A 47,723-nucleotide genomic window follows, 5' to 3' on the forward strand; every position below is an offset into this window, starting at 1 on the left:
ATTCGTCGGCGGTGATCATGCGGTCGTGTTCGTCGCGCAGCCGCGACACCACCTCGTAGAACCGCACCTTGCGCTGCGGCAGCGTCACCATCGGCTGCAGATAGATGTCGATACGGCCGGCATCGACGGCGTTGCGGATCGCGGTGAGCAATTCGTTGCCGTGGCGTCTAGCGGGGTCCGCAACAGGCTCGGGCCGGGCGACGGGCAGCGGTGGGACCGGCCGTGCGGCCGGATCGAGCGACATCGGAGGCTGCGGCATCGGCATCGGCTGCGCCACGACTGGCTGCGTCACGACTTGCTGAGCCATAACTGGCTGCGGTCGCGGCGCGGCCGAGATCAGCAGCTCCTCGTGGGTCGCCACCGAGGCGGCGAGTTGCTTGACCAGCTGGCCGAGCTCGCCGATTTCGGCCGACACCGCCTGGACGCGATCCTGATTGGCCGAATTGGCCGACACCACTTTGCCCTCGACGGCGGCGAGCCGGCGGCCGAATTCGGCGATCTGGTGGGCGAGTTCAGCGGTGCCGTGCGACAGATCGGCGATCTGCTGGCTGGAATTGCTGCGGGTCTGCAGCCGCATCGAAATCGCATTGTAGAGAATGAAGAAGGTCAGCGCCGCGAAGCTGACCACCGCCGCCTGGCCGAGGCTGAAGCCGGCAAGCGAATACACCACCATCCCCAGCGAGGCGGAGATCAGCACCATGGAGATGGCGACGAANATGGTGGAGATACGGATCATCTACGCCGGACTATAGCTGACGATCCGCCATCTTTGTCGATTCGACGCCCGAGTCCACCGGATTCGTCCATCCGGACAAGGCTATACAGCGTGATCCCGGAATCGGGATCACGCTTGGGTTGTTATCGGGCGGTTACGGCTTCAGGCGACGGCGCGGATCACCTTGGCGACCTTGTCGACGATCTCGCCGATCTGGTCCTCGCTCATGATCAAGGGCGGCGTCAGCGCCAGCGTGTCGCCGGCGATGCGCAGCATCAGGTCGTGGTCGTGGAAGCCGGCATTCATCGCCTCGTAGCCGCGCTTGCCGGGGCCCTCGGCGGTCGGCGCGAGGTCGATGCCGGCGGTGAGGCCGACGGTTCGGATGTCCACGACATTCGGCTCGCCTTTCAGCGACATCACCGCGTCGGCGAATTTGCCCTCCAGCGCATGGGCGCGTTCGAACAGCTTTTCGTCGCGGTAGAGGTCGAGGGTGGCGAGGCCGGCGGCGCAAGCCAGCGGATGGGCCGAATAGGTGTAGCCGTGGAACAGCTCGACCGCGTGGTCGGGGCCGCTCATGAAGGCGTCGTGGATCTCGGCGCTGGCCAGCACGCCGCCCATCGGCACCGCGCCGTTGGTGACGCCCTTGGCGAAGGTGATCATGTCCGGGGTGACGCCGTAGCGCTCGGCCGCGAACGCGAAGCCGAGGCGGCCGTAGCCGGTGATGACTTCGTCGAAGATCAGCAGGATGCCGTGCTTCTTGGTGATCTCGCGCAGCTTCTTCAGATAGCCCTTCGGCGCCGGCAACACGCCGGTCGAGCCGGCCATCGGCTCGACGATGACGGCCGCGATGGTGTTGGCGCCGTGCAGATTGACGAGGTTTTCCAGCGCGTCGGCGAAGTGCGCGCCGTACTCCGGCTCGCCCTTGGTGAAGGCCTGCTTGTCGCGATCGTAGGTTGCCGGCAGATGATCGACGCCGACCATCATGGTGCCGAACATCTTGCGGTTGTTGCCGATGCCGCCGACCGCGGTGCCGCCGAAGCCGACGCCGTGATAGCCGCGCTCGCGGCCGATCATCCGGATGCGCGAACCCTGGCCGCGGATCTGCTGATAGGCCAGCGCGATCTTCAGCGCGGTGTCGGCAGCCTCCGAGCCGGAGTTGCAGAAGAACACGTGATCGAGCCCGTCGGGCGCCAGCTCGACGATGCGGCTGGCGAGTTCGAACGCCTTGGGCTGTCCGAACTGGAACGGCGGCGAGAAGTCGAGCGCGCGCGCCTGCTCGGCGATGGCGTCGGCGATTTCCTTGCGGCCGTGGCCGGCGTTGGTGCACCACATGCCGGAGGCGGCGTCGATGATGCGGCGGCCGTCGGTGGTGATGTAGTGCATCCCCTCGGCGCCGGCGATCATCTTCGGCGAACGCTTGAACGCCCGGTTCGCGGTGAACGGCATCCAGAACGCGTCGAGATCGTTCGGCATGGCGACGGTGGTGGGATTGCTCTTGTCTAGCATCACGCTCCTCATGGCGCTTTCGAAGCCGGCATCGGGCCCGGGCCGGGGAAAGGCGTGGCAAGGTATCAGCTTCGCTCGCTTGCGGGAACGCCGCGAGCCAGCAAATTTCCGTGGGGCTTCTATCTGCGAAAGCCGGGCCGCACCGTCCCAGCGCCCTGTTGCGGCGCGGGATTTGCGCCAGATCATGGGCCCCAGCCTTGCTGCGGGGCAGGGCGGCTGGTACCACCCCGGCTCAACTGTAAGAGCGACAATGGCCGACAAACCGAAAAAACCCGCCAAACTCCGCGCCCGTTTGCCGCGCGGCCTCGCCGACCGCGGCCCCGCCGAGATCGCCGCGACGCGCGCCATGGTGGAGAAAATCCGCGAGGTGTACGAACGCTACGGTTTCGAGCCGGTCGAGACCCCGGCGTTCGAATACACCGACGCGCTCGGCAAGTTCCTGCCCGACCAGGACCGTCCCAACGAGGGTGTGTTCTCGCTGCAGGACGACGACGAGCAGTGGATCAGCCTGCGCTACGACCTCACCGCGCCGCTCGCCCGCTACGTCGCCGAGAATTTCGACGCGCTGCCCAAGCCGTATCGCAGCTACCGCTTCGGCTGGGTGTTCCGCAACGAAAAGCCCGGCCCCGGCCGCTTCCGCCAGTTCATGCAGTTCGACGCCGACACCGTCGGCGCGCCGACCGCGGCAGCCGATGCCGAGATGTGCATGATGGCGGCCGACACCATGGAAGCGCTGGGCATCCCGCGCGGCAGCTACGTGGTGAAGGTGAATAATCGCAAGGTGCTGGATGGGGTGTTGGAGTCGATCGGGCTTGGCGGTGATGAGAATGCCGGACGCCGGCTCACCGTGCTGCGGGCGATCGATAAGGCGGACAAGTTTCCACGAGAAGAAATAGTAAAGCTACTTGGTCCTGGTCGCTGGGATGGCGGCGAAGAAGGCAAGGGCGATTTCACAAAAGGCGCGAATCTCAGCGAGGATCAAGCCGCCCAAGTCCTTCATATATTCGGTCGTCCTCCGAACGTGGCTTTCGACTCGGACGTTCTCGAGGATTGGGAGAAGTCGGACTCAGCTTACTACGAGGTAGAGTTCGACAAGGGGGTCGAGAAAATTGCGAAGAACAATTTTCGCACGATCGACTTCATGCGTAGCGATTTTGACAACGCTACTTTCCAACAAGGCCTTGATGAGCTTGAGTCTATTGCCCGCTTAGCCCACGCGGGTCGATATGGTAGCCGTAGGATTCTTATCGATCCCTCCGTCGTCCGCGGCCTCGAATACTACACCGGCCCCGTCTACGAGGTCGAACTGCTGCTCGAGACCAAAGACGAGAAGGGCCGCCCGGTGCGGTTCGGCTCGGTTGGCGGCGGTGGGCGTTACGATGGCCTGGTGTCGCGCTTCCGCGGCGAGCCGGTGCCGGCGACCGGGTTCTCGATCGGCGTATCGCGGCTGCAGGCGGCGCTGACGCTGATCGGTCAGCTCGACAACAAGCCCCAGCCCGGCCCCGTCGTCGTCACCGTGTTCGGCGGCGATATCGCCGGTTATCAGAAGATGGTCGCGACGCTGCGCAACGCCGGCATCCGCGCCGAGCTGTACCTGGGCAATCCCAAGCACTCGCTCGGCCAGCAGATGAAATACGCCGACAAGCGCAACTCGCCCTGCGCCGTCATCCAGGGTTCTGATGAAAAAGCCCAAGGCATCGTCCAGATCAAGGACCTGATCCTAGGGGCCGAACTGGCGTCGCTGGAGAAGGACCGCGACGAGTATCTCAAGAAGCAGGCCGAGGCGCAGTTCTCCTGCAGCGAGGCCGAACTGGTCGAGAAGGTGCAGGAGCTGTTGAAGCGACGCGGGGTGCAGTGGAGTTAGACCCGTCATTCCGGGGCGCGCCGCAGGCGCGAACCCGGAATCCATATCCCCTGGACTCGATGAGAGATACGAGAAGCTATTCCCTGCCCCACAACGGGCGCCGGGAGTATGGATTCCAGGTTCGCGAGCTTCGCTCGCGCCCCGGAATGACGAACGAAGTAACAACAAGGGAGAGACCACAATGCCCGAGATCACCATCAACCTCGCCGAAGGCCGCACCGAAGCGCAGAAGACCGCGATCATGCGCGACATCTCGGCATCGCTGGTCAAGCATCTCGGCGTCGATCCCGAAGCCGTTGTGATCCAGATCAACGAGGCGCCTCCCCCCAACAAGATGAAGGGCGGCATGACCTTCGTCGAGCGCAAGGCGGCGGGGAAGTAGCTTCCGCGCACATCCTCTCTTTTGTCATTCCGGGGCGCGCGTAGCGCGAACCCGGAATCCATACACCCTGTGGGCGCGGCGAGCCGCGGCGTTGCGACGGCCGTGCTCAATCACGGAGACTGGGCGTATGGATTCCGGGTTCGCGAGCTTCGCTCGCGCCCCGGAATGACGAACATGAATGTGAACTTCGTTGATCAGCATGAGGGCCGCATGGACGCACGCGATGTCATCACCGTCGGCCTAAGCGCCGAGCGCGAAATCACCGTGACGCCGGAGCTGACGGTGCGGCACTTCGTCGACTACATGCCGCCGGTGTTCGCGACGCCGATGATGATCCTGGAAATGGAAATGGCCTCCGGCGAGGCGATTCATCCCAGGCTGCCGCAGGGCTGGGTGACGGTCGGCACCGGCGTCGACATCCGGCATCTGCAGCCCGCGCTGGTCGGTCAAGTCGTGCGCTCGACCTCCAAAGTGATCAGCGTCGACCAGCGAAGCATTGGCTTTGAAGTCGCCTGCTGGGTCGGCACCCGCAAGATCGGCGACGGCAAGCATTTGCGCGGCCTGATCGACGTCGAGGCGTTTACGAAGCGGCTGATGGGCTGAGCCACACCGTCGTCATTCCGGGGCGCTCACGCAGTGAGCGAACCCGGAATCTCGAAGTCATGAGACATGGCTTATCAGCTCGGGATTCCGGGTTCGCGAGCTGCGCTCGCGCCCCGGAATGACGCCGCAGTGAGAGAGTGCGACCGCCTTCGCTCAACTCCCGCGCGCCCTTTACCGTACCTCGACGCTGAAGCTGTCGAGCACGCTGATCGCTCCGGTGCGATACACCGCGCGCAGGGTGAAATTGTCGGTGCCGCGATAGCCGCGCTCGGGCACGTAGTACACGTTCAACCCGGTGATGGTCTTGCCGGCGCAGCGCGAGCGCTGGCCGGTGAAGCGGTTGATGTCGATGGTGTACGGACCCGGAACCGTGGACAGCGTGCCGTGCCTGGGCTTGGTCACGACGTTCACCGTGCCTTGCATCGGGCTGCAGTCCGAGATGTTGAAATTGGCGTAAGCCCGCATCAGGGCGCGCTGCCCCGAGCGCGCCTGCCGGCTGAATTCGTCCGCGAACGCAGATGTTGCGACGAGCGCCAACGCGCAGCCGATCGCGGCCGTAGGAATCATGGCGTACCTCCCTTTTGGAGAAGTATCACCGCGTCCAATTCGCAAGGCAACGCCGGATCGGTAAGCCTACCGTCCCTCGCGCAGCCACGTCGCTGCGAACGCGCCGAGCAGCAACAGCAGGCCAATCAGGCCGGTGAACACCGGCAGCACGCCGACGCCGGTGACGACGCTGGCATCGCGCATGCGGACGCCGAGCCACCCGTCGCCGTGGAACACGCTGGTCGATGTCACCGGCACGATCCGCGGCAGAGACACGCTGCCGTTTTCGGCGATGCGCACAGCGTCGCCGCCGGTGGCCTGCGCCAGCGGCCGCAGCGTCTCGGGCGTCGAGGTGACCTCGGAGAATTCCTTCGGGTTGACCGGACCGACATTGATCAGCGCCTTCAGCGCGCCGTCGGTCGCCTGCCACAGGCCGAGCTCGTCGGCCGGCAGGCTGGCGCGCCAGATGCCGGGATCACCGGCGCTCAGCGTCAGCTGCTTGGTCTGGCCGGAGGGCGAGGTGACGGTGACTGGCGGCACGCTGTCGCCCATGGTCTGGCGCAGCACTTCGAGGTTCTTGCCTTCGACCTTGAGCCGCAGCGCTTCCTCGTCGAGGTCCGGCTGCTTCATCAGCCAGTGCGACATCCGCCGCAACAGATCGAGATGCGGACCGCCGCCCTCGTAGCCGCGCGCCCACAGCCAGATGTGGTCGCTGAGCAAAAGAGCGACGCGGCCTTCGCCGAAATGCGACAGCAGCAGCAGCGGCATGTTGTCGGCGCCGGTCATCAGCGGCGGCGTCGTGGTGTTGCGGGTGTCGATGGTGCGGAAGAAGCGGCTCCAATGCGGCGGATCACTCGCCGAACCTTCGAGGCCGCGCGTGACCGGGTGACGTTTGCCGGCGTCGGACAGCCGCGCATAGAACGGCTTCTCGGTGACGCCGACCGGCTCGGCCGGTAGCAGCGTGTCGAGCGGGGTGCGCCAGATCGAGGTAGTCGAGGCGTAGTCCGGCCCGGCCGACACCAGAACTGCGCCGCCGTTCTTCACATAGCGGGAGATGTTGTCGAAGTAAGCCATCGGCAGCACGCCCTGGCGGGCGTAGCGGTCGAAGATGATGAGCTGGAACTCGTTGATCTTCTGCTGGAACAGCTCGCGCGTCGGGAATGCGATCAGCGACAGCTCGTTGATCGGCGTGCCGTCCTGCTTCTCCGGCGGACGCAGAATGGTGAAGTGGACGAGATCGACGCTGGCGTCGGACTTGAGCAGGTTGCGCCAGGTACGCTCGCCGGAATGCGGTTCGCCCGACACCAGCAGCACGCGCAGCTTGTCGCGGACGCCGTCGATCGACACCACGGCGCGGTTGTTGACCAGCGTCAGTTCGTTCTCGACCGGCGAGGCTTCGATCTCGACGATGTTCGGGCCGGCGTGCTTGATGCCGACATCGACATTGACGGTCTGGCCGCTGGCCACGGTGCGCTCGGACAACGTCTCGCCGTCGCGGCGCACCGTGACGCGGGCGCGGCCGGCGACGATGCCCTGGTCGTCGAGCCGGTAAGTAATCGTCTGGTTCTGGCCGACGATGCCGAAGCGCGGCGCCGCCACGATGGCGATACGGCGGTCGCGTTCGTCCTTGCGGCCGGTGATCAGTGCCTGCAGCGGCGCCTGGAAGCCGAGCGCCTGGGCGTTGGCCGGAATATCGTGGACGCGGCCGTCGGTGATCAGGAAGGCGCCGGCGACGCGGTCGGTCGGCACGTCCGACAGTGACGACGCCACCGCGCCGAACAGCTTGGTGCCGTCGGTCTCGCCGTCGGCCTGGCCGGCCTCGACGACGCGGACTTCGAGGCCCTTGATCTGCTTCAGCCGATCGACCAGCGCCTCTTTGGTCTGCTCGGCCTCCTCGGTGCGCTTGCCGAAATTCTGGCTCGGGCTCTTGTCGACCACGACCGAGACCACCGACGACAGCGGCTCGCGCTGCTCGCGCGTGAACGACGGATTGGCCAGCGCCAGCACGATCAGCGCCAGCGCTGCGATCCGTACCCACGCCCCGCGCGACCGCCCCAGCAGCAGCACCAGCGCGACGACGCCCAGCGCCGCAAGCGCGACCCACAGCAAGAGGGTAGGGACCAAAGGGGCGAAGGCGATGCCGTAGTGCAACTCAAGCACCTCTCAACTTGAACAACGTCATCCTGAGGTGCGCGTCGCGAAGCGACGCGCCTCGAAGGATGGCTCCGCATACCCTCGCAGCAGTCATCCTTCGAGGCTCGCTGCGCTCGCACCTCAGGATGACGGCCCTCATCTCTTCGTCATTCCGGGGCGCGCGTAGCGCGAGCCCGGAATCCATAACCACCGCCGGGAGTATGGATTCCGGGCCTGCGCCGCTGGCGCGGCGCATCCCGGAATGACGAGGCAAATTCATTCCTCTCGCCGTCATTGCGAGGAGCGATAGCGACGAAGCAATCCAGCTCGGGGCACTGGGCTGGATTGCTTCGCTTCGCTCGCAATGACGGGGGGATGTCGTGCTCAAATCACTGCCCCAACCGTTCGATCAGCGCCGGCGCATGGACCTGATCCGCCTTGTAGTTGCCGGTCAGGGTGTACATCACGATGTTGACGCCGGCGCGGAAGGCGTATTCGCGCTGGCGTGGTTCGCCGGGCGTCAGCGGCAGCATCGGCTGTCCGTCGGGGCGCAGCGCCCAGGCGCCGGCGAGATCGTTGGAGGTGATGATGATCGGCGACACGCCGTCGCCGCCGCGCGCCGGCCGCGAATTGTCGTCGTCGTCGCTCTCGCGCGGCAGCGCTTCGACCCAGGTCTGGCCGTTGGTGAAGCGGCCGGGGAAGTCGCGCAAGAGATAGAACGTCTTGGTCAGCACGTGCTCGCGCGGCACCGGCTCGAGCTCGGGCACGTCGAGTGACGACAGCACGCCCCGCAGCGTCTGCATGCCGGGCGTCTGCGACTCGCCGTTCTGGCCGGCCGGCGCCTCAATGGCGTCGCGGGTGTCGAACAGCACGGTGCCGCCCTGCTTCATATAGGCGTCGATCTTGTTGAGCGCGTCCTGCGGCGGCTTCGGCGCGCCGGCCACGATTGGCCAGTAGATCAGCGGGAAGAACGACAATTCGTCCTTGGCCGGATCGATGCCGATCGGCTCGCCCGCTTCCAGCGCGGTGCGCTGTGCCAGAAACAGCGTCAGCCCGCTCATGCCGGCCTTGACGATCTGGTCGACGTCGGGATTGCCGGTGATGACGTAGGCGAGATGCGTCTGCGCTGTCGCCTTGATGGCGAACTCGTCTTTGGCGGCTTGCGACTGCGCGTGCAGTGGCCCCGGCGACAGCGTCACCGGCAGCGCCAGCGCGGCGATCAGCACCGCAGCAGTGGTGGCGCGGCGACGCCGGCCCAGCAGCCAAGCGAGACCGCCGCCGAGCAGCGCCACGATCACCGCGTCGAGCATGAACAGGCCGAGCGAGCCGGCCAGCAGCATGCCGCGCAGATCCTGCGGCTCGGCATTGGTGTAGCTGGCGCGGCTGGCCTTGATGGCGGACGTATCGAGCGGCGCCAGCCGGTCGGCCGCCGCCAGTGCGTTGACGGCGGTCGGGCCGTCGACAGGGCCGTAGAAGCCCGGAGGATGCTCGGCGGTGGCGCGCTCGCGATAATCGGCCGGGATCGGCTTGGCCGAGGCCGGCGGCGGCCCGAATGCGCCGAAGCCGTCGAGCGTGCGCAGCGGCGACACCGTCTCGGCCGCGTTCGGCGCACCGGCGACGCCGGCGCCCGGCGTGCCGGTGTAGCCGGACAGATCGACCAGGCGGCGCAGCATCTCGACGAAGGTGCCGGACATCGGCAGGTTCGACCAGCGCATGTCGGCGCTGACATGGAACAGCGTGACGAGACCCTTGCCGCGACGCTCGCCGGTGACCAGCGGCGTGCCGTCAGCCAACGAAGCCCAGCTCTTGCCCGGCAACGCTGCGTCGGGTTCGGCCAGCACCTGGCGGTTGATTGTCACGTCGTTCGGCACCGCGAGCCCGGCGAACGGGCCGTCGGCGGAGAAGGCCGCGAGGCTCTGCGGCTTCTCCCAGGTCAGGCTGCCGCCGAGGCTGCGGCCGCCTTTGCGCAGTTTCACCGGCACGAGGTCGTCGTCGTCCTGTTGTGCCAGACGCGGTCCGGCAAAGCGCACCAGCACGCCGCCCTGTTCGATCCAGGCATCGAGCCGCTGGCGGATCTCGGGCGACAGCGCGCCGACATCGGCCATCACGATCATCGGCAGCTTCTGATCGAGGAACTGCGTGATCACCTGCTGCGGCGCGCCGCGATCACCCTGGCGGATATCGGCGAACGGTGACAGCGCGCGGGTCAGGTAGAAGCCGGGCGCGAGCAGCGGCTGTGCGGTGTCGGCGCTGCCGCCCGAGACGATGCCGATGGCGCGGCGGCGCCAGCGCTTGTCGAGGAGTTGCACGGCGCCGGCGGAGCGCTCGTTCGCGATTTCCAGCCGTGCGATGTCGTTGCGCAATTCGACCGGCAGATCGAACGACGCTTCGGTCTCGCGCTCACCGGGCTTGAACGCGTAGTTGGCTTCGCCGATCGGCGCGCCCTTGGCGTCGATCGCCCGCACCAGTCCCGGATCGGCGCCGCCGCTCTGCGCGCGCAGCACCTTCACGACCATCTTGGCAGCGGCGTTCTCGGCCGCAGCCAGCGCGTGCGCCGGCGGTGCGCCGCCTTCGACGATCGTCATGGGATGATCGCCGATGATGTTGTTGAGGCCGCTGACGAAGTCGCTGCCGCGGCCGGTGTCGACGCCGTCGCTGAGCCAGACGATCTCGGCATCGCTGGAGGTCTTGAGGAAACGTCCGATCGCCGGCAGCGCTTCGCTGCGATCGATGGCGTAGGGCTTCGGCGCGAGCTGGCGCAGCGACACGCGCGCGGTGCCGGCCGGCATCAGTGCCGGATCGCGGGTGGTTTCGGATAGTGGCGCCAGCGCCACCGGCCGCCGCGCGCTATCGGCGTTGGCGATCAGTTCGTCGGCGGCCTTGATGCGGGCGTCCCAGGTCGATGCGGCGCTCCAGCCGTCGTCGAGCAGGATCAGCAGCGGCGAACTGCCGCCGCCAGCAGCGGTCTGCGGATTCCAGATCGGCCCGGCCAGCGCGAAGATCACCAGCGCGGCGGCGAGCATGCGTAGCGCCGTCAGCCACCACGGCGTGCGCGACGGCGTCTCTTCCTTCGGGGCGATCTCGAACAACAGCCGCGTCGGCGGGAAGTCGATGCGCCGCGGCCGCGGCGGCGTCACGCGCAGCAGCCACCACAGCGCCGGTAGCGCCAGCAGACCGAGGAGCAGCAATGGCTGGGCGAAGGACAGCGGCAATCCCATCATGCGCCGCGTCCCGCTGAGGCGCCGCGCTCGCGGCCTTTGGGAGCGCTCATGCCGGCATGCAGGAACAGCAGCAGCTCGGCGGCGGAGCGGCTCGTCGTATGCGTCGAGAACAGCCAGTCGAGCTTTTGGGTCTCGGCGCGGATCTGGTCGCGATGCGCCGCGACCAGCGCGACGTAGTCGCTCGCCCAGGTCTCGGCGCGGCCGGCCGTGATGGTGGTGCCGTTCTCCGGCTCGACGAATTCGACGCGGCCCGAATAGGGGAAGCTCTCTTCGGCCGGATCGACGATCTGCACCAGCGTGCCGTGCGCGCCCGAAGCCGAGAGGCCGGCAAGCATGCGGCGGATGTCACCGATCGGCGACCAGAAATCCGACAGTACGACGATCTCCGACAACGACGACGGCACGAAGGACGGCGGCAGGCTGTCGCGCGCCACGGTGTCGTGCAGGATCGCCTGCGCCATTCTGTCGATCACGTTGTTGTTCGATGTCGGGTTCATCAGTCCCGGAATGCCGACGCGCTCGCCGCCCGCGACCAGCAGCTCGGCCAGGGCAAACGTCACGATCAGCCCGCGTTCCAATTTGCTGTCGCGCGCACCCTTGGAGGCAAACGCCATCGAGGCCGAACGATCCGGCCACAGCCAGACGGTGTGCGCGGCCTCCCACTCCAATTCGCGGACATACAGATGATCGTCGCGCGCCGAGCGGCGCCAGTCGACATTCTGCGCCGGCTCGCCGGAGACGAAGCGGCGATACTGCCAGAAGTTCTCGCCGGCGCCGGCGCGGCGACGGCCGTGCAATCCGTGAGTGACGTTGTTGGCGATGTGGCGGGCCTCGAGCATCAGCCGCGGCAACGACGCGGCCAGCGTCCGGCTTTCGCCATCCGCGCGCCTGACCGCCAGTGTCTCGGTGTTCGGCTGTTCGGCCTTTGGCGCCATCAACCGATCCGGCTCTTCAGCTTCTGGATCACGTCCGCAATGGTGCGGCCCTCGGCGCGGGCCGAGAAGGTCAGCGCCATACGATGCTTCAGCACCGGCTCGGCGAGGTCGAGCACGTCGTCGATCGAGGGCGCCAGCCTTCCGTCGAGCAGCGCGCGGGCGCGCACCGCCAGCATCAGCGACTGGCTGGCGCGCGGGCCGGGGCCCCAGGCGATCAGCTTGCCGAGATCGCCGGCCTCGGGACCTGGACGCGCCGAGCGCACCAGCGACAGAATGGCTTCGACCACGGAATCGCCGACCGGCAGACGGCGCACCAGCCGCTGCGCCGTCATCAGCACCTCGGCGCTCATCGCCGCCTTCGGCGCGCTCTGCTCGGCGCCGGTGGTGTCGAACAGGATGCGGCGCTCGGCGTCGCGATCCGGATAGTCGACGTCGATCTCCATCAGGAAGCGGTCGAGCTGGGCTTCAGGGAGCGGATAGGTGCCTTCCTGTTCCAGCGGATTCTGCGTCGCCAGCACGTGGAAGGGCTTCGGCAGATCGTGCCGCGCCCCCGCCACCGTGATGTGCTGCTCCTGCATCGCCTGCAGTAGCGCCGATTGCGTGCGCGGGCTGGCGCGGTTGATTTCGTCGGCCATCAAGAGCTGCGCGAACACCGGACCGGAGATGAAGCGGAACGACCGCTTGCCGGCGGTGGTTTCGTCGAGCACTTCGGCACCGAGAATGTCCGACGGCATCAGGTCGGGCGTGAACTGGATGCGCTTGGCGTCGAGCCCGAGCGTAACGCCCAGCGTTTCCACCAGCTTGGTCTTGGCGAGGCCGGGCACGCCGATCAACAGCGCATGGCCGCCGGCCAGGATGGTGACGAGGGTGTTCTCGACCACGCGCTGCTGGCCGAAGATGACGGTGGAGATCGCATCGCGCGCGGCGCGGATTTCGCCGGCGACCTGCTCGGCGGAGCGGACGATGACGTCTTCGAGCTTCTCGACACTGTCTGCGCCGGCCATGGGTCTCTCCTCGATTCGTGCGCCGAGAACCGCTCGGCCTTGTGGTCGCTGCGACGATGCGCGCGACGCTGATCATAGCAGCCTAGGCTGCTTTGCCGCGTAATGCGAAGGCTATGGTTTTATTCACCAAAACTGTCCCCATCCTATGGGCAGGAGCGAAACAGGCCCGCATCAATTTGTGGAGAGATGAAACCACGCGCGACTTGCAAAGATTTGCAGCTATCGTGCCATTCCAACGGAAGGTCAGGGCAAACAATGGCGAAGCAAGGGCAGGGCGGAGCAGGCGGGCTCGACGGTCTGACGCAGGCGGCGCGTGACGCTGCCGGCGAGGCCGCCAAGGGCAAGGGCCTGCCGCCGGTGCATCTGTGGAATCCGCCGTTCTGCGGCGACCTCGACATGCGCATCGCGGCCGACGGAACCTGGTTCTATCTCGGCACGCCGATCGGCCGGCCGGCGCTTGTGCGGCTGTTCTCCACCATTCTCAAGCGCGAGGACGGCAAGCATTTCCTGGTCACGCCGGTCGAAAAGGTCGGCATCAAGGTCGATGACGCGCCATTCCTCGCCGTGGAAATGATCAAGGAGGAGCGTGCCGGCGGGACGCTGCTGCGCTTTCGCACCAATGTCGATGACTGGGTCGACTGCGACGCCGAGCATCGGCTGCGCTTCGAGCCGTCAGCCGAGGGCGGGCTGACGCCGTATTTGCACGTGCGCGCCGACCTCTGGGCCAAGGTGACACGGGCGCTATACTACGATCTGGTTGACATCGCCGAAGAGCGGGTGGTCGATGGTCGAACCATGTTCGGGATTGCTTCCGGCGGCGCATTCTTTGCAATGGCCGACGCGGAGCAGATGAGGGAAGCACTTTGACCGAACCGATGATGGGGACCGATTCTGCCGCAAGCAGCATCAGTTCGGCCGACTTTTTCGATCGCGCGCGGCGCCGGCTGCGCTTCGAGGTGCCGCCGGCGCTGACCGACGCCGCCGCGATTCCGTCGACTGGCGACGAAGGCAACGACCGCATGCTGCGCATCATCGCGCAGGAGAAACCCATCCGTCCGGCCGCGGTGCTGATCCCGATCGTCGAGCACGACGAGCCGACCGTGCTGCTGACGCTGCGATCCGCCCACCTCAACGATCACGCCGGCCAGATCGCATTTCCGGGCGGCAAGATCGACGCGACCGACAATTCGCCGCTCGACGCCGCGTTGCGCGAGGCCGAGGAAGAAGTCGGGCTCGACCGCGCCCATGTCGATCCGATCGGCTATCTCGACGTCTACGGCACCGGCTTCGGCTTCCGCATCCTGCCGACGGTGGCGCGGGTGCGGCCCGGCTTCGCGCTCACCATCAACAAGTCGGAAGTCGAAGACGCTTTCGAGGTGCCGCTTTCGTTTCTGATGGACCCGAATAACCACCAGCTCCACAGCAAGGAATTTCGCGGCGCGCAGCGCTCCTACTACGCGATGCCGTTCGCCGAGCGTTACATCTGGGGCGCCACCGCCGGCATCCTCCGCGTGCTGTACGAGCGGATCTACCTGCCATGATCCGTGCGGTACTGACCGAAGTCGCGGTCTTCCTGATTCCATTCGCAGCCTTCGCGGTGTTCCTGATTGTCAGCCGCTCGGCGGTGCTGCACCGCGATTCCTGGTCGCTGCGCGTCATCGGCTGGCTGACGGTGGTGGCGCTGGCGCTGGTGCTGATCAGCCTGCTGCTGCTGGCTCACTTCGAGGGCGCGCCGCCGGGCTCGACCTACGTGCCGGCACATCTGGAGAACGGCCGGCTGGTGCCGGGGGCCGAGCAGCCCGGAGGCGCGAAATGACGGACGCCACGCAGCTCCGCAGCGATGCGCGCTGGCTGCACGAAGGCGCCGCCGCGCGGGTGCTGAAGTTGCTCAACAGCGACGGCGAGGAAGCCCGCGTCGTTGGCGGTGCTGTACGTAACGCGCTGCTCGGCCTGCCGATCGGCGACATCGATATCGCCACCACGGCGCTGCCCGAGGAAGTCGTCCGCCGCGCCAAGGCGGCGCACATCAAGAGCGTGCCGACCGGCATAGAGCACGGCACGGTGACGCTGGTGATCGAGGGTCAGGGCTTCGAGATCACCACGCTGCGCGAAGACGTCGAGACCTTCGGCCGCAAAGCCAAGGTAGCGTTCGGCCGCGACTGGGAGCGCGACGCGCAGCGCCGCGACTTCACCATGAACGCGCTGTCGCTGACGCCGGACGGCACGGTCCACGACTACGTCGGCGGGCTGGCCGATGTCGAAGCGCGGCAGGTGCGCTTCATCGGCGATCCGGATCAGCGCATCGCCGAGGATTACTTGCGCATCCTGCGCTTCTTTCGCATCCACGCCGCCTACGGTGCCGGGGCGCCCGATCGCGATGGTTACTTGGCGTGCATCCGAGGCCGCGCCGGGCTCGCGACGCTGTCGGCCGAGCGGCTGCGCATGGAGATGTTGAAGCTGATGGTCGCGGACGGCGCAGTTGGCGCGGTGAACGCCATGGCCGAAGGCGGTCTGTTACTATCGGTGCTGCGCGGCGTCAGCTATCTGGGCACGTTCGCCGCGATGGTGGAGGCCGAGAGGGCGCTCGATCTGCCGCCCGATCCGGTGCGGCGGCTCGGCGCGCTCGCGGTCGCCGTCACCGAGGACGCCAAGCGGCTGGCGCAGCGGCTGCGGCTGTCCAACGCCGAGGCCAAGCGGCTCGACTCGATGGGACATCGCTGGTGGCGGCTCGCCGGCATGGACGAAGCGATCGCAAAGCGACGGCTGTATCGCCTCGGCGTGCCGCGCTTCCACGATCGCATGATGCTGGCCTGGGCCCGCGCCGGCCGCGATGCCGACCCGGCGCCGTGGCGCGAAGTGATCGCGCTGCCGCAGCGCTGGCAGGCGCCCGCATTCCCGCTGAAAGCCTCGGACTTCATCGTCCGCGGCTTCGCCGAAGGCCCTGCGCTCGGCCACGTGCTGACCCTGGCCGAAGACGCCTGGCTGGCAGCGGACTTCCCGCTGGACCCGGCGGCACTACGCACCATCGCCGACCAGACCGCAGCGCGGTTTGCGCGGGATCATCTGTTGTAGCTAGCGGCCTCCGACGTTTGTCGATGTTCACCTATCAACTGGAGCGTTACGCCTCTTCCACAGGCACTGAGTCCTCATCCTGAGGAGCCTCGGCGTCGCCCGCAGGGCGACGCCGAGGCGTCTCGAAGGATCGCCAAGGGCGACTTGTAGCCCATGGTTCGAGACGGCGCTTCGCGCCTCCTCACCATGAGGATGTGCATGTTGTAAGCCTTCGAGTGCGACATCGAAGACCTAGCCGCTCCGACGACTAACTCTTATGCGACCTTGGCGGTCTCGCTGTCTTCGTCGGCCAGGTCGTCTTCGTCCTCGTCGTCTTCTTCATCGTCGATGTCGATGATTTCGAGCACGGCGAGCGGCAGGGTCTCGCGGAACAGGTCGCCTTCTTCGCCCATCCAGACGCACGTGATGTTGTCGTTGTGAACTTCGGCCACCGTCATCGGCTGGCCGCCGGACTTCAGCACCGTGACGTCGCCCACTTTCAGTTCCATGCTCGGCTCCCGCTGTTTGATCGAAGCGGATGCAGCCTAGCGATTCGTCATGACAGGCCGATCACGGGCGGGGAATCCTCGCACCAGGGCTGCTACCTGATGCCGAGCGTCTTGTGGGTCTGCAGGCTGAGCCGCCACTGCGGATGGCTCAGGCAGTACGCGATCGCCCGCGTGGTGTTGTCGTGCACGTCGGGTCCGTCCATCGGCTGCAACGAGAACCGCGCGAAGCCGAGCCGCTCGAACTGATCCGGCATGGCGCCGTCCTGCGGATAAACCAGCTTCAATTCGTCGCCGCCCGAGACGCGTAGTTCCGCGCCGGCCTTCGGGCTGACGCACAGCCAGTCGATGCCTTCCGGCGGCACGATCGTGCCGTTGGTCTCGACCCCGATCGCAAAGCCGCGGCCGTGCAGTGCAGCAATCAGCTCGGCGTCGAGCTGCAACAGCGGCTCGCCGCCGGTGATCACCACGTAGCGGTCGTCCGCGCCACCTGTCCATTGCGCCGCGATGGTGTCCGCGAGCTGATCGGCGCTGGCGTAGCGGCCGCCAAGCGTGCCGTCGGTGCCGACAAAATCCGTGTCGCAGAATTTGCACACCGCGGAGACGCGGTCCTGCTCGCGGCCGGTCCACAGATTGCAGCCCGAGAAGCGGCAGAACACGGCGGCGCGGCCCGCATGGGCGCCTTCGCCCTGCAGCGTTAAGAAGATTTCCTTGACCGCGTAGCTCACCGTTTAGTCCTGTTTGATCGATTGCGGGGGCGCGAAGCCGGTCTGGCGCAGCGCCTCGCCGGTCACCAGTGCGGCCGCCATCGCGACGTTGAGCGAGCGCAGTCCCGGCTGCATTGGAATCACCAGCCGGGCATCGGTCGCGGCTGCGACATCGTCCGGCACGCCGGCGCTCTCGCGGCCGAGCAGCAGCACGTCGGAGTGCTGGTAACGATAATCGAGATAAGGCCTTTCACCTTTGGTCGTAAGTAAAATCAGCCGGCATCCTTCCGCGCTGCGCCATTGCTGAAATTTCGACCAGGAATCGTGGCGCACGATGCGGACGAGATCGAGATAGTCCATGCCCGCGCGGCGGAAATGCCGGTCCGATATCGGGAAGCCGGCGGGCTCGATGATGTGCGCCTCGACACCCAGGCATGCACAGAACCGAAGAATAGTGCCGGTGTTCTGCGGAATATCGGGCTGATAGAGGGCTATCCGCATTCCGTAATGCTCCGCATCAACTGATTTACAACTTGTCGTCTGCCATGACAATTCGCAGGAATCGATGGTGCGCGCGGATTAGCCGTTCGCGGGCTTGCGCTCTACCGGCAAGGGTGCCAATAGATCGATTCTGGACTGTCTATTTCTACCCGACCGGCCGTTGCGAACGGTCGAGGGCGAACCGCCTCCGATTTCCAATTTGCGGACCAAGGCGGCTTCCTCGGACAGCGTCGCACACTGCCGCCAGCGTCTCGTCTGTCGCAGGATTGCCGGATCGCTGATTTGCCGGTCGCAGAATGAAAGGGCTTGGGATCGTGACCACACAGTCTTCGGCGGAACCGACACGCCGTGATTTCCTCTACATCGCCACCGGCGCCGTCGCCGCGGTTGGCGCCGCCGCCGCCGTGTGGCCGTTCGTTTCCCAGATGAATCCGGACGCCTCGACGATCGCCGCCGGCGCCCCGATCGAAGTCGATCTCACCCCGATCGCGCAGGGTCAGGACATCAAGGTGTTCTGGCGCGGCAAGCCGATCTACATCATGAACCGGACACCCAAGCAGGTCGAGGAAGCCGTCAAGACGCCGCTGTCCGACCTCAAGGATCCGGAGACCGATCAGGCCCGCACCAAGGCGGGCCACGAGAACTGGCTGGTCGTCACCGGCATCTGCACCCACCTGGGCTGCATCCCGATCGCCCACGAAGGCAACTACGACGGCTTCTTCTGCCCGTGCCATGGTTCGCAGTACGACTCGTCGGGCCGCATCCGCCAGGGGCCGGCGCCGCTGAACCTGCCCGTCCCGCCCTATCAGTTCGTCTCCGACTCCAAAATCCAGATCGGCTGAGGCCGGCTCTTCGGAATTATTGCTTAGGATCGCATCATCATGAGCGGACCCTCGACCTATCAGCCGCAGAACCCGGTAATGAAGTGGCTGGAAGCGCGCCTGCCGATCGCCGGCCTCGTGCACTCGTCCTTCATCGCCTACCCGACGCCGCGTAACCTCAACTACTGGTGGACCTTCGGCGCCATCCTGTCGATGATGCTGGCGGTGCAGATCGTCACCGGCATCGTCCTGGCGATGCACTACACGCCGGAAACCACGCTGGCTTTCGACTCGGTCGAGCGTATCGTCCGCGACGTCAACTACGGCTGGCTGCTGCGCAACATGCACGCGGCCGGCGCGTCGATGTTCTTCATCGCCGTTTACGTGCATATGCTGCGCGGCCTCTATTACGGGTCGTACAAGGCGCCGCGCGAGGTGCTCTGGATCCTCGGCGTCATCATCTACCTGTTGATGATGGCGACCGGCTTCATGGGTTACGTGCTGCCGTGGGGCCAGATGAGCTTCTGGGGCGCCACCGTCATCACCAACCTGTTCTCGGCGTTCCCGTACGTCGGCGACAGCATCGTGACGCTGCTGTGGGGCGGCTATTCGGTCGGCAACCCGACGCTGAACCGCTTCTTCTCGCTGCACTACCTGCTGCCCTTCGTGATCGCCGGCGTCGTCGTGCTGCACGTCTGGGCGCTGCACGTCACCGGCCAGAACAACCCGGCCGGCGTCGAGCCGAAGACCGAGAAGGACACGGTTCCGTTCACGCCTTACGCGACCCTCAAGGACGTGTTCGGCATGTCGTGCTTCCTGGTGTTCTACTCCTGGTTCATCTTCTACATGCCGAACTATCTCGGCGACGCCGACAACTACATTCCGGCGAACCCGGGCGTGACGCCGGCCCACATCGTGCCGGAGTGGTACTACCTGCCGTTCTACGCCATCCTGCGCTCGATCCCGAACAAGCTGCTCGGCGTCGTGGCGATGTTCGGCGCGATCCTGGTGCTGCTGTTCCTGCCCTGGCTCGACAGCTGCAAGGTTCGTTCGTCGCGCTATCGCCCGCTGGCCAAGAAGTTCTTCTGGGGCTTCGTCGCGACCTGCCTGCTGCTCGGCTGGCTCGGTGCCAAGCCGGCGGAGGGTATCTACACCGTGCTCGGCCGGGTGTTCACCTTCTGCTACTTCGCCTACTTCCTGATCGTGCTGCCGGTTCTGTCGCGGGTCGAGAAGACGCTGCCGCTGCCGAACTCGATCGCCGACGACGTGTTGGCGAAGGGCAAGGTCGGCAAGGCGGTGGCGGCCTCGATCGCCGTGCTGTTCGCCTTCGGCGTCACGCTCGGCGGCGGCTCGACCGCCAAGGCGGCCGAGCACGAGGAAAGCCCGCCGTCGCAGGATTGGACCTTCGCAGGTCCGTTCGGCAAGTACGATCGGGCGCAGTTGCAGCGCGGCTTCAAGATCTACAAGGAAGTCTGCTCCAACTGTCACTCGCTGAAGTTGCTGCAGTATCGCAACCTCGCCGAGCCGGGCGGTCCCGAGTTCACCCTCGATCAGGCCAAGGCGATCGCCGCCGAAGCCCAGATCAAGGATGGCCCGAACGACGCCGGCGACATGTTCGAACGCCCGGGCCGGATCGCCGACACCTTCAAGTCGCCGTTCCCGAACGAGCAGGCTGCGCGTGCCGCCAATGGCGGCGCCGCTCCGCCCGACATGTCGCTGCTCGCCAAGGCGCGCTCTTATCCGCGCGGCTTCCCGCAGTTCATCTTCGATCTGTTCACCCAGTTCCAGGAGCAGGGCCCGAACTACATCGACGCGCTGCTGCAGGGCTATCAGGACACTCCGCCGGAAGGCTTCAATCTCCCGGACGGCTCGTTCTACAACAAGTGGTACCCGGGCCATTCCATCAAGATGCCCCCGCCGCTGCAGGACGGCATGGTGACCTATGACGACGGCACGCCGCAGACCCTGCCGCAATACGCCAAGGACGTCGCGTCGTTCCTGATGTGGGCCGCCGAGCCGCATCTCGAAGCCCGCAAGCGCCTCGGCCTGCAGGTGATGATCTTCCTGATCATCCTCTCCGGCCTGCTGTACTTCACCAAGCGCAAGGTCTGGGCCAACGCCCACTAAGCTTCTCGCGACATAAGCGTGACAGAAAGCCCCCTCACGGGGGCTTTTTTGTTGCGCGTTTTCGTGGGCTTGCGGGACGCCGGCGGCGATTGCATACGGTCAGGACTGCGGACAATATGCGGCCCAACACAGGCCAATCTTACGTGGAGGAAACATGGGCACGATCATCACCTTCAAGCGTCCCGACGGCAAAGAGGCGAGCGGTTATCTCGCCAACGCGGCGCGCGGCAATGCGCCGGGCGTGGTGGTGATTCAGGAGTGGTGGGGCCTGTCGGAGCAGATCAAGGGGCTGACCGATCGCTTCGCGCTCGCCGGCTTCGATGCGCTGGCGCCCGATCTCTACAACGGCACGGTGGTGCCGTATCACGACACGGAAGCCGCCAACAAAGAAATGGGCTCGCTCGACTTCATGGACGCGACGACCCAGACGGTGCGCGGCGCGGTCAACTATCTGTCGCGCAACGGCGCCAAGGTCGGTCTCACCGGCTTCTGCCTCGGCGGCGCGGTGACTGTCATCGGCGCGTGCAAGATTCCCGAATTGAGCGCCGCGGTGGTGTTCTACGGCATTCCGCCGGAACAGGCCGCCAAGCCGGCCGACGTCAAGGTTCCGATGCAGGGCCACTTCGCCAATCGCGACGATTGGTGCACGCCGCAAGTCGTCGACGCGTTCGAGGCGGGCCTAAAGACTGCCGGCAAGAGCGCCGAGTTCTTCCGCTATGAGGCCGACCACGCTTTCGTCAACGAACAGCGCGCTGCGGTGCACGATCGCGAAGCCGCGGAACTCGCGTGGTCGCGAGCGACGCAGTTCTTTGGAAAGCATCTTGGCTGATGCCGGGCTGCCGGTAAAATTTGAACATTCGGCGGAAGATTTGGCAGAAGGGTTTGCTGCGATAACGCGGTCACAAGCCGCGAGGACAGCATGGTTGAACAATTCGTAAAGCCCGGCCAGAAAGTCACCGACATCAACGTCGTCGACTTTGCCGCTTACCAACGCGGTTCGCGCCCGCGCGGACCGCTGTCGATTGAAGCGCGCGTGTGCCGCCACTGCGGCGCCGCGTTGCTCGATGACGAATCCGAAGACGATTGCTCGAGCGCCGGTCTGGCGCTGCAATCCCCGATCGCCGGCCCACTCTCCGCCCGCCGCCCGCCACGGCGTTTCCGGGCGGAGTAGTTAGTGAGATCTGCTACTGCCACAAATGCCGCCGTCATCCTGAGGCGCCCGCCGGGCCGCGCTGTGCGCGGCGCGGTGGGCCTCGAAGGATGAGCCGCAAGCGCCTTGGCCGCATCCTTCGAGGCGCGCTACGCGCGCACCTCAGGATGACGACTCAGAGTCTTTAGAAGGCTGCGGCTTCAATCGATCGACGACACGCCCTCCGTAGTTACTTCGTCATTGCGAGGAGCGAAGCGACGAAGCGATCCAGCTCCGTGCACTGAGCTGGCTTGCTTCGCGGAGCCTGTGCCCGGACGGCGCGGAGCGCCGATCCGGGTGCTCGCAATGACGTGGAGAGGCGGCGAATTAGTCGCCGCCCCGCTCACACGTGCTGGCCGCCGTTGATGTGGATCTCGGCGCCGTTCACGTAGGACGAGGTTTCGGTGCACAGCACGTAGATGATCTTGGCGACTTCGTCCGGCGTGCCGAGGCGGCGCATCGGGATGTCTTCCTCGACGATCTTCTCGGTGCCCGGCGACAGGATCGAGGTGTCGATCTCGCCCGGCGCGATCGAATTGACCCGGACGCCGAGGCGGCCGAAATCCGACGCCATTTCGCGCGTCAGCGCCGCCAGCGCGGCCTTGGAGGTCGCATAGGCGGCGCCGGCGAACGGATGCACCCGCGAGCCGGCGATCGAGGTGACGTTGACGACCGAGCCCTTGGCGGCCTTGAGCTCGTCGATCAACCCGCGCGCCATCATGATCGGCGCGAAGAAATTCACCCGGAACACGTGCTCCCAGGTGTCCATCTCGGTGTCGATCGAGCCGAGCCGGCCGCCGCCGGCGGCCTTGGGCGAAATCGCCGCGTTATTGACCAGCGCATGCAATTGCCCGCCGTCGAGACGTTCGCGGATCTCGGCAATGCCGCGCAGCGTATCGGCGCGGTCGCCGAGATCGATCTGGATGTGATCCTCGGGTCCGGCGCCCCACGGGCACTGCTCCGGAAACGGGTGCCGCGAGCAGGTGATCACCCGCCAGCCGGCGCTCGAGAAACGGATCACCGTGGCGTGGCCGATGCCGCGGCTGGCCCCGGTCAGAAGCATGGTCCGGCGCGGCGCGTTGCTGTCCGGCGCGCGCTGCCGTTGGGTTTCGGGGGTCATGGATACAGCCTTGTCTTGAGCCAGGGTTGCGCCGGGGTGTCCCGGGTGAATTCGATGCGGTCGTGTAGCCGGTAGGGTCGGTCGTGCCAGAATTCCATGCGCGCCGGCGTGATCCGCCAGCCGCTCCAGCCCGGCGGCCGCGGCACCTCGCCGACCAGATAGCGCGCGCCGACCTTGGCGATCGCCTGTTCGAAGGCGAAGCGGCTTTCCAGCGGTTGCGACTGCTTGCTGGCCCAGGCGCCGATCTGCGCCTGCTTCGGGCGCGTGGCGAAATAGGCGTCGGCCTCGGCCTCGGTCACCGGCGTGACGCCGCCGCGGATGCGGACCTGGCGGCGCAGCGACTTCCAGTGAAACAGCAGCGCCGCCTTCGGATTGGCGGCGAGTTCGCGGCCCTTCTGGCTGGCGATGTGGCTGTAGAAGACGAAGCCGTGGTGATCGAAGCCCTTCATCAGCACCATGCGGACGTTGGGCAGGCCGTCGGGATCGACCGTCGCCAGCGCCATCGCGTTCGGATCGTTCGGCTCCGATTTGGTGGCTTCGCCAAGCCATTCGGCGAACAGGGCAAACGGCTCCTCGGCCGCGGTGAAATCACCGGACGTTAACTCACTCTGATGTCTAATCGTGGTGTCGCTCATGCGAGGGAGTCCGATTTGTGCTTCGCCGAGGTCCGGAACGGATTGAGGGCTCTGTATAGGTCGCACCTATATAGGGCACCGCAATGCGTTGGCCTATCGGCGAAGATGCCGGTCTTGACAGCAACGATAGCGATTCTAAGTGCCACCGTGCTCTCGGCCTGTAGCGTCATTGGACGCGGCGATGGCCCGTTTGCCCAAATGGACAGCAGCGACTTCACCGGCTCGATCCGGGCGCTCTCCAAACCAGAATCCGAACACGATCCGTCCGAGGCCGATCTGGCGCTGGCCCGGATCGCGGCATCCGACGTGCTCACCAAAGGCGAGAAGGATGCCAGCCAGCCGTGGGAAAATCCCACGACCGGTGCACGCGGCTCAGTGACGCCGATAGCCGCCTCCTATACGGCGGACGGACAGACCTGCCGGGACTTCCTGGCGAGCTTCGTCAAGGCAAAGTCTGAAAGTTGGATGCAGGGCGCCGCCTGCCGCAGCCCGCATGGCAGCTGGGAAATCCGCTCGCTGAAAGCTTGGCGTCGCAGCTGATCGCGGTCGGAGCTTCGAGAGAGGCGGCCGAAAGCAGTTGCAAAAATGACACCTAGCCCCCAGATGAAACCCGAATGGGCGTTCAGCCCAACTCGCGATTCCTAAGAGATTCCTAAAAGGAGAGTAACGGATGCGCGACCCCTATGAGGTCCTGGGGGTGCAGCGGGATGCCAGCGCTGCGGCGATTAAAAGCGCCTATCGCAAGCTGGCCAAGAAGCATCACCCCGACAGCAACTCGAACGATCCCAAGGCCGCCGCGCGGTTTGCCGAAATCAATTCCGCCAACGAGATTCTCGGCGACGAGGCCAAGCGCAAGCAGTTCGACCGTGGCGAGATCGACGCCGAAGGCAAGCCGCGCTTCCAGGGCTTCCCCGGCGGCGGCAGCGGCGCGGGCGGTCGTGCCGGACGCGGCGCCGGCCCCGGCTTCGAGCATTTCAGCTTCCGCACCGCCCCGGGCAGCGGCTTCGGCGGCGGCGCCGGTGCGGCGGGCTTCGAGGATATTCTGAATTCGATGTTCGGCGGCGCGGCCGGCATGCGCGGCGGCGGCCAGCGCGGCGGATTCGATTTCGACCAGGGCGCGATGGCGGCCGATCTCGATCTCAGCGTCGCGATGACGGTGACGCTTGAAGAGGCGGCGCGCGGCACCGAGAAGCGTGTGCGGCTGCCGACCGGCAAGGAACTCAACGTCAAGATTCCGGCCGGCGTCGGCGCCGGTCAGCAGATCCGGCTGAAGGGGCAGGGCGAGACCGCGCCCGGCCATCCGCCCGGCGACTTGCTGATCACCGTTTCGATCGCCCCGCACCCGCACTTCAAGGTCGACGGCAACGATCTGCGGCTCGATCTGCCGATCACGCTGTACGAGGCGGTGCTCGGCGGCAAGGTGCGCGTCCCGACGCTGACCGGCGCGATCGAACTGTCGATCCCGAAGAACACCTCGAGCGGCCGCACCTTCCGGCTCAAGGGCAAGGGACTGTCGAAATCCGGCGCCACCGGCGATCTGTTCGTCACCACCAAGATCGTTCTGCCGGACGGCCACGACGCCGAGCTCGAAGCGCTGATGGAGAAGTGGCAGCAGAGCCACAAATACAATCCGCGCAGCGATTTGGGCTAAAGACCTCGGCAGACTTTCCATCCTGACACCCGGCGCAGCCTAACCTCTCCCCGCGCGCGGGGAGAGGTCGACGCGCATCGTCAGATGCGCGGCGGGTGAGGGGGCGCCTCCGCGAGTCTGAGTGCTAAGTTAGTTCGGGGGTGAGCCCTCATTCGCGCTCGGCCGCGAGGAGACGCCCCCTCATCCCACCCTTCTCCCCGCGTGCGGGGAGAAGGAGCAGGGCGTGCTCGTTGCGGCACCGTGCTCACGCCTTCGCTTCGTGCAGTGAAGCAATCTCGCGCCCTACCCATTCGCCTCGCTGACAAACGCCTCCAGCAGCGCATTGAACCTCTCCGCCTGCTCCCATTGCGGCAGGTGGCCTGCGCCTTCGATGGTCTGGACCTGGCCGCGCCACAGCGTCGGCATCGTCAGCGTGGCGAAGTAATCAGCGTTGACGAGCTGCTCCTGCGCGCCGTGCAGCACGGCGAACGGCTGCTTCATCTCCGCCACGACCGCGACCTCGTCACGGTAGCCGCCCGGCGCGATGCTGCCGGCTAGCTGGGCGCGGGCGCGGCCGTCGGTGCGCAGCACGTCGGCGACCATCTCGGCCGGCAGATCGGTGACGCCCGGCCTGAACGCCGCCGCCACATAGGCGCGCGCCTCGGTCTCCGTCAGTTGCGGCTGAAACGTGTAGGCCATCGCCGGCGTCGGCAGAAAAGCCTGCTCCATCGCCGGTGGAAATGCGATCGGCGGCGTGCCGAAGATGGCGAAGCCCTTGGCCTTGGGCAGGTCCGGCGCCGCTTCGAGCACGATATGGCCGCCGAGGCTCCAGCCGACGAACACCGCGTCCTCCGCGCCGAGCGCTGCCGCGACCTCGCGCAGCACGCCCGCATAGCCCGGCATGTTGTAGACGGCGGCCGGGTCGGCCGCGTCGTCAGAGCCGCCGTGCCCCGGCAGATCGAACGCGATCAGCCGATATTTGGCGCCGAGCGGGCCGTCGATCTGGCGCGCAAACGCGCCCGACGAGGCCGAGTTGCCGTGCACCAGCACGACGCTCGGCCCGGTGCCCGGCGATTGCCGATAAGCGGTCCGTCCGGCGCTGGTCTCGATGGTCGCTGTCTGCATGAGCTGCCCCTATTCCAGATTTCAGGTGAACAGCATGGACTGAAATCGGCGGGACAGAAAGAGTGCGGCCTCGGCACACGGGGGATCAGCGCGAACCCCGGCCGAGGCCGCGTGCGTCGATCGGCGGATCGGACGCCGTCACATGGTCGTTATCACCGCGGACGAATGTTGGGCGCGGTAGTGTCCCGATTGAGATAATCGATGTCGAAATTGAGCCGCGCTGGCAGAAACTGTTAGTTGAGTGCCCGCGTCGAGTAGTCCGACGTAACTAACTGCGGCTCTGTCTAAGTCCTTCGTCGAAGCCGACCGCTCGGCGGGCTTCCATCATCAGGCGGCGCGGGCCCGGTCTTCCGCTCGTCTCGGCTGCAGCGAATGGCTGAATTCGCGTCCAGGATTTGCCCTGTACCCGGCCCTGCGGGTGGTGTAGGCCAGTGCCCGTTTTCAGCAGAAAAGGTGCGAAATGGCGATGGATTCTGGCTTGATGCAGGGCAAGCGCGGGGTGATTCTCGGGGTCGCCAACAACCGGTCGATCGCGTTCGGCATCGCCAAGGCCTGCCGCGCCGCCGGCGCCGAGGTCGCGCTGACCTGGCAGGGCGATGCGCTCAAGAAGCGGGTCGAGCCGCTCGCGGCCGAGCTCGGCGGACTCCTGGTCGGCCACTGCGACGTCACCGATCCGTCGACCATCGACGCGGTGTTCGACGAGCTCAAGGCCAAATGGGGCAAGATCGACTTCGTCGTCCACGCCATCGCGTTCTCCGACAAGGCAGAGCTCGACGGCCGCTATGTCGACACCACGGCCGACAACTTCTCCAAGACCATGCTGATCTCGTGCTACTCGCTGACCGCGATCGCGCAGCGCGCCGAGAAGCTGATGCCGGACGGCGGCTCGATCATCACGCTGACCTATTACGGCGCCGAGAAGTGGATGCCGCATTACAACGTGATGGGCGTGGCCAAGGCGGCGCTGGAATGCAGCGTGCGCTATCTCGCCGCCGACCTCGGCGAAAAGAACATCCGCGTCAACGCCATCTCGGCCGGGCCGATCAAGACGCTCGCCGCCTCGGGCATCGGCGACTTCCGCCATATCCTGAAGTGGAACGAATATAATTCGCCGCTGCGCCGCACCGTGACCATCGAAGAAGTCGGCGACAGCGCGCTGTACTTCCTGTCGCCGCTGTCGCGCGGCGTCACCGGCGAAGTCCACCACGTCGATTCCGGCTACCATATCGTCGGCATGAAACACCCCGACGCCCCGGATATCTCGCTGGCGAAGGAGTAACCGCCAGCACGACGTCGTCATCCTGAGGTGCGCGTCCGGCAGGACGCGCCTCGAAGGATGCGGCCGCGGGCCGCCGTCGCCCTTCGCTGCGCACAGCATTCACCTCGTCATTGCGAGCGCAGCGAAGCAATCCAGCTCAGTGCACAGCGCTGGATTGCTTCGTCGCTTCGCTCCTCGCAATGACGGAGAGGCCGAGTTTTCGATGCCCACCATCTACTTCATCCGCCATGGCGAGACCGACTGGAATGCCACCGGGCGTTTTCAGGGGACGCAGGACATCCCGCTCAACGCCAAGGGGCGCGGGCAGGCGACGGCGGCTGGGGGCGTACTAGGGCGACTGCTCGAAAAGGATGGCATTCCCCCGGCGTCGCTCGCTTACGTCGCCAGTCCGCTCGGCCGCGCCCAAGTGACGATGCAGCTGCTGCGCGGCGCGCTCGGCATGCCGGCGGAGGGCTACGCCACCGATGATCGTCTGCGCGAGATCACATACGGCGCCTGGGAAGGCTTCACCCTCGCGCAGATGCAGGCATCCGATCCGGACGTCTACGCCGCCCGCCACGCTGATCGCTGGGCCGTCGCCCCGCTGCGCGGCGAGAGCTATGGCGACCGGCTGCCGTTCATCCGGGACTGGGTCGCCTCGCTGACCGGCGACACCGTCGCGGTCGGCCATGTCGGCACCTGCCGGACGCTGTTCGTCGCCCTCGGGCTCAAGACGCCCGCCGACGCGCTGGACGGCTCGATCCGCCAGGGCGCCGTCTATGCTTTCCGCGACGGCGGCTTCGACATTGTCAGCTGATCTCTTCCCTTCTCCCCTTGTGGGAGAAGGTGGCGCGGACGACAGTCCGCGCCGGATGAGGGGGCGCCGGCCGCGTGGGCCCCTCACCCGGCGAGCTTCGCTCGCCACCCTCTCCCACAAGGGGAGAGGGTTCGGGCGGTTTGACCCTGCCTTGCCGGCGCGTTACCACACCGCCGGTTTCGTAAAGGCGCCACGCCATGTCGTTCAATACCTTCGGCCAGATGTTCAGGGTCACCACCTATGGCGAAAGCCATGGGGTGGCGATCGGCTGCGTGGTCGATGGCTGCCCGCCGCTGATCCCGCTGACCGAGGCCGACATCCAGGGCGATCTCGACCGCCGCCGCCCCGGCCAGTCGCGCTTCACCACCCAGCGCCAGGAAGCCGATCAGGTGAAGATCCTGTCCGGCGTGATGGCGCACCCGGAGACCGGGGTTCAGGTCACCACCGGCACCCCGATCGCGCTGCAGATCGAGAATACCGACCAGCGCTCCAAGGACTATTCGGACATCAAGGACAAGTATCGTCCGGGCCACGCCGACTTCACCTACGAGGCCAAGTACGGCATCCGCGATTATCGCGGCGGCGGCCGCTCGTCGGCGCGCGAGACCGCGAGCCGCGTTGCGGCCGGTGCGGTCGCCCGCAAGGTGGTCGCCGGCATGAGCGTGCGCGGCGCGCTGGTGCAGATCGGCCCGCACAAGATCGACCGCGCCAAATGGGACTGGGACGAGATCGGCAACAACCCGTTCTTCTGCCCCGACAAGGACGCCGCGGCGCTGTTCGCCGACTATCTCGACGGCATCCGCAAGGCCGGCTCGTCGATCGGCGCGGTGATCGAAGTAGTGGCCGAGGGCGTTCCTGCGGGCCTCGGCGCCCCGATCTACGGCAAGCTCGACTCTGACCTAGCCTCGGCGCTGATGAGCATCAACGCCGTCAAGGGCGTCGAGATCGGCGACGGCTTCGCCGCGGCCGAGCTCACCGGCGAGCAGAACGCCGACGAGATGCGCATGGGCAATCATGGCCCGCAGTTTTCGTCCAACCACGCCGGCGGCATCCTCGGCGGCATCTCGACCGGCCAGACCGTGGTGGCCCGCTTCGCCGTCAAGCCGACCTCGTCGATCCTGACGCCGCGCGCCACCGTCGACCGCGCTGGCCACGACACCGAGATTTTGACCAAGGGCCGCCACGACCCCTGCGTCGGCATCCGCGCCGTGCCGGTCGGCGAGGCGATGGTCGCCTGCGTGCTGGCCGATCACCTGATCCGTCACCGCGGCCAAGTCGGCAGCCGCTAAGTCGGCAGCCGGTAGATACGCCGGTATGGTTTTGCGCCACGGCGCGCTGCGGTTACAATGCTGCGATGCATTCCGACCGTCTCCGCGCCCTGATCGATTGGCTGATCGACGGCGCGCCGCCCGAACCCATCCCCACCGTCATGCTGACGCGGACCTGCGAGCGCCTGCTCGAGGCCGGCGTGCCGCTGTCGCGCGTCGCCATCTTCGTCGAGACCCTGCACCCGGACATCTATGGCCGCAGCTTCATCTGGCGGCCGGGCGAGACCGCCGTGGCGAACGCCCGGACCGAGGACGTCGAGCAGCTCGACGTCTATCAGCGCAGTCCGCTGAAGATCCTCTACGACACGGGTACCGAAGTCCGCTTCCGCATGGATGATCCGGCCAGCCTGGCGTTTCCGTTCTTCGACGACGTCCGCGCCGAGGGCGTCACCGACTATCTGGCGCTGCCGCTGCTGTTCCTCGACGGCAATATCCACGCCGTCAGCTTCACCACCAAGGCGGACGGCGGCTTCACCGATCCGCATCTGAACGCACTGCGTGCCATCGCCGCGCCGCTGGCGCGGCTGATCGAAATCATCGGCCTGCGCCGTACCGCAGCGACGCTACTCGATACTTACGTGGGCAACCGCGCCGGCGCCCGCATTCTCGCCGGCCAGATCCGCCGCGGCCACACCGAGCTGCTGCGCGTGGCGATCTGGCTGTCGGATCTGCGCGGCTACACCGCGCTGTCCGACCGGCTGCCGCCCGACCTGATGGTGCGGGTGCTGAACGCGTATTTCGACTGTCAGGTCGGACCGATCCTGCGCGCCGGCGGCGAGGTGTTGAAGTTCATGGGCGACGGCCTGCTCGCGGTGTTTCCGATGGCCGACGACGGCAGCGACGCCGCCGACGTCTGCGCTCGCATGCTGACGGCGGTCGACGAAGCGCGCACTCAGGTCAGAGCGATGAGCTACGCCGAAGGCAATCACGTCGTCGACAATCTGCGCTTCGGCGTCGCGCTGCATGTCGGCCAGGTGCTTTACGGCAATATCGGCGGCGGCAACCGGCTCGACTTCACCTGCGTCGGCCCGGCCGTCAATCTCGCCGCCCGCATGGAAAAGATCGCCGGCCGCCTCGGCCGCACCGCGGTCGCCTCCGCCGATTTCATCCAGCACTGCGCCGACCACTGGACCGACCTCGGCGACTTCACCATCGCCGGCCTGTCCCACACCGAGCGTGTCTTCGGCCTCAGCGCCGAAGACCCGCAGGGCGCGGAGGGGTTGTGAGGGGCCTTTGACTAATCAGCTATGAGACGTTGAATCTCCCCGAGCACAACGCGCTCCCTCGCCCCGCTCTTGCGGGGAGAGGGATGGGGTGAGGGGTGCCGCGAGCACTGACTCTCGGCCGAGCGGATGCGCCCCCTCACCCGGCCCGCATCTGACGATGCGGTCCGACCTCTCCCCGCGCGCGGGGAGAGGTTGCTCCTGCCCGGAGCAAGGTAAGCGAGCTTGAGTGCGCCTACTCCTCCGGCTCCGTCGTGAACAGCAGCGGGTAGCCTTTGGCGCGGGCGGCGTCGGTGGCGCGGGTGGCTTTCGTCTCGGCGACATCCTTGGTGAACACTGCGACGACGCAGACGCCGCGCTGATGCGCGGTCAGCATCACCTTATAGGCCTGGTCCTCGGTCATGCGGAACTCGGTCTTCAGAATCCTGACGACGAATTCGCGCGGCGTGTAGTCGTCGTTGACCAGGATCACCTTGTGCAGCTTCGGCCGCTCGACCTTCGGCTTCGCCTTGGTGCGGGTCTGCAGATCGACGTTGCTCATCGGCGAAACCCGCTGCATGGATGCTGAGGCGATCAGTTTACAACCTTCGCGGTGATCGATAAAGCCGCGAACGCAGCCGCCGGTGACCGGATTGTGATCACCGCGGAACTAACTTTGCGGCTTTGCGCGCCGCGCATTGCGTGTCACGATCCGGTCATCTCCGGAGGGCGCGCGATGCGGTGGGCTTTTGTCGGAACTGTGTTCGCCGCGATGGCGGGAGCGCTGACGGCCAGCGCCGCTCCGAATGGACCCACGCAACTCGCCGACGATCGCGACAGCAAACAAGTCGATGTCGAACTCGTGCTGGCGGTCGACGTGTCCTACTCGATGGACACCGACGAACTCGCGATCCAGCGCGAGGGCTATGCGCAGGCGCTGGTGTCCGGCGAATTCCTCAAGACGCTGAAGACCGGACCCAACGGCCGCATTGCGGTGACTTATTTCGAATGGGCGGCGTCGGGCGATCAGAAAGTCATTCTGCCCTGGCAGATCATCGACGGCCCGGAATCCGCCGACGCGGTCGCCTCGCAGATCCTCAAGACACCGCTGCGCCGCGCTTCACGCACCTCGATCTCCGGCGCCATCAATTTCGCGATGCCGCTGTTCGAGCAGAACCCGTATCACGGCATCCGCCGCGTCATCGACATCTCGGGCGACGGCCCCAACAACAACGGCGCGCCGGTGACGACGGCACGCGACGCCGCGGTCGAGAAGGGCATCGTCATCAACGGCCTGCCGATCATGGTCAAGGAGCCGTCGTTTTCGACCATGGATATCGACAATCTCGACGAGTACTACGAGGACTGCGTCATCGGCGGCCCCGGCGCTTTCGTAGTGACGATCAAGGACCGCGAAAAATTCAAGGAAGCCATCCACACCAAGCTGGTGATGGAAGTCGCCGGACGAATTCCGCCGAACTACGTGCTTCGCGTCGCCGACATCCCACGCCAACCGCGCGTCTCCTGCCTGATCGGCGAGAAGATCTGGCAGGATCGCTGGGGCAGGTGAGGGGTACTCGCCAAGTGCACAGCGCGCCCTCTCCCGCGTGCGGGAGAGGGCGGGGTGAGGGCGACCCAGGCACTGAGTCTCGGACGCTCGGCCTTGTAGCAAGGGCCCTCACCCCAACCCTCTCCCGCAAGCGGGAGAGGGAGCGCGCCTCGCTTTTCCGCGAGCTCTCTCGGCTACAAGGGCCCAGAACTAACCGCAGCTACTCCAGCACGATCCCATGCACATGCCGGCCGTAGTCCGGCTCTTGCCGGTGCGTCGTTCGCCGGTAGCTGTAGAAGCGCTCATCCGGATAGGTGTCGATGCCGGTGTCGTCGATCGTGCCGACGCCGGCGCGCTCGAGGCGTGCCCGGATGAAGCCGCCGAGGTCGAACATCGCGTGGCCGTCGCGCTCGGCCGGCGAAAAGAAGCGGGCATAGTCCGAATTAGTCGCCGTGAAGCGCGTGACGAATTCGTCGCCGACTTCGTAGCTGGGCTGCCGGATCAGCGGCCCGATCGCTGCGACGATGCGGCCGCGCGCGGCGCCGAGGCCTTCCATCGCCGCGACGGTGGCTTCCAGCACGCCGGTGAGCGCGCCCTTCCAGCCAGCGTGCGCGGCTCCGATCACTCGGGCTTCACCATCGGCGAACAGGATCGGCCCGCAATCCGCGGCGGTGACGCCGATCGCCAGGCCCGGCGTGCGGGTGACGATGCCGTCCGCCTTCGGCCGTTCGGCCGTCGGCCACGGCGCCTCCGCCACGACGACGTCGGGCGAATGCACCTGGTACAAAGTGAGGAATCGCTCCGGCGCGACGCCGAGTGTTTGCGCCATGCGCCGCCGGTTCTCGGCCACATGCGCGGGGTCATCATCCGAGCCGACGCCGCCATTGAGGCCGGCATAGATGCCCTGCGACACGCCGCCGTCGCGGCTGAAGAAGGCGTGGCGCAGGCCGCCGAGGCGGGACAGCGCCGGCGAAGTCATCGTTGGAATATCGGTCATGTTGCGGCTTTGGCCTCCGCGGCGCGCTCGGCGTCGTCACTCAGCGCCACCAGCGTTTGCAGCGTGGGGTCGGAGATGCCGAGCACCTTGAACATCGAGCCCATGCTGCCGCGGCCCTGGCCGGTCAGGCGCTGCAGCGCTGCGGCGACGTTCTCTGAAACTTGTGGCGCCGCTTTGGCCATCAGGGTCACGGCGCGGCTCTCGATGCCGAGCCGCTTGAGGAATTCGCCCTGCGTCACCGGGCCATGCGCGCGTGCGCCGACATCCTCGGCGGCGCGGGCGAGCGCCGCGAAGTCGACATGGGCGGTGAGATCGGCGCGGCCGCAATTGCTCAACGGATCCGCGTAGCTGTGCCGGGCAATGGCCTGGAACGTGTCGCCGACGTCGCTGCGGACATGGCCGTAATCGATGATCAGTGCGGCGCCGCCCTGGTCGCGCAGCCGCGTCGCCAGCTTCATCATCGTGGTGTCGGGCCGCCATTCGAACAGCGCGCCGACCGGCGCCGCGCGCACCAGCGGCGGCAGCAACACCTCGAAACGCGGGATCGGTGCCTCGGCGACGCCGAACATGAGCTCGCCCGAGGCGCTGAGTTCGACCACGCGCTCGTGCCAGCCCTCGTCGCGCTTCACCGCCTGGTGGATCGGCAGCACGTCGAAATATTCATTGGCGAGGATCACCGCCGGTCCCGGCGGCACGTCCTCGAGGCTGTCGTGCCAGTTCACTTCGCGGATGCCGGCCAGCGTCGTCCGCTGTTTCTCGCGCAGCACCGGGTTGATTTCGACCAGGTGCACGCTGAGCGACTGATACAGCGGCGGCAGCACGCGGAGCGCCCGCAGCGCGTCGGCCATCATGGTGCCGCGCCCGGGGCCGAGTTCGATCAGTCGCAGTTCGGCCGGATCGCCCATCGCCTTCCACACCGAGGCCGCCCACAGTCCGATCAGCTCGCCGAACATCTGGCTGATTTCCGGCGAGGTGGTGAAGTCGCCTTCGCGGCCGAGCGGATCGCGCGACACGTAGTAGCCGTAGTCCGGGTGGGTGAGGCACAGCTCCATGTAGCGCCACACCGGCATCGGCCCCATGGCCTTGATCTGCCGCTTGATCTCAGTGGTGAGCGGCGAATTATCCGTCATGGCGCGGCCTCCCGCGGTGCGCTGGCGGCCACGACGCGCGGCGGGCGGCGCGAGGTGACGATCATCACCACCACGCCGATGATCACCATCGGGATCGACAGCAGCATCCCCATCGTCATGCCGCCCCACAGGAAGCCGAGCTGGACGTCGGGTTCGCGGAAGAATTCGCCGGTGATGCGGGCGAGGCCGTAGAAGGTCAGGAACGCGCCGATGATCAGGCCCGGCCGCTTCAGCGCGCCGGCGCGGATCATCAGCGCCAGGATTGTGAACAGCACGATGCCCTCGAGCCCGGCTTCATAGAGCTGGCTCGGGTGCCGCGGCAGCGGACCGGCATTGGGAAACACCATCGCCCACGGCACCGAGGCATCGGCCGGCCGGCCCCACAGCTCGCCGTTGACGAAATTGGCGAGGCGGCCGAGGAACAGCCCGATCGGCCCGACCGCGCAGGTGATGTCGCCGAGTGACAGGATCGACACTTTGCGTACGCGGCCGAACAGCGTCACCGCCAGAACGCAGCCGAGGAAGCCGCCGTGGAACGACATGCCGCCCTTCCACAGCTGGAAGATCTCGGCCGGGTGCTGGATGAAGAAGTCGAGATTGTAGAACAGCACGTAGCCGGTACGGCCGCCGAGGATGATGCCGAGCGTCACCCACAGGATGAAATCGTCGAGCTCGAGCGTGGTGATCGGCGCCGGGCCGCCCCACAGCCGGTCGCGCCGCAGCAGCAGGCGCGCATACATCCACGCGCCGACGATGCCGACGATATAGGCGAGCGCGTACCAGCGGATTGCGAACGGGCCGAACGAGACGGCCACCGGGTCGAAGACGGGAAAGGCGATGGCGAACATGACTGGCTCGGCTTAACAGCGTTTGGCCGCCAAGTGGATACCGATTCGCGTGAACGGCAAGCGTCAGCTCCAACAATTCGAAGCGACTGCGTCTCGAGGCGGCCGCTGCTTTCGGCGGCCTTGCGGCCGGGCGGGGATCATTGCATGAACCCGCCGGGGCGCCCCGCCCTTGCGGGCGCCGGTGCCGATCGCCATTGTCTCGGCAACCCGCTGTGAACAGCGCCAGCGCGCGAGGAGATCGACCATGACCCAGACCAGCAACCGGATTTTCGACGAGCTCGGCCGGCTGATGAACGATGCCGCCGGCGCCGCGCAGGGCGTCAAGCGCGAAGTCGACAATGTGGTGCGCGGCCAAGCCGAGAAGATCCTGCGCGACCTCGACATCGTCAAGCGCGAGGAATTCGAGGCCTTCAAGGAGATGGTCCGCCTCGTCCGCGAGGAAAACGAGGCCCTCAAGGCCCGCATCGCCGCCCTCGAAGCCCGCCAGGGTGGCGGCTCGGAACCGCCGACCGCGATGGCGTAGGGCGGCCTCAGCCACACGCACAGCGTCATGCCCGGGCTCGACCCGGGCATCCATCCCTCTTCGCGAAGAAGATGGATCGCCGGGTCAAGCCCGGCGATGACGACCTGAGGGGCCATCCACCCCCGATTTCCTTGTCTTTTCACCCCTTTGCGGCTAGAACGCCGCCACGACCGTGGCCCCCGCACCCCTGGAGGCTCGCCGCGGCGTGTTCACGAGGCCGCCTAGCGGCCTTTAATTTTTGACAGATCAAGGACTTACGACAATGGCGACCGTCATGGAATTCAAGGCGATTGCTCGTCCGAAGAGCGGCAAGGGGGCCGCCCGGGCAGAGCGTCGCGCCGGCCGAGTGCCCGGAGTGATCTACGGAGACAACCAGCCCCCGCTGCCGATCTCGGTCGAGGACAAGGAACTGCGCCTGCGCATCCAGGCCGGCCGCTTCCTCACGACCATCTTCGACGTCGTTCTCGACGGCAAGAAGCATCGGGTCATTCCGCGCGACTATCACCTCGACCCGGTCAAGGATTTCCCGCTCCATGTCGACTTCCTGCGGCTCGGCGAAGGCGCGACCATCCGCGTCAGCGTGCCGCTGCATCTGAAGGGCCTCGAAGTCGCGCCGGGCGTGAAGCGTGGCGGCACCTTCAACATCGTCACCCACACGGTCGATCTCGAAGCCCCGGCCGAGAACATTCCGCAGTTCATCGAAGCCGACGTGTCGACTCTCGACATCGGCGTGTCGCTGCATCTGTCGGACATCGCGCTGCCCAAGGGTGTGAAGTCGGTGTCGCGTGAAGACGTCACGCTGGTCACCATCGTGCCGCCGTCGGGCTTCAACGAAGAGCAGAAGTCCGCTGCAGCCGGCGCAGCGGCACCCGCCGCAGCGGCCGCGGCTCCTGCCGCCAAGGCCGGTGCGGCCAAGGCTCCGGCTGCCGCCGCCAAGGCTCCGGCCGCCGCGGCTCCTGCGGCCAAGAAGAAGTAAGCGGACGCGGGGCACCGCGTCGTGCGCCTGTTCGTTGGGCTCGGCAATCCTGGGGCGAAGTACCAGGGCAACCGGCACAACATCGGGTTCATGGCTCTCGACGAAATCGCGCGGCGTCACGGCTTCTCGCCCTGGCGCCGCCGCTTTCAGGGCGAGACCGCAGACGGCACGCTGGACGGCGAACGCATCACGCTGCTCAAGCCGACCACCTACATGAACGACTCCGGCCGCGCCGTGCAGGAAGCCGCGACCTTCTACAAGATCGGGCAGGGCGATATCGCCGTGTTTCACGACGAGATCGAACTGCCTCCGGCGAAGGTGCGCGTCAAAGTCGGCGGCGGCATCGCCGGTCACAACGGCCTGCGCTCGATCTCGGCGCATATCGGCAACGATTACTTGCGGGTGCGGCTCGGCGTCGGTCATCCGGGGATCAAGGAGCTGGTGCACGGCCACGTGCTCGGCGACTTCGCCAAGAGTGAGCGGCCCTGGGTCGAGGCGCTGTGCGAGATCGTCGCCGACAACGCCGGCCTGATCGCCAAAGGCAAGGACTCCACCTTCGCCAACAAGGTTCACCTGGCCATGCAGGCCAAGGGTTTCTACGACAACGATAAGGGCGAGCCGAAGGGCGGCAACAAGTAGCAGCGTCATCGCCGGGCTCGACCCGGCGATCCATCATCTTGCGAAGAAGGATGGATGCCCGGGTCAAGCCCGGGCATGACGCGTCACTTAGTTGCGGCGCTAGGCACGAACAGCGGGACACATCATGGGCTTCAAATGCGGGATCGTCGGGCTGCCGAATGTCGGCAAGTCGACGCTGTTCAACGCGCTGACCGAGACCGCGGCGGCGCAGGCGGCCAACTATCCGTTCTGCACCATCGAGCCGAATGTCGGCGAGGTCGCGGTGCCGGATCCGCGGCTCGACAAGCTCGCCGAAGTCGGCAAGTCGCAGCAGATCATCCCGACGCGGCTGACCTTCGTCGACATCGCCGGTCTGGTGAAGGGCGCGTCGAAGGGTGAAGGCCTCGGCAATCAGTTCCTCGCCACCATCCGCGAGGTCGACGCCATCGCGCATGTCGTTCGCTGCTTCGAAGACGGCGACATCACCCATGTCGAAGGCCGGGTCGCGCCGCTCGCCGACATCGACACGATCGAGACCGAGCTGATGCTCGCCGATCTCGACAGCCTCGAGAAGCGCGTCGACAATCTGACCAAGAAGGCCAAGGGCGGCGACAAGGACTCCAAGGAGCAGCTCGACCTCGTCACCCGCGCGCTGACGCTGCTGCGCGACGGCAAGCCGGCGCGCTTCCTCGAGCGCAAGCCGGAAGAGGAGCGCGCGTTCCGCATGCTCGGCCTGCTGACGTCGAAGCCGGTTCTGTACGTCTGCAACGTCGAGGAGGGCTCGGCCGCCGACGGCAACAAGTTCTCCGAGCAGGTGATGGCGCGGGCCAAGGAAGAGGGCGCGGTCGCGGTGGTGATTTCCGCCAAGATCGAGTCCGAGATCGCCACGCTGTCACGCGAAGAGCGCACCGATTTTCTCGACACGCTCGGCCTGCACGAGGCTGGCCTCGACCGCCTGATCCGCGCCGGCTACGAGCTGTTGCACCTGATCACGTACTTCACCGTCGGTCCGAAGGAAGCGCGCGCCTGGACCATCACCAAGGGCACCAAGGCGCCGCAGGCCGCAGCCGTGATCCACACCGATTTCGAGAAGGGCTTCATCCGCGCCGAAACCATCGCGTATGACGACTACACCAAGCTCGGCGGCGAAGCCGGCGCCCGCGACGGCGGCAAGCTGCGCCTCGAGGGCAAGGAATACGTCGTCGCCGACGGCGACGTGATGCATTTCAGGTTCAATACGTAAGACGCGCGGCTCGTGGCCCGTAGGGTGGGCAAAGCGAAGCGTGCCCACGCGCTACGTAGTTACGCTCGGCCCCAAGACCGCGTGGGCACGGCGCTGTGCGCCTTTGCCCACCCTACGATTTCTAGCAGCCACCTCTCCTTCGTCATTCCGGGGCGCTCGCGTAGCGAGCGAACCCGGAATCTCTCTTCGCTACCATCTCGGGATTCCGGGTTCGCGCTACGCGCGCCCCGGAATGACAACAGAAATGCAACGGGACCTCATCCTGAGGAGCCTCGGCGAAGCCGAGGCGTCTCGAAGGATGGCCTCCAAGCACGGCTGCAGCCCTACGAACTCATGGTTCGAGACGGCGCTGCGCGCCTCCTCACCATGAGGTCTTCGATATCGAGCGAAGGGTGGACCTACCGAAACCCCTGCTGATCCCGGATCGCACCCAGATGTTCGTTGATGCGGAAGACGATCAGGACGAATTCGGCGGCGATGCGGGCGGCGACGATGCCGACGACGACGGCCGCCAGACTCGCCAGCACCAGGATGAATCCGCCGAACGGATTGAGCGCCATCGCGGCGAGGCCGGAGAAGATGCCGAAGATGCCGAGCAGCGCGACGAGTGCGATCGCCAGCCAATAGAACGTCTTGATAATGGTCGGCGTGATGAAGCGGTCCCACTGAAACAGGTCGCGGAAATCGAGCATCGTTCAGTCTCCCCAGCGTCACGCGTCGGGCTTGTGATTGCCGCCAATAGAGGCCACAATCGGGCCTCCCGCCAGCAAACGTCATGACCGTCCTCAGCTTTGAAGATTTCACCCCCGGCCATTTCGGCCGCTTCGGACCTCGCCGCGTCACGCGCGAGGAGATCATCGCTTTTGCGCGCGAATACGATCCGCAGCCGATGCATCTCGACGAGCGCGCCGCGCAGGCGTCGATGCTGAAGGGCCTGTCCGGCTCCGGCTGGCATCTCGGCTCGCTGATGATGCGCATGCTGTGCGACGGCTTCCTGCTGAAGACCAAGTCGCTCGGCTCGCCCGGCATCGAGGAGATGCGCTGGATGTCGCCGCTGCGGCCGGGCGACGATCTGTTGCTCGACGTCGATGTCGTCGAGGCGCGCGTCTCCAAGTCGCGGCCACAGACCGGCATCGTCACCTTCAAATGCTACATGCGCAACGGCCATGGCCAGATGCTGGCCGAGATGGTCTCGGCGATCATCATCGGCCGGCGCGACCAGGCCGCCACGGCGGGCTGAGCGGAGACGGCGATGCGTTATCTGGAAGACATGAAGGTCGGCGATCGCCGCGAGATCGGCAGCTTCACCTTCACGGCCGAGAACATCAAGGAATTCGCCGCGCAGTTCGACCCGCAGCCGTTCCATCTCGACGAGGAGGCCGGCAAGGCTTCGCTGTTCGGCGGGCTGGCGGCGTCGGGCTGGCACATCGGCGCGGTGTGCATGAAGCTGATGGTCGCTTATCACCAGCGCGAAGCGGCCGAAGCCGCCGCGCGCGGCGAGACGGTCCCGGCCGGTGGCCCGTCGCCCGGTTTCCGCGAGATGCGCTGGCTGCGCCCGGTGCTGGCCGGCGACACCGTCAGCTATGCCAGCGTCGTCGAGACGCTGCGCACATCTGATTCGCGGCCCGAATGGGGGATCATGCAGGGGCGCAACACCGGCACGAATCAGCGCGGCGAGCCGGTGTTCTCGTTCCTCGCCACGGCATTCGTGCCGCGCCGGCCGGGCGGCTGAACGCCGACTGAGGCCTCCAGGACACATCCTTTTGGATTTTAACCAATTGCGGCGCAATTGGGCGAGACTGCCCCGGAACGGCCGAGATATTAAGACGTTGTGAACCCGGCCCGGGCATGGATCGACGAACGGGTGGGTTTTGGGAAATTGTGGGACGATGGCTGATCAAGCGGGACTGAAATGGGTGGGTGTCATCTTCGCAACGGTGACACTGGCGGTGATGATTACGACCGGCATGGTGGTTAAGGGCTACGCGGTGGGGGCTTATTCGCTCGACGCCCCGGCGACGACGGGCTCGCTCAGCTCGCGCTGATCCGACCGCCGCCGAGCGGCGCCTGCCGAACTAACAATCGAATCGGACTTGGGGTGCCCGGCCGTTGCGCCGGGCATTGGATTCTGGGGTGCCGGTCGGGCTCCTTTGTTGAATCATAAAGCGCCACCACACGCGAATCCTCATCCTGAGGAGCCTTCGCGGCGCTCGAAGAGCGACGCGAAGGCGTCTCGAAGGATGGGCCGCGGGCGAGACGGTGCCCAAAACTCATGGTTCGAGACGGCGCTTCGCGCCTCCTCACCATGAGGTCCTCCCTGTGCGCGGCGCCCGACAACGCAGGCTTTCAATCGCATCGCCCCAAAAAAATGCAGCCACCTCGCGGTGGCTGCATCGTGACTCATCGAACTGCCAAACGGCGGATCGCTCAGACCGTAGTCTCAGACCTGGCGCAGGGTCTCGGCGGTGCGCTTCCACTGGGCGACGTTGTCGGAAATCATCCGGGTCGACTTCATCGCCGCCTGGCTGAGCTGGGCGTAGCCGGAGATCTCGCGCTGGACGCGCTGGCCTTCGGCGTGCAGCAGATCGCGCAGCGCTTCGAGTTCGCCGATCAGCGTCTCGATCTCGGCCAGCGAAGTGCCGGCGACGCGCTGGATCAGCGAGTTGACGCTGCTGACGGTCGCTTCCGCGCCGGCATCGAGCGCCGGCAGCGCAGCGGCGAGCGAGCTCGCGGCGGTGTCGGTGCCGGTCGCGCCCGGCGACGGCCGGCGCAGATAGGCGATGTCGTTGCGGACGAATTCACGGATGCCGGCTTCGACATCGGTGACGGCGGCGAGGTTCGCGTCGGTCTCGGTCGAGTCGGTCTTTTCGGACGGAATAGCATTCATCGGCTGGTCCCCTGATCGGAAGCGGGTGGTCGAGGTGTGAGCAGCGCGGTGTCCCCGCACAGATTGTAAAGCACTGCCATCTGCGCAGGCCAATTTGACGGCATCTTGGCCGATCTGCGGCGCGGACCCGGTCATACCGGGGCAAGGTCAACGAGTGATGAACGCCACGCGTTCGCGCTAACCAGAATCGCCGACTACGCGATCTTCGGCAGCTTGATGGGCTGGCCCAGCGCCTGCTCGACCAGGTCGAACGTATCCAGCAACACGCGCAGGCTGGTCAGCTTGCCGTTCTTGAACTGCAGAAACTCCGCCAGACGCAGGCTGATCGGCTTGTGCGAATCGAGCGCGGTGAACGAGTAGCGCAGCATCGACGACGCCGAGTCGACGCCGAGCATGATCGCCTCGCGATCGTAGCGACGCACCGACACGTTGTCGGCGAGCTGCCGGCAGACTTCGAGCGCGGCGGCCTTGCCCTTGCGGGCGCCGAGGAAGGGAAACATGTCGATCGGGCCATAAATCGCCCATTCGACCTCGTCATCGATCATGTTCGCGAGATCGTCGAACTGGTGGTCGTTGAGCGCGCGCTGCAATGCGCGCGAGAAACGCCAGAGGCTGTGCTCTGTCATCAGGGCCTCACCGGTGATGTGGATTTCCAGATCAACCAGCGGCATCTTGAGGGGCGCCGTGGCGGCACCCTATGCCCTTACAACTTTGCTGCGCTGATCTTTTCGACCTAAGACCAATTAATGACAATTGCAATGACTTTTTGTGCATTGCACAAATACGAGTCGGGGCATGACCCCGCTCGCTTCTTGGGCAGCCAACCCGCGCGCCTGCCGTGTTTTGGCCCCGATTGCTACGCGGCTTTCGCGACCTTGCGGCGCGGAGCGGCCTTTCCCGGCTTGGCGCCCGGCTTCGCCGCAGCCGTGCCCTTGGTCGCCGCTTGGGGCTTGGACTTCGGCTTCGCGGAGGGCGCCGGCTTTTCGGCCTTCGGGGTCTGGGATTTGGCCGGCTTGCTCTCGGCGGCCGCCTTCGCCGCATCGTCCGCCGCCTTGCGCATGGCACGGGCATAGGAGTCGGCGGCGTTGTCGGCGGCGACCTGCAGCCGCTTGGCGGCGGCGAGGCCCTGTTCGAGCGCGGCCTGGGCCAGCGCCTTGGCGCGCGCCTTGCCGGCCTTGTCCTTCGCCTTGCCGGCCTGCGCCAGATAGTGCGCGCGCCGGGTCTTCGCCGCGGCGGTCAGTGCCTTGGTCTGGTGTTTGGCGAGCTGCCGGATAGTTGCGTCGAGATCGGCCTCGGCCATGTCGGAGTGTCCCTCAGTCCCAAAAATCGGCGCGACTATGCAGATGCGATGCCGCCTTGGCAATCGCCTGTTCCGCCGCGCGGCACGAGCTGAGCCGCGCCGGCCACAACCGGACGCGGACGTAAGCGCCGGCCTTGACTCTCCGCGCCGCTCGGACAATCTCGCGATCAAGCCCGCAACAACAAGCGACAAACAACAGGGAGAGAACCACATGGCCGACGCCTACATCATCGACGCCGTCCGCACCCCCCGCGGCATCGGCAAGGTCGGCAAGGGCAAACTGGCGGACATGCATCCGCAGCACCTCGCCGCCACCGTGCTCAAGGCCATCGCCGAGCGCAACAAGCTCAACACCGCGGAAGTCGACGACATCATCTGGTCGACCTCGACCCAGCGCGGCAAGCAGGGCGGTGACCTCGGCCGCATGGCGGCGCTCGACGCCGGCTACGACATCAAGGCCTCCGGCACCACGCTCGACCGCTTCTGCGGCGGCGGCATCACCGCGGTGAACTTCGCGGCCGCGCAGATCATGAGCGGCATGGAAGACGTGGTCATCGCCGGCGGCACCGAGATGATGTCGCTGACCGCCTCGATGGCGGCCGAGGACATGGCCGCCGGCAAGCCGCCGCTCGGCATGGGCTCGGGCAATGCGCGGCTCGCCAAGGTGCATCCGCAATCGCACCAGGGCATCTGCGGCGACGCCATCGCCACGATGGAAGGCATCAGCCGCGAAGCGCTCGACGCGCTCGGCCTCGAAAGCCAGCGCCGCGCCGCGATCGCCATCAAGGAAGGCCGCTTCGACAAGAGCATCGTCCCGGTCAAGGACGACGACGGCAATGTCGTGCTGGCCAAGGACGAGTATCCGCGCCCCGAAACGACGGCCGAAGGTCTCGCGGCCTTGAAGCCGGCCTTCACCGCGATGGCCGACTATCCGCTCGACGACAAGGGCACCACCTATCGCAAGCTGATCAACCAGAAGTACCCGGACGTCGACATCAAGCACGTCCACCACGCCGGCAACTCGTCGGGCGTCGTCGACGGCGCCGCCGCGCTGCTGCTCACCTCGAAGGAATACGCCGAGAAGCACGGCCTGAAGCCGCGGGCGAAAATCGTCGCGATGGCGAACATCGGCGACGACCCGACGCTGATGCTCAACGCCCCGGTGCCGGCCGCCAAGAAGGTGCTGCAGAAGGCCGGTCTGACCAAGGACGACATCGACCTCTGGGAGATCAACGAAGCCTTCGCCGTCGTCGCCGAGAAGTTCATGCGCGACCTCGACCTCGACCGCTCCAAGGTCAACGTCAACGGCGGCGCCATCGCCCTAGGCCACCCCATCGGCGCCACCGGCGCGATCCTGGTCGGCACCGTGCTCGACGAACTCGAACGCCGCGGGTTGAAGCGCGGGTTGGTGACGATGTGCGCGGCGGGCGGCATGGCCCCGGCGATCATCATCGAGCGCGTGTGAGGCGAGGGCGCTGCAGCGCGTAGGATGGGTTGAGCGAAGCGAAACCCATCACCCCGCGCACCAGAGCTGAACTGATCGAAGAGGGCGGCGCCACAAGCGCCGCCCTTTTTGTTTGCCTCGATCCTCTCCACGCCGTCATGGCCGGGCTCGTCCCGGCCATCCACGTCTTCGGCCGCTACTACAAAGATAACGTGGCGCCTGGGACCCGAGCGGGCATGACGGCGTAGTTCACGCCAACACTCCGTCATTGCAAGCGAAGCGAAGCAATCCAGCCCAGCACACGGAACTGGATTGCTTCGTCGCTACGCTCCTCGCAATGACGATGGCGGAGGGTTGAGCGTTAGCGAAACCCACCACCCGCGTGCATGGAGTTCGATGGGTTTCGCTGCGCTCAACCCATCCTACGTCCCTGCGAAGAAATCCTTGGCCTGCTTCTCGGTCTCGAAACGAGCTACTTCGAAGTAGTCTGGATCGTCTTCGGCCGTCTCCGGTGATCTAAGAACGACGAACTCTGCCCCTCTACGTTCAACCAGCGTGGTGAGATCGTTGCTCCGGACGGGCGTGTTATCTCTAGCCTCACAATAAGGGCATTCGTCGTCGCACATGCACGACCACTCGTCCGACCATCGCCGGTTACAACGATAACATTCATAGTGATTGAGAAACCAAGCCATGCTCGCCTCCTCATTTGATCAAGCGATAAGAACCTCTGCCTACGAATTCCAAGAACCCACGATCGCGCAGATACTGGAGTTGTTGTCGAATCTTCGGTCGAACGTTCTGGTTGCCAGGATAAAGCGCACTCAAGTGCTGGTCGAACGCGTACACTTCTTCGAGCGTAAATTCCGGTTTGCCGATGGACTCGACGCAATTCATCACATCGAGCAGCCAGCCCTTGGTTTCAAGAGACTCCTGCCGAAGAAAGAGCGTCTTCTGCCATTCCTCCAGCACCAGGTCTTTTGGCCGGATGCTCCGGTTTTGGACAATGTGTATCTTCCCTGACTCGGGAATGCGGCCGAGCAGAATGTTCGATCCAATCCAGCCCGCGCGTCTTGCCGTCGGCGCCAGCGGCTTACGTGCCTCGATGATCTCGCGGACGAAGAAATGCTTGGGCACGATGAAGAGATTGATGACCTCGAGCGATTTGAGATCGTAGTTCATCAGCAACAGATTAGGATTGTTGCTCTCGGCGAGACGCTCGCACTTGGTCTTGTAAGCGCCATCGGCAACAGTCGAGCCGAACTTGCCTTTCTGGCTCTTGAGTTCAAATTCTTCCCGGCACGATGTGCAGAAGAAGTCCGCAAGTGGACTGTTGTTCGGAAACTGGGAAATGTTCTGGTTGCCGCAATGGGGACAGTAGGCCCAGGTCTTGACCCACGTTTCGGTCCAGACGCGGGCATTCTGCGAGCCGCTGGTGTAGGCGGCCTGGGTTTCTTCAAAGCCGAGTTTCATGGCTCAGCCTAACAAATCATCTGGCGGCTGGAAAAGCGCGGCGTTTGGATGAGAGGTCACCGATCCCTATATCTAAGTGATGTCCCCAAAATCCTCCCCCACCATCGCCCGCCCCAAACGCCCTTCGCCCGTGCTGATCTGCGGCAAATGCCTGTCGAAGATCGACGGCGGCAAGAAGCTCAAGCAGGCGCTGAAAGCGGAATTGAAGCACGCAGCCGGAGCACATGGCGGTAAGCGCCCCAAGCTCGTCACCACCAGCTGCCTCGGCATCTGCCCGAAGCGCGCGGTGGTCACCGCAAGCGTGGCGACGCTGGAGTGCGGCGAGTATTTACTGATCGGGGATCGGAAAGAAGCGGGGGATGTAGTGGGGGTGTTGTTGAAGCAAGGGTGATCATCGCTGCTTGCTCAGAGCGGCTTCACATATCGTCGTCGCCCTTGATGTGTTGATCGGCATCGGAAGCGCGGGGGGTCGTCAGCTCTGCAATACGCGTCAACATCTCTGATGGCAGACGTCTACGATTCTCCGGCACGCGCATCACGGTCTTGATCGCTTTCGCGATCAGGGTTGAATCGCCGGATTCAAAGGCTTCGTCGAGGTAGGCGGCGATCATTTCGGGACTATCGAGATAGTCAGTGGCGTCGAACGGCGTCGTGCTCAACATGTTCAACCCTCCAACTTCCGGGTTAGTGGCTTCCGCATCCCGTCTACTCTGCAGCCAGCACACGAACACGCGGCTCGATGGTGATCCGCGGCAATGGCCTGTCAAAGATTGACGGCGGTAAGAAACTGAAGCAGGCGGCCGCTGCGGCAAGCTTGCCAAGCTTGACCGTGCCAGTCGCCCCGGCATCTGCCCGAAGCACGCCTTGGTCACTGCAAGCGCGGCGACGCTAGCGAAGGGAGAATATTTGCGCATTGGAGACCGGACCGGAGTCGGGGAGGTTGTCGCGGCGTTGGGTAGTGATGTCCAGTGACTAGGATCTCATAATATGCCGAAATTGTATCGGCTTTTTGCCTGTAGAGAAGGACAGTAGACCCTTTCCGACAAGTGGTAAGAACCAAGATCTAGCATCAGAGCTGGCCTTCCTTTGTGCCATTGTTGCCGCGACTTCCTTGTTGATTACCATCGTCTCTTTCACTGAATGGTCTGGACTGATAGAATTGGCGGTCGTCCAGATATGTAACGTCAATAAGTATGTACCCTCCAACCAGTCAAGCTGTTGCATATTTTCCCCATTCACCCAAAAGAAGCGTAAGGCATTGGGTATCGTCTCGTACCCGTCAATCTTGAAGGGGCCGGCCAATGATGTATCCGTATAGTTATTCGAAAGATCGATCTTTACCGAACCGACCCATTTTAGCGCGAAGTGCTCGCCCTTTGTGTCTTCGATCTCGAGAAAGATGCTGTATACGATCGCCTTAGTCGGAGATGAGTTATGGAAGACAACCGGTAGAAATATCGTGGGCTGGCTTGGTTGGATGTAAAATAAATGCACCATTGGCCCAGATGATACAGTCACTTTAGCGGGCCGAAATTGCGTTAGATAGAGTGTGCTAATTGAGATGATCAGGCTTATTGCGCTGAAACCAATTGCAAATAGGTCCTTTAAATCCATGTTCTTCTCCTGAATCCATCCCCTCAAAATGGAATCGCAGTTATAGATAGCTGAGGGGGGTGCGTGCCGCCCCTGATTTTAAGTGCCGTGCAAGCGCGGTCTAACCTACCTCTTCTTCCACCCACCCCTTCTTCCCGGCGCCCCGCCGGTCGACCGCGGCCCAAATTCCGGTCCCGACTCGCGGCTGTCGTCGGC

51 protein-coding genes and 1 pseudogene are annotated in these 47,723 nt (G+C 65.6%); 28 read left to right on the plus strand and 24 right to left on the minus strand.

The features are described 5' to 3' along the window. Both I5M_RS24475 and I5M_RS24480 read right to left on the minus strand, forming a co-directional pair. Positions 1-736 (minus strand): annotated as a pseudogene (locus tag I5M_RS24475) (EAL domain-containing protein); the annotation flags it as partial. 141 nt (positions 737-877) lie between these two features. Beyond that, a complete protein-coding gene (locus I5M_RS24480) occupies positions 878-2,221 on the minus strand; it encodes an aspartate aminotransferase family protein (protein WP_022723797.1) in 1,344 nt (447 codons plus the stop codon). A 250-nt stretch (positions 2,222-2,471) separates the two neighbouring features. On the opposite strand from I5M_RS24480, the gene hisS reads away from it, so the two are divergent. The 3 genes from hisS to I5M_RS24495 all read left to right on the plus strand — a co-directional run bounded on the left by hisS (position 2,472) and on the right by I5M_RS24495 (position 5,070). Continuing rightward, a complete protein-coding gene (gene hisS, locus I5M_RS24485) occupies positions 2,472-4,085 on the plus strand; it encodes a histidine--tRNA ligase (RefSeq protein WP_022723798.1) in 1,614 nt (537 codons plus the stop codon). Positions 4,086-4,266: 181 nt separating this feature from the next. After that, positions 4,267-4,467 carry a tautomerase family protein gene (locus tag I5M_RS24490; RefSeq protein WP_022723799.1) on the plus strand — a complete coding sequence of 67 codons (201 nt, stop codon included), beginning with the start codon at positions 4,267-4,269 and terminating at the stop codon, positions 4,465-4,467. A 210-nt stretch (positions 4,468-4,677) separates the two neighbouring features. Next, positions 4,678-5,070 carry a thioesterase family protein gene (locus I5M_RS24495; protein ID WP_031337452.1) on the plus strand — a complete coding sequence of 131 codons (393 nt, stop codon included), beginning with the start codon at positions 4,678-4,680 and terminating at the stop codon, positions 5,068-5,070. A 171-nt stretch (positions 5,071-5,241) separates the two neighbouring features. Here I5M_RS24495 and I5M_RS24500 read toward each other — a convergent pair whose 3' ends face one another. The 5 genes from I5M_RS24500 to I5M_RS24525 all read right to left on the minus strand — a co-directional run bounded on the left by I5M_RS24500 (position 5,242) and on the right by I5M_RS24525 (position 12,909). Further along, on the minus strand, positions 5,242-5,637 hold the full coding sequence (locus I5M_RS24500; RefSeq protein ID WP_022723801.1) for a hypothetical protein: 396 nt from the start codon (positions 5,635-5,637) through the stop codon (positions 5,242-5,244). Positions 5,638-5,703: 66 nt separating this feature from the next. Beyond that, positions 5,704-7,767, minus strand: coding sequence for a membrane protein (locus I5M_RS24505; protein ID WP_022723802.1), 2,064 nt, complete (start codon positions 7,765-7,767; stop codon positions 5,704-5,706). A 371-nt stretch (positions 7,768-8,138) separates the two neighbouring features. Continuing rightward, the gene (locus I5M_RS24515) at positions 8,139-10,970 is read right to left on the minus strand and encodes a DUF4159 domain-containing protein (protein ID WP_031337453.1); all 2,832 of its coding nucleotides are present in this window, start codon (positions 10,968-10,970) and stop codon (positions 8,139-8,141) included. Continuing rightward, positions 10,967-11,905 carry a DUF58 domain-containing protein gene (locus tag I5M_RS24520; protein WP_022723805.1) on the minus strand — a complete coding sequence of 313 codons (939 nt, stop codon included), beginning with the start codon at positions 11,903-11,905 and terminating at the stop codon, positions 10,967-10,969. The genes I5M_RS24515 and I5M_RS24520 overlap by 4 nt, the downstream gene beginning before the upstream one ends. Beyond that, entirely contained in the window at positions 11,905-12,909 is a 1,005-nt protein-coding gene (locus tag I5M_RS24525; RefSeq protein WP_022723806.1) for a MoxR family ATPase, read from the minus strand. Before I5M_RS24525 ends, I5M_RS24520 begins: the two co-directional genes overlap by 1 nt. Before the next feature lie 255 nt (positions 12,910-13,164). On the opposite strand from I5M_RS24525, the gene I5M_RS24530 reads away from it, so the two are divergent. Genes I5M_RS24530 through I5M_RS24545 form a run of 4 tightly spaced genes read left to right on the plus strand, consistent with a single transcriptional unit; the run spans position 13,165 to position 15,981 of the window. After that, on the plus strand, positions 13,165-13,776 hold the full coding sequence (locus I5M_RS24530; protein WP_022723807.1) for a DUF1285 domain-containing protein: 612 nt from the start codon (positions 13,165-13,167) through the stop codon (positions 13,774-13,776). Positions 13,777-13,784: 8 nt separating this feature from the next. Then, positions 13,785-14,450, plus strand: coding sequence for a CoA pyrophosphatase (locus tag I5M_RS24535; protein ID WP_031337454.1), 666 nt, complete (start codon positions 13,785-13,787; stop codon positions 14,448-14,450). Then, a complete protein-coding gene (locus tag I5M_RS24540) occupies positions 14,447-14,725 on the plus strand; it encodes a DUF6111 family protein (RefSeq protein ID WP_022723809.1) in 279 nt (92 codons plus the stop codon). Before I5M_RS24535 ends, I5M_RS24540 begins: the two co-directional genes overlap by 4 nt. Further along, positions 14,722-15,981 (plus strand): CCA tRNA nucleotidyltransferase, encoded by a 1,260-nt coding sequence (locus I5M_RS24545; protein ID WP_022723810.1) that lies wholly within the window; start codon positions 14,722-14,724, stop codon positions 15,979-15,981. The genes I5M_RS24540 and I5M_RS24545 overlap by 4 nt, the downstream gene beginning before the upstream one ends. A 254-nt stretch (positions 15,982-16,235) precedes the next feature. Here the strand turns inward: I5M_RS24545 and I5M_RS24550 are convergent, their stop codons facing one another. The 3 genes from I5M_RS24550 to I5M_RS24560 form a co-directional block, all read right to left on the minus strand. Beyond that, positions 16,236-16,469, minus strand: a complete 234-nt coding sequence (locus I5M_RS24550) for a YodC family protein (RefSeq protein WP_022723811.1) — start codon at positions 16,467-16,469, stop codon at positions 16,236-16,238. A 92-nt stretch (positions 16,470-16,561) separates the two neighbouring features. After that, positions 16,562-17,194, minus strand: a complete 633-nt coding sequence (gene queE / locus I5M_RS24555; RefSeq protein ID WP_022723812.1) for a 7-carboxy-7-deazaguanine synthase — start codon at positions 17,192-17,194, stop codon at positions 16,562-16,564. Positions 17,195-17,197: 3 nt separating this feature from the next. Further along, entirely contained in the window at positions 17,198-17,674 is a 477-nt protein-coding gene (locus I5M_RS24560) for a tRNA (cytidine(34)-2'-O)-methyltransferase (protein ID WP_022723813.1), read from the minus strand. 314 nt (positions 17,675-17,988) lie between these two features. Between I5M_RS24560 and petA the strand changes: the two genes are divergently transcribed. The 4 genes from petA (at position 17,989) to I5M_RS24580 (ending at position 21,793) form a co-directional block, all read left to right on the plus strand. Next, positions 17,989-18,516 (plus strand): ubiquinol-cytochrome c reductase iron-sulfur subunit, encoded by a 528-nt coding sequence (petA, locus tag I5M_RS24565; protein WP_031337455.1) that lies wholly within the window; start codon positions 17,989-17,991, stop codon positions 18,514-18,516. Positions 18,517-18,555: 39 nt separating this feature from the next. Further along, positions 18,556-20,622 (plus strand): cytochrome c1, encoded by a 2,067-nt coding sequence (locus I5M_RS24570; protein ID WP_022723815.1) that lies wholly within the window; start codon positions 18,556-18,558, stop codon positions 20,620-20,622. A 154-nt stretch (positions 20,623-20,776) separates the two neighbouring features. Next, positions 20,777-21,451: a dienelactone hydrolase family protein gene (locus tag I5M_RS24575; RefSeq protein WP_022723816.1), complete on the plus strand. Its 675-nt coding sequence runs from the start codon at positions 20,777-20,779 to the stop codon at positions 21,449-21,451. 90 nt (positions 21,452-21,541) lie between these two features. Beyond that, a complete protein-coding gene (locus tag I5M_RS24580; protein WP_022723817.1) occupies positions 21,542-21,793 on the plus strand; it encodes a hypothetical protein in 252 nt (83 codons plus the stop codon). Positions 21,794-22,154: 361 nt separating this feature from the next. Here the strand turns inward: I5M_RS24580 and I5M_RS24585 are convergent, their stop codons facing one another. Then, positions 22,155-22,931, minus strand: coding sequence for an SDR family NAD(P)-dependent oxidoreductase (locus tag I5M_RS24585; protein ID WP_022723818.1), 777 nt, complete (start codon positions 22,929-22,931; stop codon positions 22,155-22,157). After that, on the minus strand, positions 22,928-23,566 hold the full coding sequence (gene pdxH, locus I5M_RS24590) for a pyridoxamine 5'-phosphate oxidase (RefSeq protein ID WP_022723819.1): 639 nt from the start codon (positions 23,564-23,566) through the stop codon (positions 22,928-22,930). Before pdxH ends, I5M_RS24585 begins: the two co-directional genes overlap by 4 nt. Before the next feature lie 105 nt (positions 23,567-23,671). Between pdxH and I5M_RS30580 the strand changes: the two genes are divergently transcribed. Beyond that, complete coding sequence (locus I5M_RS30580) at positions 23,672-24,106, plus strand: RT0821/Lpp0805 family surface protein (protein WP_051048834.1); 435 nt, start codon at positions 23,672-23,674, stop codon at positions 24,104-24,106. A gap of 130 nt (positions 24,107-24,236) precedes the next feature. After that, on the plus strand, positions 24,237-25,217 hold the full coding sequence (locus tag I5M_RS24600; RefSeq protein WP_022723821.1) for a DnaJ C-terminal domain-containing protein: 981 nt from the start codon (positions 24,237-24,239) through the stop codon (positions 25,215-25,217). 282 nt (positions 25,218-25,499) lie between these two features. Here I5M_RS24600 and I5M_RS24605 read toward each other — a convergent pair whose 3' ends face one another. Then, positions 25,500-26,321, minus strand: coding sequence for an alpha/beta fold hydrolase (locus I5M_RS24605; RefSeq protein ID WP_022723822.1), 822 nt, complete (start codon positions 26,319-26,321; stop codon positions 25,500-25,502). 460 nt (positions 26,322-26,781) lie between these two features. Between I5M_RS24605 and fabI the strand changes: the two genes are divergently transcribed. From fabI to I5M_RS24625, 4 genes are all read left to right on the plus strand, one after another. Beyond that, positions 26,782-27,600: an enoyl-ACP reductase FabI gene (fabI, locus tag I5M_RS24610; protein WP_022723823.1), complete on the plus strand. Its 819-nt coding sequence runs from the start codon at positions 26,782-26,784 to the stop codon at positions 27,598-27,600. Between the two features lie 202 nt (positions 27,601-27,802). Continuing rightward, positions 27,803-28,396, plus strand: a complete 594-nt coding sequence (locus I5M_RS24615) for a histidine phosphatase family protein (RefSeq protein ID WP_022723824.1) — start codon at positions 27,803-27,805, stop codon at positions 28,394-28,396. 197 nt (positions 28,397-28,593) lie between these two features. Beyond that, positions 28,594-29,685, plus strand: a complete 1,092-nt coding sequence (gene aroC, locus I5M_RS24620; protein WP_022723825.1) for a chorismate synthase — start codon at positions 28,594-28,596, stop codon at positions 29,683-29,685. Positions 29,686-29,750: 65 nt separating this feature from the next. Continuing rightward, complete coding sequence (locus I5M_RS24625; RefSeq protein WP_022723826.1) at positions 29,751-30,950, plus strand: adenylate/guanylate cyclase domain-containing protein; 1,200 nt, start codon at positions 29,751-29,753, stop codon at positions 30,948-30,950. A 232-nt stretch (positions 30,951-31,182) separates the two neighbouring features. Here I5M_RS24625 and clpS read toward each other — a convergent pair whose 3' ends face one another. Next, positions 31,183-31,488 carry an ATP-dependent Clp protease adapter ClpS gene (clpS, locus tag I5M_RS24630; protein WP_031337457.1) on the minus strand — a complete coding sequence of 102 codons (306 nt, stop codon included), beginning with the start codon at positions 31,486-31,488 and terminating at the stop codon, positions 31,183-31,185. Positions 31,489-31,662: 174 nt separating this feature from the next. Here clpS and I5M_RS24635 point away from each other — a divergent pair, with 174 nt between their 5' ends. After that, entirely contained in the window at positions 31,663-32,496 is an 834-nt protein-coding gene (locus tag I5M_RS24635; RefSeq protein ID WP_031337458.1) for a DUF1194 domain-containing protein, read from the plus strand. Between the two features lie 199 nt (positions 32,497-32,695). On the opposite strand, the gene pgeF is transcribed toward I5M_RS24635, so the two are convergent. The 3 genes from pgeF to lgt are packed head-to-tail and all read right to left on the minus strand — an operon-like array spanning position 32,696 to position 35,450. Then, positions 32,696-33,472, minus strand: coding sequence for a peptidoglycan editing factor PgeF (pgeF, locus tag I5M_RS24640; RefSeq protein WP_031337459.1), 777 nt, complete (start codon positions 33,470-33,472; stop codon positions 32,696-32,698). Continuing rightward, positions 33,469-34,602, minus strand: coding sequence for a class I SAM-dependent methyltransferase (locus tag I5M_RS24645; RefSeq protein WP_022723830.1), 1,134 nt, complete (start codon positions 34,600-34,602; stop codon positions 33,469-33,471). Before I5M_RS24645 ends, pgeF begins: the two co-directional genes overlap by 4 nt. Then, entirely contained in the window at positions 34,599-35,450 is an 852-nt protein-coding gene (gene lgt, locus I5M_RS24650; RefSeq protein ID WP_022723831.1) for a prolipoprotein diacylglyceryl transferase, read from the minus strand. Before lgt ends, I5M_RS24645 begins: the two co-directional genes overlap by 4 nt. A gap of 244 nt (positions 35,451-35,694) precedes the next feature. Between lgt and I5M_RS24655 the strand changes: the two genes are divergently transcribed. The 4 genes from I5M_RS24655 (at position 35,695) to ychF (ending at position 38,810) form a co-directional block, all read left to right on the plus strand. After that, positions 35,695-35,973: an accessory factor UbiK family protein gene (locus I5M_RS24655; protein ID WP_022723832.1), complete on the plus strand. Its 279-nt coding sequence runs from the start codon at positions 35,695-35,697 to the stop codon at positions 35,971-35,973. A gap of 262 nt (positions 35,974-36,235) precedes the next feature. After that, positions 36,236-36,949 (plus strand): 50S ribosomal protein L25/general stress protein Ctc, encoded by a 714-nt coding sequence (locus tag I5M_RS24660; protein ID WP_022723833.1) that lies wholly within the window; start codon positions 36,236-36,238, stop codon positions 36,947-36,949. 21 nt (positions 36,950-36,970) lie between these two features. Continuing rightward, entirely contained in the window at positions 36,971-37,588 is a 618-nt protein-coding gene (gene pth / locus I5M_RS24665; protein WP_022723834.1) for an aminoacyl-tRNA hydrolase, read from the plus strand. Positions 37,589-37,712: 124 nt separating this feature from the next. Further along, positions 37,713-38,810, plus strand: a complete 1,098-nt coding sequence (gene ychF, locus I5M_RS24670; protein ID WP_022723835.1) for a redox-regulated ATPase YchF — start codon at positions 37,713-37,715, stop codon at positions 38,808-38,810. A 398-nt stretch (positions 38,811-39,208) separates the two neighbouring features. Here the strand turns inward: ychF and I5M_RS24675 are convergent, their stop codons facing one another. After that, a complete protein-coding gene (locus I5M_RS24675; RefSeq protein WP_022723836.1) occupies positions 39,209-39,502 on the minus strand; it encodes a DUF4282 domain-containing protein in 294 nt (97 codons plus the stop codon). Between the two features lie 83 nt (positions 39,503-39,585). Between I5M_RS24675 and I5M_RS24680 the strand changes: the two genes are divergently transcribed. From I5M_RS24680 to I5M_RS33235, 3 genes are all read left to right on the plus strand, one after another. Beyond that, the gene (locus I5M_RS24680) at positions 39,586-40,050 is read left to right on the plus strand and encodes a MaoC family dehydratase (RefSeq protein ID WP_022723837.1); all 465 of its coding nucleotides are present in this window, start codon (positions 39,586-39,588) and stop codon (positions 40,048-40,050) included. Positions 40,051-40,062: 12 nt separating this feature from the next. Further along, positions 40,063-40,542 carry a MaoC family dehydratase gene (locus I5M_RS24685; protein ID WP_022723838.1) on the plus strand — a complete coding sequence of 160 codons (480 nt, stop codon included), beginning with the start codon at positions 40,063-40,065 and terminating at the stop codon, positions 40,540-40,542. A gap of 157 nt (positions 40,543-40,699) precedes the next feature. Then, positions 40,700-40,855: a hypothetical protein gene (locus I5M_RS33235; protein WP_022723839.1), complete on the plus strand. Its 156-nt coding sequence runs from the start codon at positions 40,700-40,702 to the stop codon at positions 40,853-40,855. A 395-nt stretch (positions 40,856-41,250) separates the two neighbouring features. On the opposite strand, the gene I5M_RS24695 is transcribed toward I5M_RS33235, so the two are convergent. The 3 genes from I5M_RS24695 to I5M_RS24705 all read right to left on the minus strand — a co-directional run bounded on the left by I5M_RS24695 (position 41,251) and on the right by I5M_RS24705 (position 42,997). Beyond that, complete coding sequence (locus I5M_RS24695) at positions 41,251-41,697, minus strand: hypothetical protein (RefSeq protein WP_022723840.1); 447 nt, start codon at positions 41,695-41,697, stop codon at positions 41,251-41,253. 194 nt (positions 41,698-41,891) lie between these two features. Then, positions 41,892-42,323 carry a nuclear transport factor 2 family protein gene (locus I5M_RS24700; RefSeq protein ID WP_031337460.1) on the minus strand — a complete coding sequence of 144 codons (432 nt, stop codon included), beginning with the start codon at positions 42,321-42,323 and terminating at the stop codon, positions 41,892-41,894. 230 nt (positions 42,324-42,553) lie between these two features. Continuing rightward, positions 42,554-42,997: a hypothetical protein gene (locus tag I5M_RS24705; protein ID WP_022723842.1), complete on the minus strand. Its 444-nt coding sequence runs from the start codon at positions 42,995-42,997 to the stop codon at positions 42,554-42,556. Positions 42,998-43,208: 211 nt separating this feature from the next. On the opposite strand from I5M_RS24705, the gene I5M_RS24710 reads away from it, so the two are divergent. Both I5M_RS24710 and I5M_RS24715 read left to right on the plus strand, forming a co-directional pair. Then, positions 43,209-44,462 (plus strand): acetyl-CoA C-acetyltransferase, encoded by a 1,254-nt coding sequence (locus tag I5M_RS24710; RefSeq protein WP_022723843.1) that lies wholly within the window; start codon positions 43,209-43,211, stop codon positions 44,460-44,462. Between the two features lie 29 nt (positions 44,463-44,491). Beyond that, positions 44,492-44,689 (plus strand): hypothetical protein, encoded by a 198-nt coding sequence (locus I5M_RS24715; RefSeq protein WP_022723844.1) that lies wholly within the window; start codon positions 44,492-44,494, stop codon positions 44,687-44,689. Positions 44,690-45,146: 457 nt separating this feature from the next. Here I5M_RS24715 and I5M_RS24725 read toward each other — a convergent pair whose 3' ends face one another. Beyond that, positions 45,147-45,914, minus strand: a complete 768-nt coding sequence (locus I5M_RS24725; protein WP_022723846.1) for a DpnI domain-containing protein — start codon at positions 45,912-45,914, stop codon at positions 45,147-45,149. Positions 45,915-45,993: 79 nt separating this feature from the next. Here I5M_RS24725 and I5M_RS24730 point away from each other — a divergent pair, with 79 nt between their 5' ends. Beyond that, positions 45,994-46,305, plus strand: coding sequence for a (2Fe-2S) ferredoxin domain-containing protein (locus I5M_RS24730; RefSeq protein ID WP_022723847.1), 312 nt, complete (start codon positions 45,994-45,996; stop codon positions 46,303-46,305). Between the two features lie 25 nt (positions 46,306-46,330). Here the strand turns inward: I5M_RS24730 and I5M_RS24735 are convergent, their stop codons facing one another. Further along, entirely contained in the window at positions 46,331-46,576 is a 246-nt protein-coding gene (locus I5M_RS24735) for a DNA-binding protein (RefSeq protein ID WP_022723848.1), read from the minus strand. Between the two features lie 310 nt (positions 46,577-46,886). Then, positions 46,887-47,528: a hypothetical protein gene (locus tag I5M_RS24740; protein WP_148287953.1), complete on the minus strand. Its 642-nt coding sequence runs from the start codon at positions 47,526-47,528 to the stop codon at positions 46,887-46,889. Positions 47,529-47,723 lie beyond the last annotated feature (195 nt).

It is taken from the genome of Rhodopseudomonas sp. B29 (assembly GCF_000333455.1).
Lineage (GTDB): Bacteria > Pseudomonadota > Alphaproteobacteria > Rhizobiales > Xanthobacteraceae > Rhodopseudomonas.

What these genes read in the sequence shown, in the direction of transcription:
- lgt (WP_022723831.1), bottom strand. Translation starts at nt 35,450, where the DNA reads ATGTTCGCCATCGCCTTTCCCGTCTTCGACCCGGTGGCCGTCTCGTTC.
- I5M_RS24700 (WP_031337460.1), bottom strand. Translation starts at nt 42,323, where the DNA reads ATGACAGAGCACAGCCTCTGGCGTTTCTCGCGCGCATTGCAGCGCGCG.
- I5M_RS24490 (WP_022723799.1), top strand. Translation starts at nt 4,267, where the DNA reads ATGCCCGAGATCACCATCAACCTCGCCGAAGGCCGCACCGAAGCGCAG.
- I5M_RS24605 (WP_022723822.1), bottom strand. Translation starts at nt 26,321, where the DNA reads ATGCAGACAGCGACCATCGAGACCAGCGCCGGACGGACCGCTTATCGG.
- ychF (WP_022723835.1), top strand. Translation starts at nt 37,713, where the DNA reads ATGGGCTTCAAATGCGGGATCGTCGGGCTGCCGAATGTCGGCAAGTCG.
- clpS (WP_031337457.1), bottom strand. Translation starts at nt 31,488, where the DNA reads ATGAGCAACGTCGATCTGCAGACCCGCACCAAGGCGAAGCCGAAGGTC.
- I5M_RS24495 (WP_031337452.1), top strand. Translation starts at nt 4,678, where the DNA reads ATGGACGCACGCGATGTCATCACCGTCGGCCTAAGCGCCGAGCGCGAA.
- I5M_RS33235 (WP_022723839.1), top strand. Translation starts at nt 40,700, where the DNA reads ATGGCTGATCAAGCGGGACTGAAATGGGTGGGTGTCATCTTCGCAACG.
- pdxH (WP_022723819.1), bottom strand. Translation starts at nt 23,566, where the DNA reads ATGAGCGACACCACGATTAGACATCAGAGTGAGTTAACGTCCGGTGAT.
- I5M_RS24560 (WP_022723813.1), bottom strand. Translation starts at nt 17,674, where the DNA reads ATGCGGATAGCCCTCTATCAGCCCGATATTCCGCAGAACACCGGCACT.
- I5M_RS24655 (WP_022723832.1), top strand. Translation starts at nt 35,695, where the DNA reads ATGACCCAGACCAGCAACCGGATTTTCGACGAGCTCGGCCGGCTGATG.
- I5M_RS24535 (WP_031337454.1), top strand. Translation starts at nt 13,785, where the DNA reads ATGATGGGGACCGATTCTGCCGCAAGCAGCATCAGTTCGGCCGACTTT.
- I5M_RS24540 (WP_022723809.1), top strand. Translation starts at nt 14,447, where the DNA reads ATGATCCGTGCGGTACTGACCGAAGTCGCGGTCTTCCTGATTCCATTC.
- I5M_RS24550 (WP_022723811.1), bottom strand. Translation starts at nt 16,469, where the DNA reads ATGGAACTGAAAGTGGGCGACGTCACGGTGCTGAAGTCCGGCGGCCAG.
- I5M_RS24730 (WP_022723847.1), top strand. Translation starts at nt 45,994, where the DNA reads ATGTCCCCAAAATCCTCCCCCACCATCGCCCGCCCCAAACGCCCTTCG.
- I5M_RS24520 (WP_022723805.1), bottom strand. Translation starts at nt 11,905, where the DNA reads ATGGCGCCAAAGGCCGAACAGCCGAACACCGAGACACTGGCGGTCAGG.
- I5M_RS24500 (WP_022723801.1), bottom strand. Translation starts at nt 5,637, where the DNA reads ATGATTCCTACGGCCGCGATCGGCTGCGCGTTGGCGCTCGTCGCAACA.
- I5M_RS24695 (WP_022723840.1), bottom strand. Translation starts at nt 41,697, where the DNA reads ATGAATGCTATTCCGTCCGAAAAGACCGACTCGACCGAGACCGACGCG.
- I5M_RS24545 (WP_022723810.1), top strand. Translation starts at nt 14,722, where the DNA reads ATGACGGACGCCACGCAGCTCCGCAGCGATGCGCGCTGGCTGCACGAA.
- I5M_RS24525 (WP_022723806.1), bottom strand. Translation starts at nt 12,909, where the DNA reads ATGGCCGGCGCAGACAGTGTCGAGAAGCTCGAAGACGTCATCGTCCGC.
- pgeF (WP_031337459.1), bottom strand. Translation starts at nt 33,472, where the DNA reads ATGACCGATATTCCAACGATGACTTCGCCGGCGCTGTCCCGCCTCGGC.
- I5M_RS24680 (WP_022723837.1), top strand. Translation starts at nt 39,586, where the DNA reads ATGACCGTCCTCAGCTTTGAAGATTTCACCCCCGGCCATTTCGGCCGC.
- I5M_RS24725 (WP_022723846.1), bottom strand. Translation starts at nt 45,914, where the DNA reads ATGAAACTCGGCTTTGAAGAAACCCAGGCCGCCTACACCAGCGGCTCG.
- I5M_RS24515 (WP_031337453.1), bottom strand. Translation starts at nt 10,970, where the DNA reads ATGATGGGATTGCCGCTGTCCTTCGCCCAGCCATTGCTGCTCCTCGGT.
- hisS (WP_022723798.1), top strand. Translation starts at nt 2,472, where the DNA reads ATGGCCGACAAACCGAAAAAACCCGCCAAACTCCGCGCCCGTTTGCCG.
- fabI (WP_022723823.1), top strand. Translation starts at nt 26,782, where the DNA reads ATGGCGATGGATTCTGGCTTGATGCAGGGCAAGCGCGGGGTGATTCTC.
- I5M_RS24735 (WP_022723848.1), bottom strand. Translation starts at nt 46,576, where the DNA reads ATGTTGAGCACGACGCCGTTCGACGCCACTGACTATCTCGATAGTCCC.
- I5M_RS24615 (WP_022723824.1), top strand. Translation starts at nt 27,803, where the DNA reads ATGCCCACCATCTACTTCATCCGCCATGGCGAGACCGACTGGAATGCC.
- I5M_RS24530 (WP_022723807.1), top strand. Translation starts at nt 13,165, where the DNA reads ATGGCGAAGCAAGGGCAGGGCGGAGCAGGCGGGCTCGACGGTCTGACG.
- I5M_RS30580 (WP_051048834.1), top strand. Translation starts at nt 23,672, where the DNA reads ATGCCGGTCTTGACAGCAACGATAGCGATTCTAAGTGCCACCGTGCTC.
- I5M_RS24685 (WP_022723838.1), top strand. Translation starts at nt 40,063, where the DNA reads ATGCGTTATCTGGAAGACATGAAGGTCGGCGATCGCCGCGAGATCGGC.
- I5M_RS24575 (WP_022723816.1), top strand. Translation starts at nt 20,777, where the DNA reads ATGGGCACGATCATCACCTTCAAGCGTCCCGACGGCAAAGAGGCGAGC.
- I5M_RS24635 (WP_031337458.1), top strand. Translation starts at nt 31,663, where the DNA reads ATGCGGTGGGCTTTTGTCGGAACTGTGTTCGCCGCGATGGCGGGAGCG.
- I5M_RS24705 (WP_022723842.1), bottom strand. Translation starts at nt 42,997, where the DNA reads ATGGCCGAGGCCGATCTCGACGCAACTATCCGGCAGCTCGCCAAACAC.
- I5M_RS24660 (WP_022723833.1), top strand. Translation starts at nt 36,236, where the DNA reads ATGGCGACCGTCATGGAATTCAAGGCGATTGCTCGTCCGAAGAGCGGC.
- I5M_RS24645 (WP_022723830.1), bottom strand. Translation starts at nt 34,602, where the DNA reads ATGACGGATAATTCGCCGCTCACCACTGAGATCAAGCGGCAGATCAAG.
- aroC (WP_022723825.1), top strand. Translation starts at nt 28,594, where the DNA reads ATGTCGTTCAATACCTTCGGCCAGATGTTCAGGGTCACCACCTATGGC.
- I5M_RS24710 (WP_022723843.1), top strand. Translation starts at nt 43,209, where the DNA reads ATGGCCGACGCCTACATCATCGACGCCGTCCGCACCCCCCGCGGCATC.
- I5M_RS24675 (WP_022723836.1), bottom strand. Translation starts at nt 39,502, where the DNA reads ATGCTCGATTTCCGCGACCTGTTTCAGTGGGACCGCTTCATCACGCCG.
- I5M_RS24480 (WP_022723797.1), bottom strand. Translation starts at nt 2,221, where the DNA reads ATGCTAGACAAGAGCAATCCCACCACCGTCGCCATGCCGAACGATCTC.
- I5M_RS24600 (WP_022723821.1), top strand. Translation starts at nt 24,237, where the DNA reads ATGCGCGACCCCTATGAGGTCCTGGGGGTGCAGCGGGATGCCAGCGCT.
- I5M_RS24585 (WP_022723818.1), bottom strand. Translation starts at nt 22,931, where the DNA reads ATGACCCCCGAAACCCAACGGCAGCGCGCGCCGGACAGCAACGCGCCG.
- I5M_RS24580 (WP_022723817.1), top strand. Translation starts at nt 21,542, where the DNA reads ATGGTTGAACAATTCGTAAAGCCCGGCCAGAAAGTCACCGACATCAAC.
- I5M_RS24740 (WP_148287953.1), bottom strand. Translation starts at nt 47,528, where the DNA reads ATGGATTTAAAGGACCTATTTGCAATTGGTTTCAGCGCAATAAGCCTG.
- I5M_RS24570 (WP_022723815.1), top strand. Translation starts at nt 18,556, where the DNA reads ATGAGCGGACCCTCGACCTATCAGCCGCAGAACCCGGTAATGAAGTGG.
- I5M_RS24625 (WP_022723826.1), top strand. Translation starts at nt 29,751, where the DNA reads ATGCATTCCGACCGTCTCCGCGCCCTGATCGATTGGCTGATCGACGGC.